This is a genomic window from Enterobacter cloacae complex sp. IR5450, from assembly GCF_049238665.1.
GTDB classification, from domain to species: Bacteria; Pseudomonadota; Gammaproteobacteria; order Enterobacterales; family Enterobacteriaceae; genus Enterobacter; species Enterobacter hormaechei_C.
The window spans coordinates 57,672-114,264 of record NZ_JBMKIC010000011.1 but is presented as its reverse complement, the minus strand read 5'-3'; the positions used below and the strand labels follow the sequence as shown (position 1 = coordinate 114,264).

General features: G+C 54.1%; 56 protein-coding genes, 1 pseudogene and 1 riboswitch (2 of these 58 only partly in view). Of the genes and pseudogenes, 33 read left to right on the top strand and 24 right to left on the bottom strand.

The window, feature by feature from the left end; all coding sequences use genetic code 11:
• Both pyk and ACOTYB_RS11315 read right to left on the bottom strand, forming a co-directional pair.
• Positions 1–1,064: the 5' portion of a pyruvate kinase gene (gene pyk / locus ACOTYB_RS11320; RefSeq protein ID WP_003859767.1), read on the bottom strand. 379 nt of this gene lie to the left of the window's left edge; the window shows 1,064 of its 1,443 coding nt (coding positions 1–1,064); it begins with the start codon at positions 1,062–1,064; its stop codon lies beyond the left edge, outside the window.
• A 114-nt stretch (positions 1,065–1,178) separates the two neighbouring features.
• Entirely contained in the window at positions 1,179–2,048 is an 870-nt protein-coding gene (locus ACOTYB_RS11315; protein WP_003859769.1) for a MurR/RpiR family transcriptional regulator, read from the bottom strand.
• Between the two features lie 356 nt (positions 2,049–2,404).
• Here ACOTYB_RS11315 and zwf point away from each other — a divergent pair, with 356 nt between their 5' ends.
• The 12 genes from zwf to ACOTYB_RS11255 all read left to right on the top strand — a co-directional run bounded on the left by zwf (position 2,405) and on the right by ACOTYB_RS11255 (position 16,101).
• Entirely contained in the window at positions 2,405–3,880 is a 1,476-nt protein-coding gene (zwf, locus tag ACOTYB_RS11310) for a glucose-6-phosphate dehydrogenase (RefSeq protein WP_003859771.1), read from the top strand.
• A gap of 233 nt (positions 3,881–4,113) precedes the next feature.
• Positions 4,114–5,925, top strand: a complete 1,812-nt coding sequence (gene edd / locus ACOTYB_RS11305; protein WP_421765814.1) for a phosphogluconate dehydratase — start codon at positions 4,114–4,116, stop codon at positions 5,923–5,925.
• A gap of 39 nt (positions 5,926–5,964) precedes the next feature.
• A complete protein-coding gene (gene kdgA, locus ACOTYB_RS11300; protein WP_003859774.1) occupies positions 5,965–6,606 on the top strand; it encodes a bifunctional 4-hydroxy-2-oxoglutarate aldolase/2-dehydro-3-deoxy-phosphogluconate aldolase in 642 nt (213 codons plus the stop codon).
• Between the two features lie 332 nt (positions 6,607–6,938).
• Complete coding sequence (locus ACOTYB_RS11295; protein WP_421765813.1) at positions 6,939–8,642, top strand: type VI secretion system Vgr family protein; 1,704 nt, start codon at positions 6,939–6,941, stop codon at positions 8,640–8,642.
• Positions 8,643–8,669: 27 nt separating this feature from the next.
• Positions 8,670–9,452 carry a DUF2345 domain-containing protein gene (locus tag ACOTYB_RS11290; RefSeq protein ID WP_317578221.1) on the top strand — a complete coding sequence of 261 codons (783 nt, stop codon included), beginning with the start codon at positions 8,670–8,672 and terminating at the stop codon, positions 9,450–9,452.
• On the top strand, positions 9,449–11,569 hold the full coding sequence (locus ACOTYB_RS11285; RefSeq protein ID WP_023314346.1) for a T6SS effector phospholipase Tle3 domain-containing protein: 2,121 nt from the start codon (positions 9,449–9,451) through the stop codon (positions 11,567–11,569). The genes ACOTYB_RS11290 and ACOTYB_RS11285 overlap by 4 nt, the downstream gene beginning before the upstream one ends.
• Before the next feature lie 3 nt (positions 11,570–11,572).
• Complete coding sequence (locus tag ACOTYB_RS11280) at positions 11,573–12,280, top strand: T6SS immunity protein Tli3 family protein (RefSeq protein WP_220153155.1); 708 nt, start codon at positions 11,573–11,575, stop codon at positions 12,278–12,280.
• Between the two features lie 3 nt (positions 12,281–12,283).
• Positions 12,284–13,003, top strand: coding sequence for a T6SS immunity protein Tli3 family protein (locus ACOTYB_RS11275; protein WP_129329620.1), 720 nt, complete (start codon positions 12,284–12,286; stop codon positions 13,001–13,003).
• A gap of 3 nt (positions 13,004–13,006) precedes the next feature.
• Positions 13,007–13,714, top strand: a complete 708-nt coding sequence (locus ACOTYB_RS11270; protein ID WP_220153154.1) for a T6SS immunity protein Tli3 family protein — start codon at positions 13,007–13,009, stop codon at positions 13,712–13,714.
• A 3-nt stretch (positions 13,715–13,717) separates the two neighbouring features.
• A complete protein-coding gene (locus tag ACOTYB_RS11265; protein WP_421765812.1) occupies positions 13,718–14,437 on the top strand; it encodes a T6SS immunity protein Tli3 family protein in 720 nt (239 codons plus the stop codon).
• Between the two features lie 12 nt (positions 14,438–14,449).
• Positions 14,450–14,707, top strand: a complete 258-nt coding sequence (locus ACOTYB_RS11260) for a PAAR domain-containing protein (protein ID WP_220153153.1) — start codon at positions 14,450–14,452, stop codon at positions 14,705–14,707.
• Entirely contained in the window at positions 14,707–16,101 is a 1,395-nt protein-coding gene (locus ACOTYB_RS11255) for a hypothetical protein (protein WP_220153152.1), read from the top strand. The genes ACOTYB_RS11260 and ACOTYB_RS11255 overlap by 1 nt, the downstream gene beginning before the upstream one ends.
• A 61-nt stretch (positions 16,102–16,162) precedes the next feature.
• Here ACOTYB_RS11255 and purT read toward each other — a convergent pair whose 3' ends face one another.
• Entirely contained in the window at positions 16,163–17,341 is a 1,179-nt protein-coding gene (purT, locus tag ACOTYB_RS11250) for a formate-dependent phosphoribosylglycinamide formyltransferase (RefSeq protein ID WP_220153151.1), read from the bottom strand.
• Between the two features lie 171 nt (positions 17,342–17,512).
• Here purT and ACOTYB_RS11245 point away from each other — a divergent pair, with 171 nt between their 5' ends.
• On the top strand, positions 17,513–18,163 hold the full coding sequence (locus ACOTYB_RS11245; protein WP_023314340.1) for a tellurite resistance TerB family protein: 651 nt from the start codon (positions 17,513–17,515) through the stop codon (positions 18,161–18,163).
• A 75-nt stretch (positions 18,164–18,238) separates the two neighbouring features.
• The gene (gene ptrB, locus ACOTYB_RS11240) at positions 18,239–20,314 is read left to right on the top strand and encodes an oligopeptidase B (RefSeq protein WP_045343596.1); all 2,076 of its coding nucleotides are present in this window, start codon (positions 18,239–18,241) and stop codon (positions 20,312–20,314) included.
• Here ptrB and exoX read toward each other — a convergent pair.
• The 3 genes from exoX to ACOTYB_RS11225 form a co-directional block, all read right to left on the bottom strand.
• The gene (gene exoX, locus ACOTYB_RS11235; RefSeq protein WP_015570288.1) at positions 20,296–20,958 is read right to left on the bottom strand and encodes an exodeoxyribonuclease X; all 663 of its coding nucleotides are present in this window, start codon (positions 20,956–20,958) and stop codon (positions 20,296–20,298) included. The two genes, ptrB and exoX, sit on opposite strands and share 19 nt — an antisense overlap.
• A gap of 24 nt (positions 20,959–20,982) precedes the next feature.
• Complete coding sequence (locus ACOTYB_RS11230) at positions 20,983–21,633, bottom strand: carbon-nitrogen hydrolase family protein (protein ID WP_220153150.1); 651 nt, start codon at positions 21,631–21,633, stop codon at positions 20,983–20,985.
• A gap of 111 nt (positions 21,634–21,744) precedes the next feature.
• On the bottom strand, positions 21,745–21,975 hold the full coding sequence (locus ACOTYB_RS11225) for a DNA polymerase III subunit theta (RefSeq protein WP_003859784.1): 231 nt from the start codon (positions 21,973–21,975) through the stop codon (positions 21,745–21,747).
• 137 nt (positions 21,976–22,112) lie between these two features.
• Here ACOTYB_RS11225 and yobA point away from each other — a divergent pair, with 137 nt between their 5' ends.
• The 3 genes from yobA to ACOTYB_RS11210 are packed head-to-tail and all read left to right on the top strand — an operon-like array spanning position 22,113 to position 23,710.
• Positions 22,113–22,484, top strand: a complete 372-nt coding sequence (gene yobA, locus ACOTYB_RS11220; RefSeq protein ID WP_045329847.1) for a CopC domain-containing protein YobA — start codon at positions 22,113–22,115, stop codon at positions 22,482–22,484.
• Between the two features lies 1 nt (position 22,485).
• Entirely contained in the window at positions 22,486–23,355 is an 870-nt protein-coding gene (copD, locus tag ACOTYB_RS11215) for a copper homeostasis membrane protein CopD (protein WP_045329843.1), read from the top strand.
• 16 nt (positions 23,356–23,371) lie between these two features.
• The gene (locus tag ACOTYB_RS11210) at positions 23,372–23,710 is read left to right on the top strand and encodes a YebY family protein (RefSeq protein WP_003859787.1); all 339 of its coding nucleotides are present in this window, start codon (positions 23,372–23,374) and stop codon (positions 23,708–23,710) included.
• A 125-nt stretch (positions 23,711–23,835) separates the two neighbouring features.
• Here ACOTYB_RS11210 and ACOTYB_RS11205 read toward each other — a convergent pair whose 3' ends face one another.
• Both ACOTYB_RS11205 and ACOTYB_RS11200 read right to left on the bottom strand, forming a co-directional pair.
• Positions 23,836–24,033, bottom strand: coding sequence for a hypothetical protein (locus ACOTYB_RS11205; RefSeq protein ID WP_032609507.1), 198 nt, complete (start codon positions 24,031–24,033; stop codon positions 23,836–23,838).
• 45 nt (positions 24,034–24,078) lie between these two features.
• Positions 24,079–25,059 (bottom strand): VirK/YbjX family protein, encoded by a 981-nt coding sequence (locus tag ACOTYB_RS11200; RefSeq protein ID WP_409248896.1) that lies wholly within the window; start codon positions 25,057–25,059, stop codon positions 24,079–24,081.
• 167 nt (positions 25,060–25,226) lie between these two features.
• On the opposite strand from ACOTYB_RS11200, the gene pphA reads away from it, so the two are divergent.
• Entirely contained in the window at positions 25,227–25,871 is a 645-nt protein-coding gene (pphA, locus tag ACOTYB_RS11195; protein WP_220153148.1) for a protein-serine/threonine phosphatase, read from the top strand.
• Positions 25,872–25,905: 34 nt separating this feature from the next.
• Here the strand turns inward: pphA and ACOTYB_RS11190 are convergent, their stop codons facing one another.
• From ACOTYB_RS11190 to yebS, 4 genes are all read right to left on the bottom strand, one after another.
• Positions 25,906–26,145 (bottom strand): YebV family protein, encoded by a 240-nt coding sequence (locus ACOTYB_RS11190; protein WP_003859885.1) that lies wholly within the window; start codon positions 26,143–26,145, stop codon positions 25,906–25,908.
• A 106-nt stretch (positions 26,146–26,251) separates the two neighbouring features.
• Positions 26,252–27,715 (bottom strand): 16S rRNA (cytosine(1407)-C(5))-methyltransferase RsmF, encoded by a 1,464-nt coding sequence (gene rsmF, locus ACOTYB_RS11185; protein WP_032609505.1) that lies wholly within the window; start codon positions 27,713–27,715, stop codon positions 26,252–26,254.
• Between the two features lie 56 nt (positions 27,716–27,771).
• A complete protein-coding gene (locus ACOTYB_RS11180) occupies positions 27,772–30,405 on the bottom strand; it encodes a PqiB family protein (protein ID WP_003859888.1) in 2,634 nt (877 codons plus the stop codon).
• Positions 30,374–31,657 (bottom strand): membrane integrity lipid transport subunit YebS, encoded by a 1,284-nt coding sequence (gene yebS, locus ACOTYB_RS11175; protein WP_003859890.1) that lies wholly within the window; start codon positions 31,655–31,657, stop codon positions 30,374–30,376. Before yebS ends, ACOTYB_RS11180 begins: the two co-directional genes overlap by 32 nt.
• Positions 31,658–31,789: 132 nt before the next feature.
• Here yebS and ACOTYB_RS11170 point away from each other — a divergent pair, with 132 nt between their 5' ends.
• From ACOTYB_RS11170 to htpX, 4 genes are all read left to right on the top strand, one after another.
• A complete protein-coding gene (locus tag ACOTYB_RS11170) occupies positions 31,790–32,287 on the top strand; it encodes a GAF domain-containing protein (protein WP_032609503.1) in 498 nt (165 codons plus the stop codon).
• A 96-nt stretch (positions 32,288–32,383) separates the two neighbouring features.
• Complete coding sequence (proQ, locus tag ACOTYB_RS11165; RefSeq protein WP_003859895.1) at positions 32,384–33,070, top strand: RNA chaperone ProQ; 687 nt, start codon at positions 32,384–32,386, stop codon at positions 33,068–33,070.
• Between the two features lie 19 nt (positions 33,071–33,089).
• Positions 33,090–35,138 (top strand): carboxy terminal-processing peptidase, encoded by a 2,049-nt coding sequence (gene prc / locus ACOTYB_RS11160; RefSeq protein ID WP_220153145.1) that lies wholly within the window; start codon positions 33,090–33,092, stop codon positions 35,136–35,138.
• 193 nt (positions 35,139–35,331) lie between these two features.
• Positions 35,332–36,213 carry a protease HtpX gene (htpX, locus tag ACOTYB_RS11155; protein ID WP_003859899.1) on the top strand — a complete coding sequence of 294 codons (882 nt, stop codon included), beginning with the start codon at positions 35,332–35,334 and terminating at the stop codon, positions 36,211–36,213.
• Positions 36,214–36,264: 51 nt separating this feature from the next.
• On the opposite strand, the gene ACOTYB_RS11150 is transcribed toward htpX, so the two are convergent.
• A complete protein-coding gene (locus ACOTYB_RS11150) occupies positions 36,265–37,638 on the bottom strand; it encodes an MFS transporter (RefSeq protein ID WP_409248895.1) in 1,374 nt (457 codons plus the stop codon).
• A 178-nt stretch (positions 37,639–37,816) separates the two neighbouring features.
• Here ACOTYB_RS11150 and kdgR point away from each other — a divergent pair, with 178 nt between their 5' ends.
• Complete coding sequence (gene kdgR / locus ACOTYB_RS11145) at positions 37,817–38,608, top strand: DNA-binding transcriptional regulator KdgR (RefSeq protein ID WP_003859903.1); 792 nt, start codon at positions 37,817–37,819, stop codon at positions 38,606–38,608.
• Positions 38,609–38,671: 63 nt separating this feature from the next.
• Here kdgR and ACOTYB_RS11140 read toward each other — a convergent pair whose 3' ends face one another.
• Complete coding sequence (locus tag ACOTYB_RS11140) at positions 38,672–38,911, bottom strand: YobH family protein (RefSeq protein ID WP_003859905.1); 240 nt, start codon at positions 38,909–38,911, stop codon at positions 38,672–38,674.
• Positions 38,912–39,071: 160 nt separating this feature from the next.
• On the opposite strand from ACOTYB_RS11140, the gene mgrB reads away from it, so the two are divergent.
• The 6 genes and pseudogenes from mgrB (at position 39,072) to rlmA (ending at position 43,429) form a co-directional block, all read left to right on the top strand.
• Positions 39,072–39,215 carry a PhoP/PhoQ regulator MgrB gene (gene mgrB, locus ACOTYB_RS11135; RefSeq protein ID WP_003859906.1) on the top strand — a complete coding sequence of 48 codons (144 nt, stop codon included), beginning with the start codon at positions 39,072–39,074 and terminating at the stop codon, positions 39,213–39,215.
• Positions 39,216–39,289: 74 nt separating this feature from the next.
• The gene (locus ACOTYB_RS11130; protein WP_003859907.1) at positions 39,290–39,577 is read left to right on the top strand and encodes a YebO family protein; all 288 of its coding nucleotides are present in this window, start codon (positions 39,290–39,292) and stop codon (positions 39,575–39,577) included.
• Between the two features lie 668 nt (positions 39,578–40,245).
• Positions 40,246–40,390 (top strand): annotated as a pseudogene (locus ACOTYB_RS11125) (DUF2627 domain-containing protein).
• Between the two features lie 12 nt (positions 40,391–40,402).
• A complete protein-coding gene (gene cspE / locus ACOTYB_RS11120) occupies positions 40,403–40,612 on the top strand; it encodes a transcription antiterminator/RNA stability regulator CspE (protein WP_001062678.1) in 210 nt (69 codons plus the stop codon).
• Positions 40,613–40,828: 216 nt separating this feature from the next.
• Positions 40,829–42,574: a peptidoglycan glycosyltransferase FtsI gene (ftsI, locus tag ACOTYB_RS11115; RefSeq protein ID WP_421765811.1), complete on the top strand. Its 1,746-nt coding sequence runs from the start codon at positions 40,829–40,831 to the stop codon at positions 42,572–42,574.
• A gap of 39 nt (positions 42,575–42,613) precedes the next feature.
• Positions 42,614–43,429: a 23S rRNA (guanine(745)-N(1))-methyltransferase gene (gene rlmA, locus ACOTYB_RS11110; protein WP_220153144.1), complete on the top strand. Its 816-nt coding sequence runs from the start codon at positions 42,614–42,616 to the stop codon at positions 43,427–43,429.
• Here rlmA and mntP read toward each other — a convergent pair.
• From mntP to manX, 5 genes are all read right to left on the bottom strand, one after another.
• A complete protein-coding gene (gene mntP / locus ACOTYB_RS11105) occupies positions 43,426–43,992 on the bottom strand; it encodes a manganese efflux pump MntP (RefSeq protein ID WP_220153143.1) in 567 nt (188 codons plus the stop codon). The two genes, rlmA and mntP, sit on opposite strands and share 4 nt — an antisense overlap.
• 1 nt (position 43,993) lies before the next feature.
• A riboswitch (yybP-ykoY riboswitch) is annotated at positions 43,994–44,195 on the bottom strand.
• Between the two features lie 198 nt (positions 44,196–44,393).
• Positions 44,394–44,852, bottom strand: a complete 459-nt coding sequence (locus ACOTYB_RS11100; protein WP_003859912.1) for a DUF986 family protein — start codon at positions 44,850–44,852, stop codon at positions 44,394–44,396.
• A 54-nt stretch (positions 44,853–44,906) separates the two neighbouring features.
• Positions 44,907–45,758: a PTS mannose transporter subunit IID gene (locus ACOTYB_RS11095; protein ID WP_006810994.1), complete on the bottom strand. Its 852-nt coding sequence runs from the start codon at positions 45,756–45,758 to the stop codon at positions 44,907–44,909.
• Between the two features lie 12 nt (positions 45,759–45,770).
• Complete coding sequence (manY, locus tag ACOTYB_RS11090) at positions 45,771–46,571, bottom strand: PTS mannose transporter subunit IIC (protein ID WP_003859914.1); 801 nt, start codon at positions 46,569–46,571, stop codon at positions 45,771–45,773.
• A 47-nt stretch (positions 46,572–46,618) separates the two neighbouring features.
• Entirely contained in the window at positions 46,619–47,581 is a 963-nt protein-coding gene (gene manX / locus ACOTYB_RS11085; protein ID WP_022651434.1) for a PTS mannose transporter subunit IIAB, read from the bottom strand.
• 266 nt (positions 47,582–47,847) lie between these two features.
• Here manX and ACOTYB_RS11080 point away from each other — a divergent pair, with 266 nt between their 5' ends.
• Together ACOTYB_RS11080 and yoaE are read left to right on the top strand one after the other, a co-directional pair.
• A complete protein-coding gene (locus ACOTYB_RS11080) occupies positions 47,848–48,057 on the top strand; it encodes a protein YoaL (RefSeq protein WP_071785693.1) in 210 nt (69 codons plus the stop codon).
• Complete coding sequence (gene yoaE / locus ACOTYB_RS11075) at positions 48,045–49,604, top strand: CNNM family cation transport protein YoaE (RefSeq protein ID WP_220316930.1); 1,560 nt, start codon at positions 48,045–48,047, stop codon at positions 49,602–49,604. The genes ACOTYB_RS11080 and yoaE overlap by 13 nt, the downstream gene beginning before the upstream one ends.
• Positions 49,605–49,610: 6 nt before the next feature.
• On the opposite strand, the gene ACOTYB_RS11070 is transcribed toward yoaE, so the two are convergent.
• The 4 genes from ACOTYB_RS11070 to pabB all read right to left on the bottom strand — a co-directional run bounded on the left by ACOTYB_RS11070 (position 49,611) and on the right by pabB (position 54,797).
• Complete coding sequence (locus ACOTYB_RS11070; RefSeq protein WP_045329810.1) at positions 49,611–51,209, bottom strand: EAL domain-containing protein; 1,599 nt, start codon at positions 51,207–51,209, stop codon at positions 49,611–49,613.
• A 129-nt stretch (positions 51,210–51,338) separates the two neighbouring features.
• Complete coding sequence (gene sdaA / locus ACOTYB_RS11065) at positions 51,339–52,703, bottom strand: L-serine ammonia-lyase (RefSeq protein ID WP_003859920.1); 1,365 nt, start codon at positions 52,701–52,703, stop codon at positions 51,339–51,341.
• A gap of 184 nt (positions 52,704–52,887) precedes the next feature.
• Positions 52,888–53,466 carry a CoA pyrophosphatase gene (locus ACOTYB_RS11060; RefSeq protein WP_003859921.1) on the bottom strand — a complete coding sequence of 193 codons (579 nt, stop codon included), beginning with the start codon at positions 53,464–53,466 and terminating at the stop codon, positions 52,888–52,890.
• Positions 53,463–54,797, bottom strand: coding sequence for an aminodeoxychorismate synthase component 1 (gene pabB / locus ACOTYB_RS11055; protein ID WP_045343589.1), 1,335 nt, complete (start codon positions 54,795–54,797; stop codon positions 53,463–53,465). Before pabB ends, ACOTYB_RS11060 begins: the two co-directional genes overlap by 4 nt.
• Positions 54,798–54,858: 61 nt before the next feature.
• Between pabB and ACOTYB_RS11050 the strand changes: the two genes are divergently transcribed.
• Positions 54,859–55,041: a YoaH family protein gene (locus tag ACOTYB_RS11050; protein ID WP_003859925.1), complete on the top strand. Its 183-nt coding sequence runs from the start codon at positions 54,859–54,861 to the stop codon at positions 55,039–55,041.
• 5 nt (positions 55,042–55,046) lie between these two features.
• Here ACOTYB_RS11050 and ACOTYB_RS11045 read toward each other — a convergent pair whose 3' ends face one another.
• Positions 55,047–55,391: a RidA family protein gene (locus tag ACOTYB_RS11045; protein ID WP_003859927.1), complete on the bottom strand. Its 345-nt coding sequence runs from the start codon at positions 55,389–55,391 to the stop codon at positions 55,047–55,049.
• Positions 55,392–55,524: 133 nt separating this feature from the next.
• Here ACOTYB_RS11045 and ACOTYB_RS11040 point away from each other — a divergent pair, with 133 nt between their 5' ends.
• Positions 55,525–56,593: the 5' portion of an ATP-dependent DNA helicase gene (locus ACOTYB_RS11040; RefSeq protein ID WP_003859928.1), read on the top strand. 842 nt of this gene lie beyond the right edge of the window; only the first 1,069 of its 1,911 coding nucleotides appear in the window; the start codon lies at positions 55,525–55,527; its stop codon lies off the right edge, out of view.

Below are 56,593 nucleotides of genomic sequence, written 5' to 3'. Positions count from 1 at the left end.
TCCAGGCGGTGCTTGGAGACGTTAATGCTTGGGATCTTCTCTGCACCCAGGCAGACGCGCGCCATGGCGGCCACGGTTTCCGCCGGATACTGGCCCGCCGCGGTTTCCGCTGACAGCATCACCGCGTCAGTACCATCCAGCACGGCGTTCGCCACGTCCATGACTTCTGCACGGGTCGGCATTGGGTTGGTGATCATGGATTCCATCATCTGGGTGGCGGTGATCACCGCGCGGTTCAGCTGACGCGCGCGACGGATCAGCGCTTTCTGGATACCGACCAGTTCAGGGTCGCCAATTTCCACGCCCAGGTCACCACGGGCAACCATCACCACGTCAGACGCCAGGATCACGTCGTCCATCGCGTCCTGATCGCAGACCGCTTCAGCGCGTTCCACTTTTGCAACGATTTTCGCATCGCAGCCTGCATCGCGCGCCAGGCGGCGAGCATAGTTCAGATCTTCACCGCAGCGCGGGAAGGAGACGGCCAGATAATCCACGCCGATCTGCGCTGCGGTCACGATATCCGCTTTGTCTTTATCGGTCAGCGCTTCGGCAGACAGGCCACCGCCGAGTTTGTTGATGCCTTTGTTGTTGGAGAGCGGGCCGCCGACGGTCACTTCGGTGAATACCTTCATACCCTGAACTTCCAGCACTTTCAGCTGTACGCGTCCGTCGTCCAGCAGCAGGATGTCGCCAGGCACAACGTCAGCAGGCAGACCTTTGTAGTCGATACCCACTTTTTCCTTATCGCCTTCGCCTTTGCTCAGGTTGGCATCCAGCAGAAATTTATCGCCGATGTTGAGGAAGACTTTACCTTCTTTGAAGGTCGATACGCGGATTTTTGGACCTTGCAGGTCACCGAGGATAGCAACATGGCGGCCCAGTTTAGCTGCGATTTCACGCACTTTGTCGGCACGTAATTTATGGTCTTCTGGCGTACCGTGAGAGAAGTTCATACGCACCACGTTAGCACCCGCGGCGATAATCTTTTCGAGGTTATTATCGCGGTCGGTGGCCGGGCCTAAGGTGGTGACGATCTTGGTTCTGCGAAGCCTTCTGGACATGTAATACTCCGTTGACTGAAACAACTTTGGTGTTGCGTGAACATAGAATCGGCCTTCATCTATCGCAAGGCAGTAGCGAGGGGACCGAATGCCGTAAATCGTACTTCGTCGTTATTAGGGAACATCGCTCTTTATAAGCAATTCTTTATCAAAACGCGATTCTTTCAGGGCTTCCTTGACCCGCTTCAAGTTATCCCGGAATTTTGCGCCCCGGCGTAAGGTAAAACCGGTCGCCAGCACGTCGATGACCGTCAACTGCGCCAGGCGGGAGACCATCGGCATGTACATGTCGGTATCCTCCGGTACGTCCAGGGTAATGGCGAGCGTCGCTTCCCGGGCGAGCGGCGTACCTGCCGTCGTCAGGGCGATGACCATCGCATCGTTGTCACGCGCGAGCTGCGCCAGCTCCACCTGGCTCTTGGTGCGGCCCGTATGAGAGATGAGTACCACGACATCATCTTCGCTACAATTCATACAGCTCATGCGTTGCAGCACAATGTCATCGGAGTAAATCACCGGCACGTTAAAGCGAAAGAACTTATTCATGGCGTCATGCGCCACGGCGGCGGACGAGCCAAGGCCAAAGAAGGCAATCCGTTTGGCCTGCGTGAGAAGATCGACCGCGCGATTTACTGAACTCATGTCCAGAGACTGGCGAACGTGGTCGAGCGTGGCCATTGCCGATTCAAATATTTTTGCGGTGTATGCATCAACGCTGTCGTCTTCATCGACATTGCGATTAACATACGGGGTGCCGTTTGCCAGACTTTGGGCCAGATGCAGTTTAAAATCAGGAAAGCCGCGCGTGTCCAGACTACGACAGAATCGATTGACCGTCGGTTCGCTGACGCCCGATTCCTGTGCCAGAGCGGCGATGCTTGAATGAATCGCCTGAGCGGGCGCGGCGAGAATAACTTCAGCCACTTTGCGCTCGGATTTGCTAAGGTGTTCCAGTTGAAACTGGATTTTTTCCAGCATGTTCATTGTTAACAAGACGCTCATGAGGGCATAAACGATTTCATAAAGAGATGAAACCTTGATTCGATTTAGCCGATATTACCCCCAGGACTCCCGAAAGGGTAATCGTCGACAAGAAATGTTGTTGTTTTTTTTCATTACTTGATCGACGTCGGGTTTTGCTCTGACCCCGTTGCGCAAAGAATCGACGTTTGTTGCGTCATCAGACGGGCGTAATGGCCCAGGCGACGAAAAATCACCGTATCGCACGTGACGTTAAGCGCTAATGGTTTCAGGAAACGCGTAAAAGCAGTACAGTGCATTGTAATAAAATTACAACGATACCTGGCAGAGTACCAGGCGATCTAACTGAGGAGAATGACATGGCGGTAACGCAAACAGCCCAGGCATGTGACCTGGTCATTTTCGGCGCGAAAGGCGATCTTGCACGCCGAAAATTGCTGCCTTCCCTGTATCAGCTCGAAAAAGCGGGCCAGATCCATCCCGACACCCGGATCCTTGGGGTAGGGCGCGCAGACTGGGATAAGGAGGCTTATACCAAAGTCGTGCGTGAGGCGCTCGAAACGTTCATGAAAGAGAAAATCGATGAAAGCCTTTGGGATAAGCTGAGCGGGCGTCTCGATTTCTGCAACCTGGACGTCAACGATGTAGGCGCCTTTACCCGTCTGGGTGAAATGCTTGACCAGGAAAATCGTGTCACTATTAACTATTTCGCCATGCCGCCAAGCACCTTCGGCGCCATCTGCAAAGGTCTGGGCGAGGCGAAGCTGAACGCCAAACCGGCGCGCGTAGTGATGGAGAAACCGCTGGGTACGTCGCTGGCGACCTCGCGTGAAATCAACGACCAGGTAGGCGAGTTCTTTGAGGAGTGTCAGGTTTACCGTATTGACCACTATCTGGGCAAAGAGACGGTACTGAACCTGCTGGCGCTGCGTTTTGCCAACTCCCTGTTTGTGAACAACTGGGACAACCGCACTATCGACCACGTGGAAATTACCGTGGCGGAAGAGGTGGGCATCGAAGGCCGTTGGGGCTACTTCGACCAGGCCGGCCAGATGCGTGACATGATCCAGAACCACCTGCTGCAAATTCTGTGCATGATTGCCATGTCTCCACCGTCAGATCTGACGGCCGACAGCATTCGTGACGCCAAAGTGAAAGTGCTGAAATCACTGCGCCGTATTGACCGCTCCAACGTGCGTGAGAAAACCGTGCGCGGCCAGTACACCGCAGGTTTTGCCCAGGGGAAAAAAGTTCCTGGCTATCTGGAAGAAGAGGGCGCGAACAAGTCCAGCAACACCGAGACGTTTGTGGCGATCCGCGTGGATATCGACGACTGGCGCTGGGCCGGTGTGCCGTTCTACCTGCGTACCGGGAAACGTCTGCCAGCAAAATGCTCCGAAGTGGTGGTCTACTTCAAAAATCCGGAACTGAACCTGTTCAAAGAATCCTGGCAGGAACTGCCGCAGAACAAACTGACCATCCGTCTGCAACCGGACGAGGGTGTGGATATTCAGATCCTGAACAAAGTGCCGGGTCTTGATCACAAACACAACCTGCAAACCACCAAGCTCGACCTGAGCTACTCTGAAACCTTCAACCAGACGCATCTGGCCGATGCTTACGAGCGTCTGCTGCTGGAAACCATGCGTGGTATCCAGGCGCTGTTCGTCCGCCGCGATGAAGTGGAAGAGGCGTGGAAGTGGGTCGACTCCATCACCGAAGCGTGGGCAGCCGACCAGGACGCGCCAAAACCGTATCAGGCGGGAACATGGGGACCTGTCGCCTCCGTTGCGATGATCACCCGTGATGGCCGCTCCTGGAACGAGTTTGAATAACCACCTTCTCTAGCCCAAAGGTGTTATTTTACCGGTAACATGATCTAACACAGCAAGTGGCATAATTTTTATCTTTTAAGCTCCGCGTGGATTCACCCGCGGAGCTTTTTTTATTACACTCCCTTCAGACATTTTGCCCCTGTGCTCCGGATATCAGGCGTTTCAGCGTTGTTAACAACCGTCAGAAACTGTGTAAACTCCCGAGCCTGGACAGATAAATTAGAGGAGCTTTTATGAATCCGACATTGTTACGCGTAACACAACGCATTGTTGAACGCTCGAAAGAGACCCGTGCTGCCTACCTTGCCCGCATCGAACAGGCGAAGAGTGAAACGGTCCATCGCTCACAGCTGGCCTGCGGGAATCTGGCCCACGGCTTTGCGGCCTGCCAGCCTGGTGATAAAGACGCGCTGAAAAGCATGTTGCGTAACAATATCGCCATCATTACCTCCTATAACGACATGCTTTCAGCCCACCAGCCGTATGAGGTCTACCCGTCTATCATCCGCAATGCGCTGCACAGCGTGAACGCGGTGGGCCAGGTTGCAGGCGGCGTGCCGGCCATGTGTGATGGCGTAACCCAGGGCCAGGACGGTATGGAGCTGTCCCTGCTGAGCCGCGAAGTGATCGCCATGTCGGCGGCAGTGGGCCTGTCTCACAATATGTTTGATGGCGCGCTCTATCTGGGCGTGTGCGACAAAATCGTCCCGAGGCTGGTGATGGCCGCGCTGTCGTTTGGCCATCTGCCAGCGATTTTTGTGCCGTCAGGCCCGATGGCTAGCGGTCTGCCAAACAAGGAAAAAGTCCGTATCCGTCAGCTGTATGCCGAAGGAAAAGCGGACCGTCAGGCACTGCTGGAAGCGGAAGCCGCGTCTTATCACGCGCCGGGCACCTGTACGTTCTACGGTACGGCCAACACCAACCAGATGGTGGTGGAGTTTATGGGGATGCAGCTACCGGGCTCGTCGTTCATCCAGCCGGATGCGCCACTGCGTAAAGCGCTGACCGAAGCCGCAGCCCGTCAGGTGACGCGTCTGACCGGTAACGGCAACGAGTGGATGCCAATGGGCAAAATGGTGGATGAAAAAGTTATCGTAAACGGGATTGTCGCCCTGCTGGCGACCGGCGGTTCAACCAACCATACCATGCACCTTGTCGCGATGGCGCGCGCGGCGGGCATTCTGATCAACTGGGATGACTTCTCCGATATCTCCTCCGTGGTACCGCTGATGGCGCGTCTGTACCCGAACGGTCCGGCGGACATCAACCACTTCCAGGCCGCGGGCGGCGTGCCGGTGCTGATGCGCGAGCTGCTGAAAGGCGGCCTGCTGCATGAGGATGTCAACACGGTGGCGGGCTTTGGCCTGCATCGCTATACCCTTGAACCCTGGCTGAACAACGGTGAGCTGGACTGGCGCGAAGGAGCGAGCGACTCGCTCGATCCTCAGGTTATCGCAACCTTCGAACAGCCATTCTCTCCTCACGGCGGCACCAAAGTGCTGAGCGGTAACCTTGGACGTGCCGTGATGAAAACCTCTGCCGTGCCGGAAGAGAATCAGGTGATTGAAGCCCCGGCGGTGGTGTTTGAAAGCCAGCACGACGTTTTACCTGCTTTTGACGCGGGTCTGCTTGATAAAGACTGTGTGGTCGTGGTGCGTCATCAGGGACCAAAAGCGAACGGGATGCCAGAATTACATAAACTTATGCCGCCGCTTGGTGTATTATTGGACCGCCGTTTCAAAATTGCACTGGTGACCGATGGACGCCTCTCGGGGGCATCCGGTAAAGTGCCTTCAGCGATTCATGTCACCCCGGAAGCCTACGACGGCGGCCTGCTGGCGAAAGTGCGTGATGGTGACATGATCCGCGTTAACGGTCAGACAGGCGAATTAACCCTGCTGGTGGACGAAGCAGAGCTGGCGGCGCGTCAGCCACATATTCCTGACCTGAGCGCATCCCGCGTGGGTACCGGACGCGAAATGTTTGGTGCGTTGCGTGAGAAACTCTCCGGTGCGGAGCAGGGCGCAACCTGTATTACGTTTTAAGACGACTTGATTTTAACGATCTGGCGAGAGAAAACTCTGATGAAAAACTGGAAAACAAGTGCAGAAGCAATCCTGACTACTGGCCCTGTCGTGCCGGTTATTGTGGTAAACAAACTTGAGCACGCTGTCCCAATGGCGAAGGCGCTGGTTGCGGGTGGCGTTCGTGTTCTGGAAGTGACCCTGCGTACGGCCTGTGCGATGGATGCGATTCGCGCTATCGCCAAAGAAGTGCCGGAAGCGATCATCGGTGCAGGTACGGTTCTGAATGCGCAGCAGCTGGCGGAAGTGACCGAAGCGGGCGCACAGTTTGCCATCAGCCCGGGGCTGACCGAGCCCCTGCTGAAAGCCGCAACCGAAGGTTCTATTCCGCTGATCCCGGGTATCAGCACCGTTTCTGAACTGATGCTGGGCATGGACTACGGCCTGAAAGAATTCAAATTCTTCCCGGCTGAAGCGAACGGCGGCACCAAAGCGTTGCAGGCGATTGCGGGCCCATTCTCCCAGGTGCGTTTCTGCCCAACGGGCGGCATCTCTCCGGCAAACTACCGTGACTACCTGGCGCTGAAAAGCGTGCTGTGCATCGGTGGCTCCTGGCTGGTTCCGGCGGATGCGCTGGAAGCAGGCGACTGGGATCGCATCACTAAACTGGCTCGCGAAGCGGTAGAAGGCGCGAAACAGTAACAAATGCCCAATGCATAAAGCAGGCCCTCTGGCCTGATGCTGGTCACTTTATGTGACCAGCATGTATAAGTTCTTCTTCTCTACACAACATTTCTAATATCCCTAACCCCGGCGTATTATTTTTCATTATTAAATAATCCTTCACTTATATATTTGATGAATAAATCATTCTGAATTTATGTGTGATAAAATTGTCTGGTCCTTTTTTATTTATTCTGTGAATAGATTCACTTCCCGTGAATTAATTCAACCTGAAGTTGGGTATTTTAATGGGGGAGCGATGGGTGTATTGTTTTTAATGAACGGAATGTTTGTTAAAAGGATAGCTAATAATGTCAGGGGAATCTGAGGTAGCTCAAAGGCAGGACACGTTAAACAGATATTTATTGTATTTCCCGCGTAGCAAAAATGTTATTTCAGATGTTCATTCTTTTACAGGAAAAGAGATATTAAGCGAGCCTTATCGCTATACCATTCGCTTTACCAGTCCGGATCTAAACATTGCCATTAATGCTGTTCTTAATCAAAGGGCTGAGTTTATTCTGCGTGCACCCAATCTGGAAGCCTCATGGCATGGGCAAACCTCCTGGCTGCCGGTTCGCCAGATTAATGGCACGATCACCCAATTTTCGCGGCTGATGTCTTCAGGTGACGAAGCACTGTATGAATGCGTGCTGGAGCATGAGCTGGCGCTGCTGGATCAAAATTACCGTTCTGCGGTTTATATGAACATGACAGTCCCGGAGCTCGTTACAAAGCTTATGAAGGACAGTGGTCACTTTGGCGGCTACAACATTGATTTTGACCAACTGAGCCACAGTTATCCACGACGGGAAATGATCGTTCAGTGGAAAGAAACCGATTTGCGGTTCATCCGTCGGCTGCTGGCAGAGATAGGGATCTGGTTCCGATTTGAGAATCACAACAAAGTGAAAACGGAAACCGTCGTTATTTTTGGGGATTCTGCGCGTCGTTACAACTTCAGCGACAAACAGATGCCTTATGTCCGACATTCAGGCATGACCAGTTATAGCGAATACATTACCGATCTGGAGGAGCAGCACGGCCTGATCCCCAAAAATGTGTTGGTTCGCACCTATAACTACCGTGACCCGCAATCGCCGCAGACGGATAAGACCGTTAAAACGAGCGATATTCCCGAAGGTGTAACGACAGGCCAACACTATCACTATGCCGATCACTATCTGACTGCGGGGGATTTTCACGGTGAAGAGGCGGAAACCGCCGCATTTTACGCTCGTCTGCGTTATGAACGCCTGTTGAACGGACAGAGTCTTCTGGGGGCGACAACCAGCGATCCCGAGCTTCAGCCAGGCATTATGTTTTATCCCTCAGGGCCTGTACCTGACGGGTTTAAGTCCGGGTTTGTGATAACTGCGATGACTATCCGCGGCAGCCGTGCTGAACACTATCGCGCCGTACTTTCTGGGATCCCCTATATCCAGGGCTATAGCTTCCGTCCTGAATACTTATCCCGGCCGGGGATAGCCGGAACGGTGCCCGCCAGAGTGAAGGCTATCGGGGGAGATAAAACCTATGCCGGACTTGATGCGGTTGGGCGCTACAGGGTTAAGTTCGATTTTGACCTTGATGAAAAACGGGTCGGATTCGAAAGCGCCCTGGTACGCCTCGGCAGGCCGTACGCCGGTGACACCTTTGGTATTCACTTTCCGCTACTGGAGGGGACTGAAGTTGCCGTTGGTTTCGAAGGCGGCGACCCGGACAGACCTTATATCGCCCATGTCATGCACGACGGCAGCCACCCGGATTTAGTCACAAACCGTAACGATACCCGAAACGTGATCCGCACAGCCGCGTTGAACAAGATCCGTCTTGAAGATCGTCGCGGGCAGGAACACATCAAAATCTCTACCGAGTACGGCAAAGGGCAAGTGAGTGTGGGCCACCTGGTTGATGCTGAAGGCAAAAAGCGCGGGGAAGGTGTGGAGGCTCGCACCGACGACTGGATGGCGCTGCGTGCTGCCAAAGGCGTGATGATCACCACGGAAGCATAGTCCCGCGCGGGGGGTAAGCAACTGGATATGACAGCGGCTATTACACAACTTGAAAAGGCGTTATCGCTGGCGATGACCCTACAACAAAGTGCGCTTACGGCAGGTGCGAGTAATGTGGAAACCGATCGGCAAAATGCGCTCAGCCAGACGCTGAGTCATCTCGCGGAGCCCGGTATTTTGGCATATGGAAAAAGTGGAATTGCGCTGGTTACGCCGGACAGCCTGCAACTTTCCGCCGGGAAAGACCTGATTGCCACAGCGGGCGGGAATGCCAGCGTGAATGTGGTGAAAAAATTCTCGCTGGCCGTAGGGGAAAAACTGTCGCTGTTTGCCCGCAAACTCGGCATCCAGATGATTGCCGGTGCGGGGGATATTACGACGCAGGCGCAGCGGGGCGAAATGCACATGCTGTCGCAGCAGGATTTCACGCTGACGAGCACCGCCGGGAAAATGAACGGCAGTGCCAGAAAGGGAATGCAGTTTGTCTGCGGGGGCGGCGGGATCCGTATCAGCCCGACCGGACTGGTCACCATTTTCTCGCCGACGGGCATTGAGCTCAAAGCGCCGAGCCTGAAATACGACGGTCCGGAAAGTGTGTCGGTACCGACGCCATCCTTTGAGAAAGGCGCCTTTAAACTTCGCTACAAACTGCACGCCGGCGATGATCCGGAGCAAATTCTGGCAAACAAAAAATTCAGGCTGACCAGTGCATCCGGACAGGTGGTGGAAGGCGTGACGGACAGCTGCGGTCGTTCACCCCTGCTCGATGCTGACGACCTCGACAGCTATAAAATGGAGATAATGGAATGACGGAGGCGAAGACAAAACCCTACGCTCCACGGGTGGTATCAGAAGGCGATATTCCGGTACACAAAACCCTGGGCGAAGTCGCCCAGACGCGCAACGTCGGGATACCGCGCCCGATGCCCGGCATTGTGATCCTCGTCCATGGCGTGAACGACGTGGGTGAAGCCTACCAGAACCAGGAGAAAGGTATACTTGCCGGGCTGGGTAAGCGACTTAACCGGCAGGATTTTTACGCCCACGAATGGAAAGACTACAGAATTATCACTCCAGGGCGTTCCCCCATCATCCCGTTTTACTGGGGATATAAACCGGTTACGCATGCTGACTACCGGGCGGACCAGAAGCGCTACCGGGAGGAAGTCGGGAAGCTGAGTGACAAAGCGCATCTTCCCTATGATGCGTACCAGGAAGATAACGAGACGAATAAAAAGTCGCTGGGTAATGACGGAAAAGGGCCGTTTCAGTACCAGAACGATAACTTTAAGAACGCACTTGATAAGAGTTTTGCCAAGGGGGGCGGGACCTTTGCCAACGCGACGACGACGATCCCGGATATGCTGGGGCCCGGCGCCGGTGGCTTCGGCGTTGCCGCTGCGGGATTTGCCTCGCTGCACTTCAATGATGGCGATTTTACCCATCCCATTTATGAAAACCCGCACCGCATTTACCAGTTTTTTGCCGCTCAACGGCTGGCGGATTTGATTATTCAGGTTCGAAGTGAGCCGATTACGGCGAAAGATGTGATTAACGTTGTGGCCCATAGTCAGGGCACGATTATTACTATGCTGGCAAATATGCTGGTGAAACAGGCCGGGTATGCTCCGGTAAACTGTGTGATTCTTAATCACTCACCGTATTCTCTTGAGTCGCGCGTGGCTGAAAATATTCAGCCGGGTTATCAACAGACCGACGATGCCAGACAGCAGACATTTAAAAATTTCTGTCGCCTGATGCATACGCAATGGAAAGGGGGTGGGAAAATGGCAGAGAGCGAATTACAGGCTCTGGAGGCCTCCTGTACCCTGCGTAAACCTTCCGATAATCCGCTGCGAACGGATGACAGATATTGCCGAAGCAACGACGGTAAAGTGTATAACTACTTTTGCCCGAACGATGGCGTCGTGTCGCTGGAGAATGTGCAGGGGTTTGGCTGGCGGGGCATTCCTCAGAATATTGCCAGTGATATACCGAATCTGTTTCAGCGTGTGTTTTACCAGCATGGTGAAGTAGGAAACATCCCTGACGCTAACCCCTTTGAGCTACCACCGCGAAATGAGGGGGATGCAAAATATGCCTTTCTCACGAACGCCAGTTACAGCGCTCGCGATGTGGTAATAAACGGTGAGGAGTTACCGGAACCTTTTATTTTCAAACTCCAGGGGGAGGATAATCACCCGGATAACGATCCTAAAACCAGTGATAAACCGTATACCTATTATGTCGATCCGGACAGCCCGGACGCCTACATTTCCTATTCCGCCAAAGCCAGCGCCATTAAGCGCACGGTAACGACAACCTTTGCTGTGAACCGCTATCAAAATATTGGCTGGCAGCCTGGTCACGTTTTATCTGCTTCAGAGCTTAAAGAAGAGAGTTTTGAACGCAAGCATGAGGTTATTTATGGTGAGGTGTCAGGTTCGCGTGATTTTCAGTTAGTTACCCTTACCTGGAAGAAAACACCGGAAGAACTGCAAGCGGAATGGCAGAAAATTGACCCGGTAGGCTACAGCCAGCACTCCTCTATTGTGATGAGCGAATTTGCGCCATCGCACGCTATGGCGTTTGATTTGGCTATTGGGCAGTGCAAATCATTCGATTATCAGGCGGGGAAATTTTGGGAAGGGTTGTTACATCGTGCGGACTGGCGCGATCCGCAGAACGGTTATGAACCAGCATTAGAATATTATCGAAGCGGAAAATTACCAGAGACACAAACTAAATTTTATATGAACTGGCCTGATGAAGTACTACCGAAAGGCGACTATGGTGTGAAAAATCATTTTAACAATTCTACAACTATAAAACCGTCCCGAGATCTAACCGCAGGAAATCAGGTAATGACAAATCTGCAATGGGATATGCCTAAACCCAAAAGTGAGAGCCAACTAGTTCAAGGATAGAGCATGAAAACATTATTTATAGGACTGGCGATTACTACCATTGTTCTGGCGACGGGCTGCCAGGCGAAAGAGCCACCGACACAGGTTGTTTACCGGTTCGATGATCACCGTTTTCTCGAATTGAAAGGCTGGGGCTGCGAAGGTGAACTCTGGTATACGGATACTCTTCGGGGTATTCATACCAGGCCCGTCAGTCAATTTTATCGGATTTTCACCAAAAAATTTGTTCATCCTTCTGAACGATATATTGCCATACCCACCTGGGATGACCCAGGAACAATGATTTCAAAAGATTATGGTAAAACATGGTCTCCCCAGTTTTTTTCGGTAGGGCCTAATGAGCCCGATGGTACTAACCAACCATCCTATGAGGATATTATTTCTTTCACCGTCGTCAACGATCAGGGCTTTTTACTAACCAAACACCGGCTGTATATGTCATCAAAGCCATTTGAAGACCCGCGCATTCTGCCCGGCGGGCCGGGGATTGCCTATACCGTGGATGACGGAATGGGAAATAAAGTAAGCGATACGCTGGACCCCCGTTTCCCTGGCTGGGCCTGGGGAATGGTCTATATGACTAAGCAGGGGCTTAAGCACAGCACACAGCAATTTAAGGCTAACTGGCAAGATTTACCCGACAGCGTACCCGACGTGAAAGGCTATACCGGCTGGGATTATATGCGCTGTGATATGGATGCGGGGCGATAACTGATGAAAGGATTATGTACCGTTCTCGCAGCGACGTCCGTTGTGCTGGCGACCGGATGCCAGGCCAAAGAACCGCCCACACAGGTTGTTTATCGGTTCGATGAACATCGTTATCTCGAACTGAAAGGGTGGGATTGCGAAGGTGAACTCTGGTTTAGCGATACTAAGAAAGGTATCCATTCACAAATTGCCAGTCAGTTTTATCGAATCTTTACCAAAAAATTCGTGCATCCTTCAGAGCACTATCTTGCAATTCCGTGGTGGGGAAATGTTACTGGTGGTTTTTCAGTATCAAAAGACTATGGGAAAACGTGGGAAAGAGGTGGTGCATCTATGTCACCAGGGAGCAATGAACCTGATGGAAGTAACGCTCCTTATTATGATGATGTCATATCTTTCACTGTCGTCAACGATCAGGGCTTTTTACTGACCAAACACCGGCTTTATATGTCATCAAAGCCATTTGAAGACCCGCGCATTCTGCCCGGCGGGCCGGGGATTGCCTATACCGTGGATGACGGAATGGGAAACAAAGTCAGCGGGAAGCTGGAACCCGGTTCTTCTGGTCCTGCTTGGGGGCTGGATTACATCACCAAAGAAGGTCTGCACGAAGATATAGCTCAATTTAAGACAAACTATCAGGACCTACCCGACAGTGTACCCGACGTGAAAGGCTATACCGGCTGGGATCATATGCGCTGTGATATGGATGCGGGGCGATAACTGATGAAAGGATTATGTACCGTTCTCGCAGCGACGTCCGTTGTGCTGGCAACCGGATGCCTGGCGAAAGAACCGCCGACGCAGGTAGTTTATCGGTTTGATGATCATCGCTACCTTGAGTTGAAAGGCTGGGGCTGTGAAGGTGAACTCTGGTATACGGATACGAAGCGAGGCATTCACACCGAACCCGTTAGTCAGTTTTATCGACTCTTTACCCGTAAATTTATTCACCCATCAGAGCGATATATTGCTCTGACGGGATGGGGAGTGAGTGGATTCATAGTATCTAAGGACTATGGGAAAACGTGGCACTCCGTAGCGTTCTCACCAAATCATAATGAACCTAATGGTGATGACTACGCGCCGTATGAGGATATTATTTCTTTCACCGTCGTCAACGACCAGGGTTTTTTACAGACCAAACACCGGCTGTATATGTCGTCAAAACCGTTTGAAGACCCGCGGATTCTGCCCGGTGGGCCGGGGATTACCTATACCGTGGATGACGGAATGGGAAATAAAGTCAGCGGGAAGCTGGACCCCCGTTTCCCTGGCTGGGCCTGGGGAATGGTCTATATGACTAAGCAGGGGCTTAAGCACAGCACGCAGCAATTTAAAGCTAACTGGCAAGATTTACCCGACAGCGTACCCGAAGTGAAGGGGTACACCGGCTGGGATCATATGCGCTGTGATATGGATGCGGGACGATAACTGATGAAAGGATTATGTACCGTTCTCGCAGCGACGTCCGTTGTGCTGGCGACCGGATGCCAGGCTAAAGAACCGCCCACACAGGTTGTTTACCGGTTCGATGATCACCGTTTTCTCGAATTGAAAGGCTGGGATTGCGAAGGTGAACTCTGGTTTAGCGATACTAAGAAAAGTATCCATTCACAAATTGCCAGTCACTTTTATCGAATCTTTACCAAAAAATTCGTGCATCCTTCAGAGCACTATCTTGCAATTCCGTGGTGGGGAAATGTTACTGGTGGTTTTTCAGTATCAAAAGACTATGGGAAAACGTGGGAAAGAGGTGGTGCATCTATGTCACCAGGGAGCAATGAACCTGATGGAAGTAACGCTCCTTATTATGATGATGTCATATCTTTCACCGTCGTCAACGATCAGGGTTTTTTACAGACCACACACCGGCTGTATATGTCGTCAAAACCATTTGAAGACCCGCGCATTCTGCCCGGCGGGCCGGGGATTGCCTATACCGTGGATGACGGAATGGGAAATAAAGTAAGCGATACGCTGGACCCCCGTTCCCCTGGCTGGGCGTGGGGAATGGTCTACATGACTAAGCAGGGGCTCGAGGGCAGCACGCAGCAACTTAAGGCTAACTGGCAAGATTTACCCGACAGCGTACCCGACGTGAAAGGCTATACCGGCTGGGAGCACATGCAATGCAACATGGATGCGGGAAAATAGGGAGATAAAGCGATGAAAGGCGTCATTAGGTTAAACCCTCCGCTGATAAGCGGAGGAAAAGTCACTAAGGCCTCCGGGGCAGACTTTATGGGGCAGCCCGTGGCCTTAAAAGATGATCTTGCGCAGTGTCCGCTCCATAAAGGGACGTTCGCAATCACTGAATGTCACCCAACCTGGACCATGCATGGCCGTGGGGTTGTGGTAGATGGCTGTCGCGCGGCGTGTGGATGTGAAATCAAAAGTACCTTACCTGTGGCGGGAGCTTCGTAATGCGCGCGTGGTGGTTATACAAACAACAGCCAGAGCCGGATTCCACTGTGCCAGTCGTCATGATTGTTTTCCTCTATGTGATAGCCGTCGCAATGGGCCTCGCGATCCGGGCTCTCACCTGGCCTGAACAGGAACACGTTACGGCTCTCTTTTTTGTGCCTTCAGTTATTCTGCCCATCTGTGTTGTATCGTTGCTAGTTTTTACAAGTTTCATATTTCATGACGCCAACATTCATTATGCTGAAACCCGAAAATTCATAGCAAAAGAGCAGGAGATTAATTTAAAGGCGTATGCGCGAAAAAATATCGCTATCGCAGCATGGTCTGCAATCACCCCCCTGGAGGAACCCGCGCTGAATATGTTGAAACTGGAAGGCGAATTTCCGCTGGCACCGAAAACGCCGGTTAATATTCAGCTGGAAGATCGCTTCGACCAGACCAGGAATGAACAGATGTTTTACCGCTTACTGGACCCGATGGCAGAAAAATTGAAGGACTATAACTACCGTATTTTTGAAACTGTTGTCTGGGTTCACGGAGGGAGTGGATCCTGCATTGATGAACTGAGGCGCACTCTGGAGCGGTTGGGTATTGAAACGGCAAGCACGTGTAAAATTGAGTACAGCACAGAATGTCCTGACTACGCGATCGTTAGCCAATGGATGAACTTATCTGATTACAGAGTTGAAAACCGGTTGATTGTTATCGTTGATTTACATGAAGAAAGCGGCGAATCAAAGAGCATGGAAAATGCATGTGCATTCCTGCTGACCAGTCATTATGTCCGGGAGGAGGGCGAAAAACCGGTATATTTATATCAGCCTATGTCTGACGTGACCGATGTAGAGGACAAAATGGCGGTCTTCCTTGAGACGGGTTCGGTACTTACGCCGAAAAATCTCTGGTATACCGGGCTCTCCCGTATTGAAAAATATCCATTAATGCAGGCACTGGATAAAAAAGCGCTCACGGTGGAACGGCTGGATATCGATGCCTCTCTGGGCGCAAAGAGTGCCGGGTATCGGTGGCTGGCTCTGGCATTTGCGGCGGATGCGGTCAAATATGCCCAGGGGGAGCAACTGGCAGCTTATTCAGACAAAAACAAATTTTGTATTACTTCGCTTTCCTCCATGGAGACAGCTATCCCAAAAAAACTTACCTGGTGTAACTGGAGTAATCCCCTTTATCCTGCGGGGATGGCGGCTTTATTCTGCGTGTTATCCCTCATTGCCTATCGTATCAGTTTCCTGGCGCAAAACGATCCGCCAGCAATCTGGGAACTGATTGCGAGCATCATCATTCCCTTCGTTATTTTTATTGGCCTCGGTATTTTTGTTTTCATCTCGAAAACGAATGAAGCCTACGAGGACATGGAATACGAATGGAAGCGATAGAAACGGAACAATGTTAATCATGTAATGTGGCTGGTCGCTTAGTTGACCAGCCTTTAGTTATTTACCCTGTCACTTTTACCGCAGTGGCCGCTATTTTCGCTCTCGCGACGGCTTCGTCCACGTTTTCCCCGGTTGCTAATGCCACGCCCAGACGACGGCTTCCGTCGATCTCCGGTTTGCCGAACAGTCTGACCTGTAAGCCTGCACCAACCGCACCTTCGATGTTATCAAAGGTGACATTCTGGCTGGTCAGCTGCGGCAGGATCACCGCCGAGGCTGCCGGGCCGTACTGACGGATGCCGCCAACCGGCAGGCCGAGGAAAGCGCGCACGTGCAGCGCGAACTCGGAGAGATCCTGTGAAATCAGCGTAACCATCCCGGTATCGTGCGGGCGAGGGGAGACTTCGCTGAAGATCACCTCGTCGCCGCAAACAAACAATTCCACGCCGAACAGGCCGTAGCCGCCCAGCGCCAGCACCGTCTTGCGGGCGATCTCCTGCGCGCGTGCCAGCGCCAGCGCGCTCATCTGCTGCGGCTGCCAGGATTCTCGATAATCGCCGTCTTCCTGACGATGACCAATCGGGTCGCAGAAATAAACGCCGTCCACGGCACTGACGGTAAGCAGGGTAATTTCGAAATCAAACTTCACCACGCCTTCCACGATGACGCGCCCGGCACCGGCACGACCGCCCTGCTGGGCATAGTCCCAGGCCTGGTCCAGCGTGCTGCTGTCGCGGATAAAGCTCTGCCCTTTGCCGGAGGAGCTCATTACCGGCTTAATGATGCACGGGTAGCCAATCTCTTCGACGGCCTGGAGAAACGCAGCTTTATCCCCGGCAAAACGGTAGCTGGAGGTCGGGAGCTGTAATTCTTCTGCCGCCAGGCGACGAATGCCTTCCCGGTTCATGGTCAGTTTTGCCGCAGTGGCGCAAGGCACTACGCGCTGGCCTTCCTGCTCAAGGGCAACCAGCATCTCAGTGGCAATGGCCTCAATTTCAGGCACCACGAAATCCGGTTTTTCCTCGGCAATTAACGCCCGCAGCGCATTGCCGTCAAGCATATCGATGACGTACGAGCGATGCGCAACGTGCATGGCAGGGGCGTTCGCGTAACGGTCCACCGCAATCACTTCCACACCCAAACGCTGGCATTCAATGGCCACTTCTTTACCCAGTTCACCCGATCCCAACAGCATGACGCGCGTCGCGGCGGGACGCAGCGCGGTTCCTAAACGAGTCATAAAAATCCCCCTGAAAAAGATGCGGGCAGTATAAACGAAAACGTTTGCGTCTGTCTTGTATGGGGATATCCGGACAGCGGTGAAATTTGCGCTTCTTTAGCACTGACAGACATTTCCTGACACCCGCTCGCTTAGGCTGTGAAGGTTACGCACTGTTACGTGAGGAAAAATATGTCAGGCTGGATGAATCAACTGCAATCCCTGTTGGGACAAAAAGGCTCGTCGTCGGGCGAGCAGGGTCTGAGCAAGCTGCTGGTGCCGGGTGCGCTCGGCGGGCTGGCCGGTTTGCTGGTTGCCAATAAATCATCGCGGAAACTGCTTACCAAATACGGTACCGGCGCGCTGCTGGCGGGCGGAGGGGCTATTGCAGGTTCCGTCTTATGGAGCAAATACAAAGATAAGGTGCGCAACGCGCATCAGGATGAACCGCAGTACGGGAAGCAGGTATCGCCGTTAGATTTACGCACCGAGCGGCTGATCCTCGCTCTGGTCTTTGCGGCCAAGAGTGACGGGCATATTGATGCCAGTGAACGTGCCGCAATTGAACAGCAGATGCGGGAAGCGGGCGTTGAGGAGCAGGGCAGGGCGCTGGTGGCGCAGGCCATTGAACAGCCGCTCGATCCGCAGCGTCTGGCGCAAGGCGTGAAAAACGAAGAAGAGGCGCTGGAACTCTATTTTCTGAGCTGTGCCGCCATCGATATCGATCACTTTATGGAGCGCAGCTACCTGAACGCCCTGGGCGATGCGCTGAAGATCCCCCAGGACGTTCGCGAGGGAATTGAGCAGGATATTCAGCAGCAGAAGCAGACCCTCGCGGGCTAGAAGGCCATGTTTCGCTTGCATCATACGCGTGTTTTGCCAACCTTATAGGATGTAAAACGAAAAAGTAAGAATGCCATGCCTCCAAAAGCCCGACGTACTCCTTATGCGATCACCACGCATGGCGATACGCGTATCGATAACTACTACTGGCTGCGGGACGATTCTCGTTCCCGGCCAGAGGTGCTCGACTATCTGCACGAGGAAAACGACTATGGCCGCCAGGTCATGGCCAGCCAGCAGGCGCTTCAGGATCAGCTCCTGAACGAAATGGTGCAGCGTATCCCCCAGCGTGATGTCTCTGCCCCGTGGTGCAAAAACGGTTATCGCTATCGCCATATTTATGAGCCGGGAAACGAATATCCCATCTACCAGCGCCAGTCTGTGCTGAGCGCCGAGTGGGACGAATGGGAGATCCTGCTGGATGCCAACAAACGTGCTGCCCACAGTGAGTTTTATACGCTGGGCGGCATGTCCATTTCCCCCGATAACGCCATTATGGCGCTGGCTGAGGATTACCTCTCCCGCCGCCAGTACGGTTTGCGTTTCCGCAATCTTGAAACGGGAAACTGGTATCCCGAAATGCTGGATAATGTCTCCCCCGATTTCGTCTGGGGTAACGATTCAGAAACGGTCTACTACGTTAAAAAGCATGCCTCAACGCTGCTGCCTTATCAGGTCTGGCGTCATACGGTGGGGACCGATTCCGCCGACGATGAACTGGTATATGAGGAAAAAGACGAGACGTTCTATGTCAGCCTGCATAAAACGTCATCTCGCCACTACGTGATCATTTTCCTCTCCAGCGCCACCACCTCAGAAGTGCTGCTGCTGGATGCAGAGCTGCCGGATGCGCAGCCGCTGTGCTTCCTGCCGCGCCGTAAAGATCATGAGTACAGCCTGGATCACTTCCAGCACAGCTTTTACCTGCGTTCGAACCGCGAGGGCAAAAACTTTGGCCTTTATAAAACCAAAGTGCGCGATGAACGCAAATGGGAAGTGTTAATTCCCGCGCGCGATCAGGTGATGCTGGAGGGGTTCACCCTGTTTACCGACTGGCTGGTGGTGGAAGAGCGTCAGCGCGGACTGACCAGTATCCGCCAAATCAACCGCAAAACCCGCGAAGTGGTGGGCATTGCGTTCGATGACCCGGCTTACGTAACGTGGATCGGCTTTAACCCGGAACCGGAATCGTCCCGCCTGCGGTACGGCTATTCGTCGATGACCACCCCGGATACGTTGTTTGAACTGGATATGGACACCGGGCAGCGTCAGGTGATTAAACAGGCTGAGGTCCGGGGTTTTGAGTCGGAAAATTATCGCAGTGAGCACCTGTGGGTGACCGCACGCGACGGCGTTGAAGTCCCTGTATCGCTCGTCTATCACAAGGCGCACTTCAACAAAGGTAAAAACCCCATCCTCGTCTATGGCTATGGCTCCTATGGATCAAGCATGGACGCCGATTTCAGCAGCAGCAGGCTGAGCCTGCTCGACCGCGGTTTTGTTTATGCGATTGCCCATATTCGCGGGGGCGGCGAACTGGGTCAGCACTGGTATGAAGACGGAAAATTTCTCAAAAAGAAAAATACCTTTAACGACTACCTTGATGTCTGCGATGCGCTGATCGCGCAGGGTTATGGCGATCCGCAGCTCTGCTTTGGCATGGGGGGCAGCGCCGGGGGCATGCTAATGGGCGCCGTCATCAACCAGCGGCCTGAACTGTTTAAAGGCGTTATCGCCCAGGTGCCGTTTGTGGACGTGGTGACGACCATGCTGGATGAGTCCATTCCACTGACCACCGGGGAGTTTGAGGAGTGGGGGAATCCGCAGGATGAAACCTATTATCGCTACATGAAAGAGTACAGCCCGTACGATAACGTCGAGGCGAAAGCCTATCCGCATATGCTGGTGACCACCGGCCTGCACGATTCCCAGGTGCAGTACTGGGAGCCCGCGAAATGGGTGGCGAAGCTGCGTGAGCTGAAAACTGACGATAATCTGCTGCTGCTGTGTACCGATATGGACTCAGGGCACGGAGGGAAATCAGGGCGATTTAAATCCTATGAAGGGGTGGCGCTGGAGTACGCCTTTTTGATTGGCCTGGCGCAGGATACGCTGCCAGGCCGGGCGGGGACTCAGGCTTCGCCTAAATAATGCTTCAGCGTCAGGCGCAGTTCCGGGCTCATTCTGTCGAGGTTGTTGTACAGCCAGCGCAGATAACCCGGATCTTTGTCCGCCACTTCCGATACTGGCTTCCCGCGATATTTACCGAACGTAAAGGTAGTCAGTAGCGCGGGGCGCCCGGTAATGGTCGCCATATCGTCTGGCGTCCAGCCGGAAGTATTCATGATATCAATCAGGAGCGCTGCGGTGATGTAGCAGTCATAAAGGGCACGGTGATGATGCAGCCCTTCCGGCGTCCGCACGCTGAGTTTGCGCGACTTATACAGCGCCATATTGCTGTATTTGATCCCAGGCCACAGACGGCGCGCCAGCTTCATGGTGCAAATCCATTCGCCGGGCATCTCCGGCAGCACGCGGCGGTCAAAGCTGGCGTTATGGGCGACATACCACTGGCTACCGTGGTAAAGAGGGATGATCTCTTCAATCCACGGCTTATCCGCCACCATCGATTCCGTAATGCGATGTATAGCCATCGCCTGCGCACTGATGGGACGATCCGGGCGCACCAGATGGCTCATTGGGTTGACTATCTTTCCGTCAATCACGTCGACAGAAGCGACTTCCACAATTCCACCCTGCAAATCACAGGTTTCGGTATCGATAACGCGCAGCATTGATCGCTCCTGATCCTAAAATGCCTAGCCTAATGGAATGATATCGCCTTGCCAACCCTGTTGGCCTAAAGAACCGGTTAGCAGCAGTTCTCCCTTATCGGCACGTACAATCAGCTGACCTTTTTCATCCCATAACGCGCTACCGCCGCGCGCGTTCGCCATTATTACCGCGATGGCGTACTTGTGCGCGAAGCGTTGTAACGAACCGATCGATTGTCGCCAGCGGTGCTCGCCCACTGCCAGGCTGCTGGTGAACAGCGTTGCCTCCGGGTCCAGTTCCGGGGCGTCAGCCTGGTTATCCACGATGGTTAACCTTTTATCGCCAGGAATAACACCCGCACCGTTGCCCTGCGGATAACGCCGGATGGTCGACAGGTTAGGGGTGAAAAGCGCGAGTCCTTTCTGGCGCTGGCCGTGTTGCTGGAGCGTAATACCAGCAATCACCGTGATGAAACGTGACTGGGCGGCGTGAAGGAGGGGGGCAAGCTGCAAATCGTCAGGAGGTGGGGGTAAGGATGTTCCGCCTGGGCCGGTAAGCGAAAGCTCCGGAAAGACGATCAAATCGCACCCATGCCAGGCAGCTTCGGCAATAAAGTGCAGGTGATGTTTTACGTGCTCATCAACACAGTTGTGCCGCGGGGCATACTGAGCCGCGGCAATATTCCATCGTGACATCGTGACTTCCTTATACACTAAGTCGCTGGGATTTTAAGATTACACCTAAATTTATCAGGGTTTTCTTATCCTGCCACATAACGCGTAAGGAAGTGTAACGAGACGTTAAGCTTATTTAACTTTAGGTTCGTACGGCAGGCGCGAGAGATTGACGGAGGCGAGGCGATGCGCAATGAGACGTTCGCGAAACCAGTCGCGCAGATGTGCGGGTTGTTCACGCTCTACCACTTCAGCTACGACGGGCATGTTGTAACGCTCTTTGAATGCGACACCCGCGGCGGCGAGATCGACATTCACTTTGTCCATCTCGTCCTGAGGAAGGGCGGCCAGGTTAACGTTCATTTCCTTCTCCTTTTTCTGCGGCGGCAACGTTACCGCGATTGTTCAACGATGACAAGGGAGCAAAGGATGTTCCTCGACTCGTTAATTATACAGAGTTATTCTTTAGCATTCAGGCATAACGAAAAGGAATGATTGTGATGCACTTTACCCCTTCCCGCGTCGCGTGCGCGCTGGCATTTCTGCTCTCTTCAGCAACCGCGACCTCAGCTCTGGCCCATGCGCATCTTAAGCAGCAATCCCCGCAGGAAAATACCGTTGCGGTGGCACCAGAGGTCATTACCCTGAACTTCTCGGAAGGCATTGAGCCTGCCTTCAGCGGCGTGGTGGTGACGGACGCGCAGCAGCACAAGATCCAGACCGGCGCGGTGAAGCGTGACGAGAAGGATAACGCAAAGCTGATTGTTCCTCTTGAGAAACCGTTGCCGACCGGCACCTACACGGTGGACTGGCACGTGGTCTCCGTGGACGGCCACAAAACCAAGGGCAGCTATCACTTTAGTGTGAAATAGTATGCTGGCCCTGAGCTACGTCGCGTTACGCTTTATCCATTTTGCTGCGCTGATGCTGCTTTTCGGCAACGCGCTTTACAGCGTCTGGTTTGCACCGTCTTCGTTGCAGCGCCTCATGACCCGGCGTTTCCAGCGGCAGCAGAAACTCGCGGCCTTAATCAGCCTGATGGCGGCTCTGCTGATGTTTGGCCTGCAAAGTGGGTTGATGGGCAACGGCTGGGGCGATGTCATTCGTCCGGCGGTCTGGCGCAGCGTGCTGGGAACGCAATTTGGCGGCGTCTGGTTGTGGCAAATGGTGCTGGCCGCTGTGACGGCGGGCGCTGCATGGCTTACCCCGCAAAAAGGCTCACGGCTGTTACTGCTCGTGATGGGGCAGCTGGTGCTGTTGGCGGGCGTGGGACATGCCGCGATGAACGGTGGCGCACCGGGAGCATTGCATCGTCTCAACCATGCGCTTCATCTGCTCTGCGCCGCGACCTGGGTGGGTGGTTTACTGCCGCTGCTGTTTTGTATGCGTCTGGCGAAAGGCCGCTGGCAGCCAGCCGCTATCTTTACCATGATGCGCTTCTCCCGCGTGGGGCATTACGCCGTGGCAGGCGTGCTGCTGACCGGGATAATCAATACGCTCTTTATTGTTGGCATAAACGTGCCGTGGCATGCGCCTTATGTCCAGCTGTTGTTGTTCAAATGTGCGCTGGTCATGATGATGGTGGCAATTGCGCTGGCGAATCGGTATTTTCTTGTGCCACGCTTTCGCCCGGAGGCCGGGCGGGAACAACAGATTTTTATCAGGATGACACAGGCAGAGGTGGTGCTGGGCGCGCTGGTACTGGCGGCCGTCAGCCTGTTCGCGACCTGGGAACCCTTCTGACAAGGTTAAATAACATATGAAAAAGACACTGCTTTCTCTTTTACTTCTCACCTGTGCCAGCAGTGCGCTGGCCGCGCCGCAGGTCATCACCGTCAGCCGGTTTGAAGTGGGCAAGGACAACTGGGCATTTAATCGTGAAGAGGTCATGCTCACCTGCCGTCCCGGTAACGCGCTGTATGTCATCAATCCCAGTACGCTCGTGCAGTATCCGTTAAATGACGTAGCGGAGCAGCAGGTGGCCAGCGGGAAAAGTAACGGACAGCCTGTCAGCGTGATCCAGGTGGATGACCCGGCAAACCCCGGGCAGAAGAAAAGTCTGGCACCGTTTATTGAGCGCGCTGAAAAGCTCTGCTAGCCGTCAGGTTTCCAGTAAAAAAAAACCGCAGGTGCTTGTAAAAGCTCTGCGGTTTTTCACATTTAGTGATGTTCTGACGCTTTTTTTCAGACCACTTTTACTGTGGACTGGAAAACCTGACGTCGTCATCTATTCTTAAAGGGCAAGGCGATTGAGCCTGCATTAATGCCAACTTTTAGCGCACGGCTCTCTCCCAAGAGCCATTTCCCTGGACCGAATACAGGAATCGTATTCGGTCTCTTTTTATCCGCATGAAAATAAACGATAAAATCCGGTTTTCGTCTCAGCAGAAGGTTCACTTCCTGTGCGCCTGCCTCAAACATACCACAACCCGGCAGGCGTAAGTCCAGTCCTTTTTGGCTGTTTTGTTAAATTTTTGTTTGTATTTTGCCTGAGACGACTACGGGATCAATGCGCGCCTGTACGGAAGCCGCAATATCATCAAGTAACGCAAAGCGGCGACGGTATTCGGCGCGTTTTTTGCTGGCAATCTCCTCCAGTGCTTTACGCTCCATCTGGAGCGGCAACTGCCAGCAGAAGGGGGAGAGTTTCTTTCCGTTCAGGCCTTCCCAGAACTCGTCGTAGCTGGCGTGAAAATGACGGCCTTTGCTCAGACGGTAGCGCAGCGCGCGGAAAACATGGCCTTCATCGCTGACGGCAAAAATCGCGCTGATGTTCGAGCGTGAGGCAAGCTGGAAGATCACCTCCATCAGCACGCGTTTCGGGAAAAGGCCATGGCAGGCACGGGTAGCCTGTTTAATCACCTCCCGTGAAACATGACGACGTGGACCCTGAAGGCCGCCGATCACCAGCACCGTACGGCCGTTACTGCGTGCGACACAGAACGTCAGGCTGGCAAGCAGCGTATTGTCATTGTCGTGCAGCCAAAGCGTGCTTTCGCCTTCGCGTTCGGCCTTACCTGCGGACGAGGCGTGGACTGTATAGATTTCGTCGTTTTTTGCCTCGAACCGGACAACCGGCACCTCTTGCGGGCTGGTCAGCGCGTGGGCGAGGGCGATGTTTTTCAGACTATCAATCCACTGATAGTGGCTGACGATAGCATCGGCCCGGTCGTTTGAGTTCAGGCCGCGCATCAGATACTGGCGGTGAGTTTTGCTCGGCAAGGTAATTTGAGAGGTGAGCAGCCTGTCGAAATCATCGCGCCCGGACAGGGCCTCCAGCATGCGATGGGTGGAGGACCAGAATAAAAGCGAGCGCAGAAGGAACTTTAACCGGTAATCACGTTTGTGCCAGATTGGGCCGGGAACGCGTTTTCCTCTCACCAGTTCAGAAATAATATTTGTGCGATGCGGATAAAAAACATCGTTTTGCAGGTGTATGTTTGACACGTGAAAATCCCTCTTTTTATTCCGCTCTATTTTAAAGGCCAGGGAATAAGGGATTAATAGCGCAGCGATCTTTATTTCCGGCTGGTTTATGGTTTGTTTGGATTCGCGAAATCCGACGCCAGTTCATGACATTTTCTGTGGCAGCTATACTTCTTACAGGAGGCGTTATGTATCAGAAAATAGAGGGAGAACACTGGCGTCATGTCTGGGTTGTCAGCGATATTCATGGTTGCTATCAGTGGCTTATGGATGAGCTGAAACGACGACATTTTAATCCTGATACGGATCTGCTGATCTCGGTGGGGGATATTATCGACCGCGGGCCTGACAGCGTAAAATGTTTACAGCTGATGCAGGAAAACTGGTTTTATGCGGTACGCGGTAATCACGAGCAAATGGCGTTAGATGCGCTTAAAAATAATGATTTTAGTCTCTGGTCGATAAATGGTGGTAACTGGTTTACCGGGCTTAAGGACGCTCAACAAAAACAGGTGAAGGGTTTACTCAACGCGTGTCGGGACTTACCGCACATTATTGAAATAACCTGCAAAAACGGTCTCAACGTGATTGCTCATGCGGATTATCCCTCCGCCGAATATGCCTGGCATAAGCCGGTGGATGCCCAGCGCGTGCTGTGGGATCGCGACCGGTTAATGGGCTTTATGGTGGGCAAAGGGCAGGGCATTAGCGGCGCGGATCACTTCTGGTTTGGACATACGCCTGTGGACAAACGCTACGATTTTAACAATCTGCACTACATTGATACGGGGGCAGTATTCGGGGGCTTTCTGACGCTGGCGCAGCTTCAGTAATAAATAACCCGCCTTCGGGCGGGTTCTCTTTGGGTCAGGCAAGACGCAAGACCCAGGCATCGGTTTTACTGTCGTAATGCTCACGGTACAGAACGGAATGTTCCCCATCAAGGATTGCCGGGACGCTGGTATCTGCATCCCAGGCGTCCAGCTGCATGCACAAATCCGGATCGGATTTGCAGGGAATACTTAACGTTCGTTCGCCTTGTGATTCGCCGCGCAATTCAGCGTCGTCGATTTCAAAAGCGCCAATGCGTACGCTGGTTTTCGTCATAATGCTCTCCGGTTTGTTGCCCAAAATCTGGTATGACCAGTGCAGTCACCCATTTTTGATCCTAGACAAGGAGAGCGAAATCGCCAGTAAAAAAATGCGCTTTTTTTCAGGCGCTGCGGTTGTTACCGGTAAACAGGCGGCCATCGCGTACCAGTTCGCGCGGATAGCTGTTTTTCAGCCGCGAGCCGACTTTTTTCGCCAGCCCCAGCGGATAGCCCTGATACGTCACGATGACTTCATCCTGTAACGGGCCGTCTTCCGGGTAAACGTCACGACCGCGATACCACTCTTCCGCTTCCTGATGCGTCAGGGCAAAGGTGTTCTCACTGCCGGCCAGCGCAATGACCGCTTCGTGCTGCCAGCGATAGCCTTTGTTGTGGATCTCCGCCAGGCGAATACCGAGGCGGGAGAAACGCACCTTACCAATCAGCGGTTCGATGTTGACCGGGAACAGCCACAGCTCTTTGTCACGCATCCAGAGGCGCAGGCTCTCATCCCAGTGCAGGCCGACTTTGCTCGCAGCCGCTTGCGCCTGTGCCGCCTCACGGCCTTTGACCGGCGCGAACGGGAAGTTGCCGACCTTAAACTTAGGGGCAGGCAAGGGATCGACGGCGCGGGTTTTACGCAGACGGGCAACAAAGAAGCCTTCGCAATCGTAAATCTGCGGGAAGACATGCAGGAAGCCTTCAGGCGTGGCCGCATGGCTGGCCGAGTCGAAGAGGGTGTCCAGCGGCAGAAACTCGACGGCATCCACATAGCGTTGCTTGAGCCACAGGCAGACGTCCTCGTTTTCATCGCGATTCAGCGTGCAGGTAGAGTAAACCAGCGTCCCGCCTGGGCGCAGGGCATGAAACGCGCTGTCGATCAGTTCGCGCTGCGTGGCGGCGATCTGCAGGTTGCTTTCAACGGACCAGTTTTTTAACGCATCAGGATCTTTACGCACCACGCCTTCGCCGGAGCAGGGCGCGTCGAGCAGGATGGCATCAAAGGCTTCCGGCAGGGCAGCGCCAAACACGCGACCGTCGAAGTGCGTTAACGCGACGTTGTGGATCCCGCAGCGGCTGATATTGGCGTGCAGGACTTTGACGCGGCTGGCGGAAAATTCGTTGGCGAGGATCGCGCCGCGGTTGTTCATCCGGGCGGCAATCTGCGTGGTTTTAGAGCCCGGCGCCGCCGCGACATCCATAACCCGCTCAGGCTGGTTCCCGTCGGCAAACAGCGCAGCAACCGGCAGCATGGAGCTGGCTTCCTGAATATAAAACAGCCCGCTCAGGTGCTCGGCGGTGCTGCCGAGCGGCAGGCTCTCCTCGTCATCCCGTTCGATCCAGAAACCCTCTTCACACCACGGCACTGGCGTTAATTGCCAGCCGTAGGGGGAGACGAGATCCAGAAACGCCCCGACGCTGATTTTCAGCGTATTGACGCGAATACTCCGGCGCAAAGGGCGCTGGCATGCGGCGACGAAATCGTCGAAAGAGAGATGAGCTGGAAGCGCCTCGCGCATCTGTGCGAGGAATTGTTCGGGAAGAAATACGGAGTTTTGAGCCACGGGCACACCACAGGGAAACATTCAGGTGCGCAGTGTAACATAAAGGCTCCGGCGCGTTGACACCGGAGCCTGCGAGATTAACGCGGCAGCGCCGTTCCCCATTCGCGCCACTCTTTCGGTTCACTTTCCAGCAGCAGGAAGTGTTTACCTGCCTGCGCCTTAGGCGCCAGAGGCGTGCCAGGCGGCGTCGCGAAGGCAATGCCGCCGCGAATGAACTGATTAAAGGTCCCCGTTTTGACCACGCCACCGGTCAGGCCGAAGTCCAGCGAGTAGCCTGAAGCGAGCCAGAACACCGAGTTGTTGCGAACCAGATGCTGATAACGCTGGCTGATGCGCAGGCCGACCATCACGCGATCGGACAGATTACCCAGCGTCAGGCTTGTTACTGTCCCCACTTCAATGCCGCGGAACAGGACCGGCGTACCGATGCCCAGCGAACCGGCTTCCGGCACTTCAACCACAATGCTCAGACCGTCCAGATAACGGGAGTCGGTGATGGTTGCCTCCTGCAACTCAAATTCACGACGCGCGTTGCCGCGACCCGGTTCAACGTTTATGTACGGCTGAAGTATGGTGTCGAGATGCTCAACCCCTGCGGCAGAAATTTGCGGCGTAACCACCGAGAAGCGCGAGCCTGCCCGGGCGAACGTCTGCACATATTCCGGATAAAGCACGGCGGTCGCCTGAACTTCGTTGCGCGCGGTGATCAGCGTCAGCTTCTGGACCTGCCCGATATCAATGCCGAGATAGCGGATGGGCATGCCTTCAGCCAGTTTACCGGCATCAAAGGTGTGCAGGGTAATCTGCCCCCCGACCGCGCGCGCCGCGGTTTCGGACGGGAAGAGGATCCGCTTGTCACCTTTACGCATGTTGCCGCCCGCGCCGCTCAGGTTATCGAAGCTGATCGCACCGCGCAGGGCACGGGAGAGGGGAGACGCCTGTACGGTCAGCCCGCTGCCGTTGAGCTGCACTTTCGCGCCGCCTTCAGCCCAGAACACGCTGTTTGGCGTGAGCAGCTTGCGGTACTCCGGCTTGATATGCAGTTCGATATCAAACGCGTCCGCACGAGGACGAACGGTGATCACTTCCCCGACTTCAAACTTACGATAAAGCACGACGGAGCCTGCCTGGACGTCCGGCAGCGTTTCAGCGCTTAAGGTCAGCGTGGTGGTCGGCAGGTCGCCGAGGCTGTTTTCAATGGCTTTGTCCAGATTGGCGAACAGCGGATAACTCTCGCGCAGCGCACCTTTGCTGCCCGGCAGAATGCGGATCCCGCCGTTAACCCACTCGCTGGCGCTGGCGCCGAGGAACTCAACGCCGTCCAGACCCACCTTCACGTCGACCCGGCTGTTAACCACAAATTTACTGTCGCCGTGAACCAGATTGCTGTACTGCGGATCGATAGCGGCGGAGAAGGAGACCCCTTTTTCTGTCAGCTTACGTTCGAGGACCTGGCCCACCTGCACACCGTGCAGGATCAGCGGTTGCCCGGCTTCGATACCGTAGCTTTCCGGCGCATTCAGCGTAACCGTCAATACGCCCGGTTTTTGCAGCAGGGCTTTATCCGCCGGGGCGATAACAAAGTTTTTGTTCGGCGCGCCTTCACCGGGGATCAGCTCAAAGGTGCTTCCCGTCAGCAGGGAACTGATGCTGGCGTCGCTGAGGGAGAGCTTCGGATTACGCAGTTCAATGCGCGTTTTTTCCCGCAGGAGATCCACCACGCTCGGATCCACCGTCATTTCGCCGGTAACGGAGCCGCCCGCATTGAGGGTTAATTTTGTCAGTTGCCCGACCTCTAAACCCTGGTACATCAACGGGGTCGAACCGGCTTTCAGGCCTTTGGCATCCGGCAGGGTCAGCTTGACGATGACACCGCGCTGGCTGTGCGCCAGGTCGGCGTACAGGCCAAAGGTATCTTCTGCGGCGGCAGGGCTGGAGTCAGCAGGTGAGTCGAAGGCGATAGCGCCATTCACCAGCGCCGCCAGGCTCTCAAGCTTCACTTTCGCACCGCTTAAGCTCAGGTCGGCATCGACGCCGGAGACGTTCCAGAAGCGGCTGCCTTTTTTCACCAGGTTGGTAAAACGGCGCTCGATGAGTACATCAATGGTCACGCCATCTTTGTTCGGGTTAATGGCGTAGTCGTAAACGCGACCAACCGGAATTTTGCGGAAATAGACCAGAGAACCACTGTTCAGCGAGCCCAAATCCGGCGCGCGGAGGTGGATCATCAAATCGCCGTTATTCAGCCGATATTTCGGCTGGGTATCCAGCGCAACAAAGTGATCCTGTGGCTCGCCTTTGCCGGGCATCATGCCGATATAGTTACCGCCCACAAGCGCATCCAGCCCAGAAACGCCGGCCAGGGAGGCTTTAGGCGTGACCAGCCAGAACTGCGTTTCGGCGCGCAGGGCATCCTGCATATCAGACTTAATGCTCGCCCGGACCTGAATTTTGTTCAGCCCTTTGCCGAGGGAAATATCCTGCACGGTACCCACTTCCACCCCCTGGAAGCGAACGGGGGTACGTCCGGCGACAATGCCGTCCGCAGACTGGAAATCAATCGTGATGGTACTTCCGCGATCTTCATAGCTCGTCCAGATAAGCCAGCCTGCGATCATCAGCGCGATGACAGGTAGCAACCAGAATGGCGAAATGCGGCGTTTTGTTTTAATTCTCGCTTCAGTCGGCGAAGCGGGCGTTTCCTGACTCATGTGCGTCCCAAAGTAAGCGGCTGTCCAGCCATTCCACTGCAAGAATAGTCAATATCACCGCAGAGCCGAAATAAAAAGCTGCGGGTCCCATGGTAAAAGCAAGTAACTGATCGCGATTGATGAGCGACATCATCAGCGAAATCACGAACAGATCCAACATCGACCAGCGACCAATCCAGGTCACGAATCGCAGAAGCAGGATGCGGGTGCGTAGTCCTTGTTCGCATTTAAAGTGAATGCTGATAAGCAGCGTAAACATCACCACCACTTTGGTAAAGGGCACCAGAATACTGGCGATGAAAACAATGGCGGCGACCCCCACGTTACTGTGCGCCAGAGAGATAATCCCTGAAAGGATAGTATCTTCCTGACGGGCGCCGTTCACATAAATTACGGAGATCGGCAGCATGTTGGCCGGGAACAAAAATACCAGGGAGGCGATAAGCGCCGCCCAGCATTTTTGCAGGCTGTTGTTGCGTCGCAATCTTAACGGAATGTGGCAGCGCGGACATCTCCCGCGTTTATCCGGAAAACCGGTGTAATGGCACCCCAGGCAGACGCGCAGGTTGTCATCAGGCCGGGTCGCGGGACGCTGCGGGTAAAATCGCTCCCAAAGCTGTTCAACATTGAGATGAATCAGGGTCAGAATACTCAGCAGGACCAGTGAAATAAACGCAAAAAGGCCAATGCCAGGTTGTAAAAATGCATAATCCTGCACCTTGATAGACGCCACGCCGACGCCCACCAGATAGATGTCCAGCATCACCCACTCCTTGAGCTTTTCCAGCATGAGCAGGACGGGGCGCAGGTTCATCCCCAGTATGTTGCCAAACCACAGGTAGGCAATTGCCGCGACCAGCACCAACGGCGCGCCGACGACGCAGAACAGCACCATGGCGGCCGTAAGCGGATCGCCCTGGCGCGTCATCTGCCAGATCCCCTGCAACACGTTAGCGTCAATACGCACGCCAAGCAGGTAGAGCTTTAACAGCGGCTCGGTCCAGGCGAAGGGCATCAGCAGTAGCATGGTGACCGCCATTGCCGCCAGACGCGTCAATGACCAGTCCCGGCCATCGCGAATTTTGGCATCGCAGCATGGACAAAAAGCACTTTGGTGCGATTTCATCTTCGGCAACATAAAAAGCGTATCGCACTGGGGACAACGCTGATAATGTGCACGGGGCAGAGCCTGGCTTACCGTACGGACAACGATCTTTCGTGTCGGCGTAATTTGGGGTGTTTTTAGGGCCATCAGTCGCACACAGATTAGTATTGTTGAAAGTTATAATAACTCATGAACGGATTCATCTTGAGCATGAGCGCATTTAATGCTTATTTTAATAGGCTATGCGGTAACTATGTAAGATAACTAAGTGATTGAATAATGAACAAAACAGAATTCTACGCGGATCTGAATCGCGATTTTAAGGCATTAATGGCAGGGGAAACCAGTTTCTTAGCCACTCTGGCAAATACCAGTGCGTTACTGTTCGAACGCCTTTCTGACGTGAACTGGGCGGGCTTTTATCTGCTGGAAGGCGACACGCTGGTACTGGGGCCTTTCCAGGGGAAACTCGCCTGCGTGCGTATCCCGGTAGGTCGCGGCGTGTGCGGTACCGCAGTGGCGACCCGTCAGGTTCAGCGTGTCGAAGATGTTCATGCGTTTGACGGCCACATCGCCTGCGATGCCAGCAGCAATTCTGAAATCGTACTGCCGCTGGTGGTTAAAAATCAGATTATTGGCGTTCTGGATATCGACAGCACGGTCTTCAGTCGCTTTACTGCCGAGGATGAGCAGGGGCTGCGCGCGCTGGCCGCAAACCTGGAAAATGTTCTGGCAGACACCGATTATCATAAATTCTTTGCGAGCGTCGCAGGATAATCAACGGATAACGTAGCATTTACTGATAGCGTCATTATAATGTCGCCTGTTCATGCCTGCGCTTGTTGGCAACGTCCGTTGTAATCAGGAAATTTCATGGAAAATCAACCTAAGTTGAATAGCAGTAAAGAAGTTATCGCATTTCTGGCCGAGCGTTTCCCGCAGTGCTTCAGCGCTGAAGGTGAAGCGCGTCCTCTGAAAGTCGGTATCTTTCAGGATTTGGTCGCGCGCGTTGAGGGGGAGATGAACCTCAGCAAAACGCAGCTTCGTTCTGCCTTGCGCCTTTATACCTCGAGCTGGCGTTACCTGTACGGTATCAAGCCGGGTGCGACCCGTGTCGACCTTGACGGCAACCCGTGCGGTGAGCTGGACGAGCAGCACGTAGAACATGCGCGTAAGCAGCTTGAAGAAGCCAAAGCTCGCGTGCAGGCACAGCGTGCGGAACAGCAGGCGAAAAAACGCGAAGCCGCAGCGGCAAACGGTCAGGAAGACGCCCCTCGTCGCGAGCGTAAACCGCGCCCGGCACCGCGTCGTACTGAAAATAACGATCGCAAACCGCGTGCTGACAAACCAGCAGCTAAAGCCCCACGTGCGCCGCGCGAAGAGCCGCGCCACACCCCGGTTTCTGACATCAATGCGCTGAGCGTAGGTCAGTCTCTGAAGGTGAAAGCGGGTAACAACGCGATGGACGCCACCGTACTGGAAATCACCAAAGATGGCGTTCGTGTACAGCTGACTTCTGGTATGTCAATGATTGTACGCGCAGAACACTTGTTGTTCTGAAACGGAGGCCGAGCCTGGCATGAACACTTTTTTTAAGCTCACCGCGCTGGCTGGCCTGTTTGCTATAACAGGCCACGCTTTCGCTGTGGACGATATTACGCGTGTTGATCAAATTCCGGTTCTCAAGGAAGAGACTCAGCACGCGACGGTGAGTGAGCGCGTGACGTCGCGCTTTACTCGTTCGCACTATCGTCAGTTCGATCTCGATCAGGCCTTTTCGGCCAAAATCTTTGACCGTTATCTGAACTTGCTGGATTACAGCCATAACGTACTGCTGGCCAGCGATGTCGAACAGTTCGCTAAACGCAAATCCGAAGTGGGTGATGAGCTGCGCTCCGGAAAACTCGATCTGTTCTACGATCTGTACAACTTATCGCAAAAGCGCCGTTTTGAGCGTTATCAATACGCGCTGAAAGTGCTGGAACGTCCTATGGACTTCACCGGCAACGACACCTTTAATCTGGACCGCAGCAAAGCGCCATGGCCGAAAGACGAGGCTGAACTGAATGCGCTGTGGGATGGAAAAGTCAAATATGACGAACTGAGCCTCAAGCTCACAGGCAAAGACGAGAAAGAGATCCGTGAGACGTTAAACCGTCGCTACAAGTTCGCTATTCGCCGACTGGCGCAGACCAACAGTGAAGATGTTTTCTCGCTGGCGATGACCGCGTTTGCGCACGAAATTGATCCGCACACTAATTATCTCTCTCCACGTAACACCGAACAGTTCAATACCGAAATGAGCCTGTCTCTGGAAGGTATCGGTGCTGTGCTTCAGATGGACGATGACTACACCGTAATCAACTCCATGGTGGCCGGTGGCCCTGCATCGAAAAGCAAAGCGATCAGCGTAGGCGACCGTATTGTCGGTGTGGGCCAAACCGGAAAGAGCATGGTGGACGTGATTGGCTGGCGTCTTGATGACGTAGTTGCGCTGATCAAAGGGCCGAAGGGCAGCAAAGTTCGCCTTGAGATCCTGCCAGCCGGTAAGGGGACCAAAACCCGTATCGTTACTCTGACCCGTGAGCGTATCCGTCTGGAAGATCGCGCGGTGAAAATGTCGGTGAAAACCGTGGGTAAAGAGAAGGTTGGCGTTCTGGATATCCCAGGTTTCTACGTCGGCCTGACCGATGATGTGAAAGTGCAGCTTCAGAAGCTTGAAAAGCAGAATGTCAGCAGCGTGATCATTGACCTGCGCAGCAACGGCGGCGGGGCATTGACCGAGGCCGTCTCGCTTTCCGGGCTGTTTATCCCGTCTGGCCCGGTGGTACAGGTGCGCGATAACAACGGTAAAGTGCGTGAAGATGCGGATACCGATGGTGTGGTCTACTATAAGGGGCCGCTGGTGGTGCTTGTCGATCGCTTCAGCGCCTCTGCATCGGAAATCTTCGCTGCTGCCATGCAGGATTACGGCCGGGCGTTAATCGTCGGCGAACCGACGTTTGGCAAGGGCACCGTTCAGCAGTACCGCTCTCTGAACCGTATTTACGACCAGATGCTGCGCCCTGAATGGCCGGCGCTGGGCTCAGTACAGTACACCATTCAGAAGTTCTACCGCGTCAACGGCGGCAGCACGCAGCGCAAAGGCGTGACGCCGGATATTATGATGCCGACAGGTACCGAAGAGACGGAAACGGGCGAGAAGTTTGAAGATAACGCGCTGCCGTGGGATAGCATTGATGCCGCGACATTCGTGAAATCGGGTGATATGAAACAGTTCGGACCGGAACTGCTGAAAAATCACAACGATCGCATCGGGAAGGATCCGGAATTCCAGTACATCATGAAGGACATCGCGCGTTTCAACGCCCTGAAAGCAAAACGGAACATTGTGTCTCTGAACTACGCTCAGCGTGAGAAAGAGAACAATGAAGATGACGCGACACGTCTGGCGCGTATCAACGATCGCTTCAAACGTAAAGGCAAGCCTCTGCTCAAAAAACTGGACGATCTGCCTAAGGATTACCAGGAGCCCGATCCGTATCTGGACGAGACGGTGCATATCGCGCTTGATCTCGCGAAGCTGGAAAAAGAGAAACCTGCTGTGCAACCTGCTCCGACAAAATAATCCCCCAACAGGCACAAGAAATTGTGCCTGTTTCTTTTTGTTACTCATCCTTCCGTCAGGCAGATTTCCAATTGTGTAAAGTTGTGTCTTTCTGGTGACTTACGCCGTCTGGATGCTTGAAAATAGCCGTAATACCCATACGATGTGGGTAATCGCATAGTGCGTTTTGTTAAACTGAGGTTAAAAGAATATTATGATGCGAATCGCGCTCTTCCTGCTCACCAACCTGGCGGTGATGGTGGTATTCGGGCTGGTGCTAAGCCTGACGGGAATTCAGTCGAGCAGCGTTCAGGGTCTGTTGATTATGGCGCTGCTGTTTGGTTTCGGTGGCTCTTTCATTTCACTGCTAATGTCGAAGTGGATGGCACTGAAATCCGTGGGCGGTGAAGTTATTGAGCAACCGCGTAACGATATGGAGCAGTGGCTGATGAGCACGGTTGCTCAGCAGTCAAAGCAGGCAGGCATTGCCATGCCACAGGTAGCCATCTACCACGCGCCGGATATCAACGCGTTTGCTACCGGTGCGCGTCGTGACGCGTCCCTGGTGGCCGTCAGCACCGGTCTGCTGCAAAACATGAGCCGTGACGAAGCGGAAGCGGTTATTGCTCACGAGATCAGCCACATCGCTAATGGCGATATGGTCACCATGACCCTGATCCAGGGCGTGGTGAACACCTTCGTTATCTTTATTTCCCGTATTCTGGCGCAGATTGCTGCCGGGTTTATGGGTGGCAACCGTGATGAGGGTGAAGAGAGCAACGGCAACCCGCTGATCTATTTTGCTGTTTCAATGGTGCTGGAGCTGGTGTTCGGTATCCTGGCAAGCATTATTACCATGTGGTTCTCCCGTCATCGTGAGTTCCATGCGGATGCCGGTTCCGCGAAACTGGTGGGTCGTGAAAAGATGATTGCTGCGCTGCAACGTCTTAAAACCAGCTACGAGCCGCAGGAAGCAAACAGCATGATGGCCTTCTGCATCAACGGCAAGTCAAAGTCGCTGAGCGAGCTGTTTATGTCTCACCCGCCGCTGGATAAACGTATTGAAGCGCTGCGTAGCGGCGAATATCTGAAGTAACGTAATCGGGTTGAAAACAACCGGGCAGGAGTCCTTCTCCGCCCGGTTTTTTTATGCCTGCGCCTTTGGCTGGGTGACACGAAGACCGCTAATGACAGCCGCGAGGGTCGCCAGTGTCCCTGCGGTAATCAGCGCAACGTGTGTCGCATTCTGCCCGGCCAGGTTAAACATCAAGGCTACCAGTGCGGCCCCGGTGCTTTGCCCTAACAGTCTTGCCGTGCCCAGCATCCCGCTGGCGCCACCGCTGCGATGACGTGGGGCAGAGGTGATAATCGTGTGGTTATTAGGGGACTGGAACAGACCAAAACCGGCCCCGCACAGGATCATGCGCCAGATAATATCCAGATCCCCTGGCGAGGCGGGCAGGAGCGCCAGTGCAAACAGTCCCACCGCCATGACAACCAGCCCAATCGCCCCCAGAAGCCCGGCATGAACGCGCTCAATAAGGTAACCGGCCAGCGGGGCCATCACCATGGTTGCCAGAGGCCAGGGCGTGAGCAGCAAGCCTGTTTCCACTTCCGAACGGCCAATCACGCTCTGCAAAAAGAACGGCAGCGCAACCAGCGCCAGCATCTGGGCGCAGAACGAGCAAATGGAGGTACAAATGGATAGCGAAAACAGCGGAATACGCAGCAAATCCACCGGCAGTAACGGCACGGGCAGCGCCAGCTGACGTCGTACGAAGAAAAATCCGATGATAAGCATGGCAACGATTTCTGCGGCAATGAGCGACAGAGACTGCCCCTGCGCAAATCCGCTCAGCGCGGTAATCAGCAGGCCAAAGGTCAGCGCGTTCATCACGGCGCTGGGTAGGTCAAAACGCGGCATGGTGTTTTTCGGACCATTTTCCGGAAGATAGCGCAGGGCGAAGAAGATCGCCACAATACCCAGCGGCACATTAATGGCAAACAGCCACTGCCACGAGGCAACGGACAGAATGGCGGCGGCAATCGTCGGCCCGGCAGCGGACGACACGGCCACAATAAAGGAATTAATGCCCATGCCGCGCCCCAGGTGGCGGTGAGGATAGATAAGCCGTATGAGGGCCGTGTTCACGCTCATTAGCGCTGCGCCGCCAAAGCCCTGCGCGATACGCGCCAGGGTGAGGGTGTGCAGTGAATCGGAAAGGGCACAGAAGAGCGAGGTGAGGGTAAAGACCACCAGCCCGCACTGGTAAACCCGGCGATAGCCAAACATATCGCCCAGGAAAGAGAGTGACAGGAGGGAAATCACAATTGCTATCTGGTACGCGTTCACAATCCAGATAGAGCTTGCGGGAGAAGCATTAAGGTCTTTTGCAATGGTAGGAAGAGCAACGTTGGCAATCGCACCGTCAAGGACAGCCATCGAAATACCGATGACAATAGTGGCAATTGCCCCGTACCGCTGCGGTAAGGGCAGGCCATCAGAAATGTTTTTTTGCATGGGAAAAGAATGACTCAGCGTGAAATTATTTTCAGAGTAACTATTTTAGCATCGTTATTTCGGTTTTATGTCGCAGATTTGTAACGAAGTAAACCCAGATAGATTGCAGCACGCATCACACGAATTTATAATAAAAACCGGTTCTGATTTTTATAAAACACTCTCCATGAGGTGATAAATGGCAATCGCAGATTTGGATAAGCAGCCAGATTCTGTTTCTTCCGTGCTGAAGGTGTTTGGCATCTTGCAGGCGCTCGGAGAAGAGCGTGAAATTGGTATTACAGAGTTGTCGCAGCGTGTGATGATGTCGAAAAGCACTGTTTATCGCTTTTTGCAGACGATGAAATCATTGGGTTATGTCGCGCAGGAAGGAGAATCAGAAAAATATTCTCTGACGCTGAAACTGTTTGAACTGGGCGCCCGCGCCTTGCAGAACGTGGATCTGATCCGCAGCGCTGACATTCAGATGCGTGAACTTTCACGACTGACGAAAGAGACAATTCACCTCGGTGCGCTGGATGAAGACAGCATTGTTTACATCCACAAAATTGACTCCATGTACAACCTGCGCATGTATTCACGCATCGGTCGTCGTAACCCGCTCTACAGCACCGCAATTGGTAAAGTACTGCTGGCCTGGCGCGATCGCGAAGAGGTGAAGCAGATCCTTGACGGGGTGGAGTACAAACGCAGCACCGACCGCACCATTACCAGTACGGATGAACTGCTGAGCGTGCTGGATAACGTGCGTGAGCAGGGTTACGGGGAAGATAACGAAGAGCAGGAAGAGGGGCTGCGTTGCATCGGTGTGCCGGTATTTGACCGCTTCGGCGTTGTCATTGCGGGCCTGAGCATTTCGTTCCCAACGCTGCGTTTCTCTGAAGAGCGTCTTCATGAATATGTGGCGATCCTGCATACCGCAGCGCGCAAAATTTCAGAGCAGATGGGCTATAATGATTATCCGTTCTGATCGACGCTTTCAATAAAAACGCCGCAACAGTGCGGCGTTCTTGTAAGCGAAATTCAACGCTGATTAACCGTTATCAATCACATCAGATGATTTACGCAGCACAGGACAGTTGGTTAACCCGATGATCCCGCTGTCGGAATGGATGTACTGCGCCGTGCTTACCCCCCGGGCGGTAAGATATTTACACTGGATACCCAGACCCGCGGCATTTTCTTTGCTTCCCATTAATACGCCGTACCCACTTAATAACAGGCCGATCCACACAATGGCCAGTACAATTACTGTACGAATAAGTAAACGCATCGTTGCCTCTTTTTTCTTTGTTGTCATGGAGTAAGCGTAACGGGTTTACGCAGTGAAACAAGTGCACGATTCCGAAAAGCGTCTGTTGAAGGTACAGTTAGCCCCTGTTTAAGATAACCGTGATAACCTGGCTGCATCAGGTCATAAGACGGAGTGTGGAGTGAAAAAAATACGCTGGGTAATTCTGATTATAGTGTTGATAGCTTGTGTGGTGCTGTGGACGCAGACTATCAATGTGATGTGCGATCAGGATGTACAATTCTTTAGCGGCATTTGTTCAATCAATAAGTTTATCCCCTGGTAGAGGCCATTTTTACGCTGAGTGATGTCCTTACGTGGCGGCAGTGGTAAAATGACTGTTTTTACTGAGGTGGTGAAATGGGTGAGTTACTGAATTCGGGGCTGCTGAGCATTGCATCCCTGGTAATGTCTTTGGTGGTGCTGGTCGTTGGGCTGGTACTGTGGTTCTTCGTTAACCGCGCCAGCTCCCGCACAAACGAGCAGATTGAACTGCTGGAAGCATTGCTCGATCAGCAGAAACGGCAGAATGCGTTGCTGCGTCGTCTGTGCGAAGCCAACGAGCCGGAGGAGAAAGCGGTACCTAAGGACGCTGTTGCTCAACAACAGGACGAGGAAGACTTCATTCGCCTGGTAGCCGAACGATAGTTTGCCCGGAAAGGGAGGTGGCCTGACGTACGGCGTAAATCCCCTCCCTTATCAAATGTGATCCACAACATCCCAACATATAATTAAGCAGCAGTTAACTATTGTTTCAGCATACTGAAAACTGGTGAATATTTATCCTTATTCGATAATTACCGTTTCGTTGAATAAATTGTGTGTTTTATCTTTCCCGAAGTGTTTTATTTTTATCGAAACGTTTTGCTTGCCTTGTTTTGAGGCAGAGTCATAAAAATTTCATTATTTTGGTGCAGAATAACGCTAATTAAATGGTGGGTTTTAATACAATTAGCAAAATGTAATTAACATCGTATATTCCCTGACACATGTCGGTGCGTTGCAATGTTTTCAGCATAACTTTTCACAAAATGTTCTAACTCAGTCATTCTTTTAAAGAAAATCAGGGATTGGGATGGACGCTTTGAAATGATTGAGCTATGTTTAAAAAGTCTTTGATTACAGGGCGCGTCAACGCACCCTGCGGGCAGTGAGGTCAGGTAGCGCTTCATTTGACAATTCGCATAACTGTGCAGATTGTTATGGAGTAACACCTGAATTTGTGCGGCGGATCGAGACATGTTTAAAAATGGCTTGCCATATTAAACGTTGTGTGTGATAACACGTTTTGGGTCAAACGAGGTACAGTTCTGTTTATGTGTGGCATTTTCAGTAAAGAAGTCCTGAGTAAACACGTTGTCGTTGAATACCGCTTCTCTGCCGAACCTTATATTAGTGCCTCAAGCAGTAATGTCTCAGTTTTATCTATGTCAAAGCCCGCGGGCTAAGAAAACACTCTAAGGAATTTTGCAAATGGCAAAGATTAAAGGTCAAGTTAAGTGGTTCAACGAGTCTAAAGGTTTTGGTTTCATTACTCCTGCTGACGGCAGCAAAGACGTGTTCGTACACTTCTCTGCAATCCAGGGTAACGGCTTCAAAACTCTGGCTGAAGGCCAGAACGTTGAGTTCGAAATTCAGGATGGCCAGAAAGGCCCAGCTGCGGTTAACGTAACTGCTATCTGATCGAATCACTGCTGACTGAAGCGCTCAGCGCTTCGATCCCAGACATAAGCCTCGCCGATGCGGGGCTTTTTTATTCGCTTATTTTTCAAAATATTACGTAATCCTCCGCTGTTATTATCTTGTTGCAAACCCGCGAGAATATTAGCATTGTTTTCCCGCCTTATTATCAGCTTTTCCCGTTAAATCAGGGCGTTGATCAACAGCCCTGGGGTTAAGGTGAAAAAAAAGACAATAACGACCACCGGAAACTTTACTCCGGCACGTTTTGCACTTCTGTGTCTCGCTATCTTTTGTAGTCTTGCGTTTCTGCTGGGCCGCGTGGCGTGGCTGCAAATTATCAAACCGGATAATCTGGTTAAGCAGGAGGATATGCGCTCCCTGCGCGAAGTGGCGATAGACGCCCCGCGGGGGATGATTGTGGACCGTGAAGGACGACCCCTTGCGGTGAGCGTACCTGTCCAGGCCGTCTGGGCCGATCCCAAAACAGTGCTGGAAAAAGGGGGGATCGGTTATGATTCGCGCTGGCAGGCCCTGGCAAATGCCTTACACCTTTCTCTGAGCACGCTCGCATCGCGAATCAACAGTAACCCGCACGGGCGATTTATTTACCTTGCCCGTCAGGTTGATCCCTCCCAGGCAAAGTGGATCGATAAGCTGCGTCTTCCGGGTATCAACCTTCGCGATGAGTCCCGCCGCTTTTATCCTGCCGGGCACGTGGCGGCGAACCTGATTGGCTTCACCAATATTGATGGTCAGGGCATTGAGGGTGTCGAGAAAAGCTTCAACACGCAGCTTACCGGGAAGGCAGGCGTGCGGCTGGTCAGGAAAGATCGCTACGGACATGTGGTGGAGAACCTCACGGAGGTGGCTCCCGTACCTGCACATAATATCCAGCTTAGTATCGATGAACGCCTGCAAACTATCACCGAAGACGCGCTGGATAATGCCGTGGCGTGGAACAAAGCTGAGTCAGGCGCGTCGGTGCTAATTAATATCCAGACGGGCGAAATTCTGGCAATGGCGAGCTTCCCCGACTTCAACCCCAACAACCGGGAAGGGGCAACGCTGGATGATTTTCGCAATCGCGCGATCAGCGACACCTTTGAACCTGGCTCTACCGTTAAGCCTCTGGTGCTGATGACGGCGCTACAGCAGGGGCTGGTACAGCCTGACAGCGTCATAGACACGCATCCCTACACCATTGATGGCCATCGTATCCGCGATGTGGGCTACTATCCCGAGCTGACGATGACCGGCATCCTGCAAAAATCCAGTGACACGGGCGTGTCCCGTCTTTCGCTGGCGATGCCTGCGCAACGGTTACTGGATACCTATAAACACTTTGGCTTTGGCGAGAGTACCGGGCTTGGCTTAACGGGAGAAAGCGCAGGTTTACTGCCGCAGCGGAAATTCTGGAGCCAGTTAGACCGGGCGACCTTTGCCTTTGGATATGGCCTGATGGTAACCCCCCTCCAGCTGGCGCATGTGTATGCCACCATCGGCAGCTATGGCATTGAACGGCCTCTGTCCATCACCCGAATCGATCCGCCGGTGATTGGCAAGCGGGTGATGCCCGAGGAAATTGTTCACGAGGTGGAGCACATGATGGAGAGCGTCGCATTACCCGGCGGTGGTGGAATCAAAGCGGCGGTGCGTAACTATCGCGTGGCGATAAAAACCGGGACGGCCAAAAAAATCGATGAACACGGTAAGTATGTGGATAAATACGTCGCCTATACCGCAGGCGTTGCGCCTGCCAGCGATCCCCGTTTTGCGCTGGTGGTGGTGATTAACGATCCGCAAAACGGTGCCTATTACGGCGGGGCCGTTTCCGCGCCCGTTTTCAGCGAAATTATGGGGAACGTTCTGCGTCTGGAAAACGTAAAGCCTGACGGGCTGCCGGCAGATTCTGACCATCTGATCGTGATGCATCACCCAGCCGTTTATAACCCTGGCGAATAGCGGTACACTTCGCCTTTTGGTTTACGCCCTGGAGCTGTCATGTCTTTCAGTTGTCCCCTTTGCCACGCGCCGCTGACGCGCGCGGAGAAAACGTTTATCTGTCCACAGGGACATCAGTTTGACCGGGCGAAAGAGGGCTATGTAAATCTTCTGCCGGTACAGCACAAGCGCTCCCGGGACCCGGGTGACAGCGCGGAGATGATGCAGGCGCGCCGGGCGTTTCTCGATGCCGGGCATTATCAACCGCTCAGGGATGCCGTTGTCGCCTTACTCCGTGAATATCTGACAGAAGGCGCATCCGCCATGCTGGATATCGGCTGCGGCGAAGGCTACTACACCGCCACGTTTGCTGACGTGGCGGCTGAGAAGGGCGCCGAAACGTACGGGCTGGACGTATCTAAAGTGGCTATCCGTGCGGCAGCCAAACGCTACTCAGCGGTAACGTTCTGCGTGGCCTCCAGCCACCGCCTGCCGTTTGAAAAAGCGAGTATGGACGCCGTGGTGCGTATCTATGCGCCGTGCAAGGCAGAGGAGCTGGCGCGCGTCGTTAAGCCCGGTGGCTGGGTTATCACCGTCACGCCAGGGCCGCGTCATCTGCTGGAGCTAAAAGGGCTGATCTATGATGAAGTTCACCTGCATGCGCCGCACTCTGAACAGCTGGCAGGCTTTGCGTTAAAGCAGGCGCAGTCGGTAGCGTATGAAATGATGTTGCAGGGAAGTGAAGCGGTGGCGTTACTGCAAATGACGCCGTTTGCGTGGCGGGCAAAACCAGAGGTGTGGGAAACGCTGGCAGCGCAGACAGAATTTCGCTGCCAGACGGATTTCAGCATCCATTGCTGGCAGCGCGAAGGTTAACCCGCGAAGTGTGCCCAAAGGATTTGGGCACCAATCCCGATCAACAAGGTACCGCCCAGAATTTCGGCGCGTTTGCCTAACAGCGGGCCAATGAACCGACCCACCATCATCCCCAGCGTTGACATGATCAGCGTGGCGCAGCCAATCGCCAGCGCGGTGGCGATAATATTGACCTGCAAAAACGCCAGACCGACACCCACGGCCATTGCATCCAGGCTGGTTGCGATGGCGGTTGTCACCAGAAGCCAGAAGCCGTGGCGTTGCAGCGGCGCATCATCTTCATCGCCGTTGCCACGAAAACCTTCAATCACCATACGTCCGCCGAGGAACACCAGCAGCACGAAAGCAATCCAGTGATTCCACTCCAGCACAAACTGGCTGGCGAGCATCCCCAGTCCCCAGCCGATAAGCGGCGTCAGCGTTTCGATAGCGCCAAAGATGAGACCGGTACGCAGGGCTTCGGAAAATTTAGGTTTATGGAGAGTGGCACCTTTGCCGATAGAGGCGGCAAATGCGTCCATGGACATGCCAAAAGCCAGAAGGATCGTAGCGGAGATATTCATAAGAGCGTCCAGACCGGGGATATCCATATGACACATCACTGCCCCCAGTAAACAGCAGTTGATGTATCTATGGTCTCGCCTGATCGCTTCTGGCACAGTAATTGTGCTTAAAAACGATCCGTACGCGCCACGTTTTTCAACGAGTATGTTGACACGTACATTTCCCGCAGGCAGGAAATCGGCTACTCCCCAACGACGGGCGCAACCTTAACATATTTTGAGAATATAAAACAACAACGAAGATGGCTTTATATAGCCACTATGTTGATAACGATTTTCATTTAGATTTATGCGTGAAAATATCGTTAATAAATATAAGTCAATTAACAGAGGAGATATAGCACCGGCTATATTGCTGGTTCAAGAATAATGCAATATATAGCCGATGCTATAATTATAAATCATTGAGTTTTAACAAGTAATTTGTATATCTTTTCCAGGTCATCAATATTTCTGACCCGGATGAGCAGGCGGCGTTGTTCTAATTGCATCACCAGAACCCCGTCTTCGGATAAATTCATCTCTTTAATACGGTTATATTCTATCCAGACATTGGCGAAGAAGAATCCGTGTTTTTTAAAAATGAGTTTTGGCGAGCGGATCCAGAACAGGTAAATCGCCATTAATGCCAGCGCACATAATAACCATGTGGTTAATATTGCGCCGTGGCTGGTCACATTATTGTAAATGAGGATGACTACCAGACCGGCGAAGATAAACGCATCAATACGTCCACGGCGTAAGAGGGGAAGGGTCAGCAGCGTCTCGCCGTGGCGGCGAGGCATAATAAACTCGTCATAGATCGCGTAAGCCAGAAGGGCAACAATAAATAAAACCAGTACGGTGTCCGTGACAGTCATTCATCCTCCAGATAAAAAGACCGGGGGCAAGCCCCCGGTCAGTAAAGCATTTTATTACAGACCCAGCAGGCCGACAGCGTAGCCCGCGATACCGATGACGAAGAAGCCAACGATGATCCAAAGCGGGTTCACTTTCTTACGCAGCAGCCACATACAGGCGAAGGTTAACAGCAGCGGTACCAGGCCCGGCATCAGCTGGTCCAGAATGGTCTGCACGGTGGTAACGCGCGTCTGACCATCCTGACCGGTGATCGTTGATACCACCAGCGGGATGTTTACGTGCGTCCACTTGTTAACCAGCGCCCCCATTACAAACAGGCCGAGAATTGACGCCCCCTCAGTCAGTTTTTGCAGGAAGCCGCCGCCCATATCCTTAACGATATCCACACCTTTACGATAGCCGTATGCCACGCCGTAGTAACGGGTCAGCAGACGCACCGCGTTGAACAGGATGAAGAACAGCAGAGGACCGAGCAGGCTGCCGCTCATGGCGATCCCGGCGCCCAGCGCCGCAAAGACCGGACGCACGGTACCCCAGAAAATCGGGTCGCCCACGCCTGCCAGCGGCCCCATCAGACCAACTTTGATACCGTTGATGGCACCATCGTCGATTTCAGCCCCGTTCGCACGCTGCTCTTCCATCGCCAGCGTCACGCCCAGAACCGGCGCCGCAACATAAGGATGGGTGTTGAAGAATTCCAGATGACGCTTAATTGCCTGACGGCGTGCTTCGTTGTTTTCCGGATACAGGCGTTTGATGGCCGGCACCATGGAGAAGCAGAAGCCGAGCGCCTGCATACGTTCGAAGTTCCATGAACCCTGAAACAGGTTAGAACGGATGAACACGCCACGAATATCACCCGGAGTGAGTTTTTTCTCAGTGGTAGTTTTTGTCATATCAACCATTTCGCTCACCTGTTAGTCCAGTTCGTTATCGAGATCGTTGTTACCAGCAGCCTGCGCAGGGGCACCCGCGACACGGTTGTATTTCGGGCTGAGCTGGATATAAAGAATCGCCATCACCGCACCAATCACACCCAGCGCAACCAGGTTGAAGTTGGTGAACGCAGCGGTAACGAAGCCGAGGTAGAAGAATGGCATCAGGTAGCCCGCGCGCATCATGTTGATGACCATCGCATAACCGACCACCACGATCATACCCCCGGCGATATTCAGACCGCTGGTGACCACTTCAGGGATCGCATTCAGCATGCCCTGAACTTCGCTGGTACCGACAGAAATCGCCACGATAACTGCAGGGATCGCGATACGCATCGCTTGCAGGAACAGGGAAGAAACGTGGATCCAGGAGAGCGCGGTGAGGTTGCCGTTTTCGGCCGCCTTATCCGCCGCGTGCTGGAAGGCCACGGTAATAGTACGGACAATAATGGTCAGCACCTGACCCGCTGCGGCCAGCGGGATGGCCAGCGCGATACCGGCACCAATACTCTGATGACCGGCGATAACCAGAACGGTCGAAATAATGGACGCCAGCGCGGCATCTGGCGCAACTGCCGCACCGATGTTCATCCAGCCGAGGGCGATCATTTCCAGGGTACCACCGATGATGATACCGGTTTTCATGTCACCGAGAACGGCGCCAATCAACGTACAGGCCACCAGAGGGCGGTGGAACTGAAATTCATCAAGTACGGACTCCATACCCGCAATACACGCGACGATGAACACCAGCACAATCTGAAGAGTAGTAATCTCCATTGCACTTCTCCTATTACATAAGCTCTATATGAAAAACCGGCCCGGGCTTATTTCCCCACTTTGCCGATCAAATCCATCATTTTCAGTTTCTGATCCGTGGAAACCTTACGGGCTTCCAGCTCGATACCGCGTGCATTCAGCTTGTTGAAGGCCTCGATATCTTTCGCATCCACTGAAATCGCGTTGTTGACCTGCGTTTTGCCCTGACGGAAAGCCATACCGCCAATGTTAACGGAGGTGATTTTCACGCCGCCTTCAACAATGCGTTCGACGTCTGTCGGGTTGGTGAAGAGAAGCATCACGCGCTCACCCGCATATTTCGGGTTGTTGTAAACGCGGATCATCTTGGCGACATCCACGACGTGCGCGGTGACGCCCGGCGGTGCAACCTGGGTAAGAAGGGTTTTACGGACAGTGTCGGCGGCCACTTCGTCACTGACCACGATGATGCGTTGTACGTTGGTCTCTTTGGTCCAGCGCGTCGCCACCTGGCCGTGGATTAGACGGTCATCAATACGCGCAAGGCCGATAACCATGTAATCGTTCGGACCCATTGGCTTCGCCGGTGCAGCGGCTTTTGGTGCAGCAGGGGCAGGGGCAGGTTTTTCAACCGGCTGCGCTTTCAGCGCCTTCACCCCTTCGCGACCGGTTTCCACCGCCAGCGCCACCAGCTCGTCAAAGCCTGGGTTGTCGTCACGCGCCATGAAGGTTTCCACCAACATCGGGATATTCACCCCGGCGACGACTTCATAATGCTCTTTATCGACGACAATGCGGCTGGCAGCGTTGAACGGGCTGCCGCCCCATGTATCCACGAGAAACAGCACGCCTTTGCTGGTATCCAGCTTCTCAAGCTGAGCAGTGTATTTTTCAATCAGCGTCTCGGCATTTTCACCGGGAACGAAATCGATCCAGCCGACGTTTTCCTGCTCGCCCAACAGCATTTCTGCCGTTTTGAGTAACTGCTCCGCAGCCCAACCATGTGTGCCTATGACAATAGCAATGGTCACTTGCTACCTCCTTTTATTATCATTTATACGTCTGCCAGGCAGGCGTACTGAGAATCGTATTGGCGAACCGAATCGATTCAGATAAGGGTTAGAGTTCAAAAAAACTAAGACTTCCGCGAATTATTTTAGATAGTGAAAAAATAATTTATGTGATGAAGATCCGTAATTTAGCTACGCCTTACAGATTTTTCTCTAAGATAATCCGCGTGTGTTACAGAAGTTTGCAAAGGAACGTAAATCTTTGCTAAAAACCAATTGTCTCTGATATGTTTAGCGTCCGTTTAATTATTCAGGAGTATAGGGCTACAGCCCACTATATGGACCGTCACCGACGTCAGTCATCTTCCAGGCCATTCCGCGCCTTAATCACCGGCGATCTTCGCCACGCATCGACTCTCATTCCCTTTGAAATGCCCGACATTAGCGGGGCACCGTTTTGTCATTCCTTTAGCAGGAGCGTGTCATGGAATTCTTAATGGACCCGTCAATCTGGGTAGGCTTGCTTACGCTGGTCGTGCTGGAGATCGTTCTCGGTATTGATAACCTGGTGTTTATCGCCATCCTCGCAGATAAACTGCCGCCGAAACAGCGTGATAAAGCCCGTCTGATCGGCCTCTCACTGGCGCTGATCATGCGTCTGGGCTTACTGTCTGTTATCTCGTGGATGGTCACCCTAACGAAGCCCCTGTTCACCGTCATGGATTTCATCTTCTCCGGCCGCGATTTAATTATGCTGGTAGGGGGACTGTTCCTGCTGTTCAAAGCCACAACAGAGCTGCATGAACGGCTGGAGAACCGGCAGCACGATGATGGCCACGGTAAGGGTTATGCCAGCTTCTGGGTGGTTGTTCTCCAGATTGTGGTGCTTGATGCGGTCTTCTCACTGGATGCGGTGATTACGGCGGTCGGCATGGTGAACCATCTGCCGGTGATGATGGCGGCGGTGGTGATTGCGATGGCGGTAATGCTGCTGGCGTCGAAACCGCTGACGCGTTTCGTCAACCAGCATCCGACGGTCGTTGTGCTGTGTCTGAGCTTCCTGCTGATGATTGGTCTGAGCCTGGTGGCAGAAGGGTTTGGCTTCCATATTCCGAAAGGCTACCTGTACGCCGCGATTGGCTTCTCGATTCTGATCGAGCTGTTTAACCAGATTGCGCGCCGTAACTTTATTAAGCAGCAGTCGAATCAGCCGCTGCGAGCCCGTACCGCAGATGCGATTCTGCGACTGATGGGCGGGCGTCGTCAGGTGAACGTGCAGGCTGATAACGAGAACCGCAACCCGGTTCCGGTGCCGGAAGGCGCGTTTGTGGAAGAAGAACGCTACATGATCAATGGCGTGCTTTCGCTGGCTTCCCGCTCCCTGCGCGGTATTATGACGCCGCGCGGCGAAATCAGCTGGGTGGACGCCAACCTGAGCGTCGACGAAATTCGTCAGCAGCTGCTCTCCTCGCCGCACAGCCTGTTCCCGGTCTGCCGGGGTGAGCTGGATGAGATCATCGGTGTGGTACGCGCGAAAGAGATGCTGGTGGCGCTGGAAGAGGGCGTTAACGTCGAGGCCGTAGCGGCCGCGTCGCCCGCTATCGTGGTGCCTGAAACGCTGGATCCGATCAACCTGCTGGGCGTATTGCGCCGTGCTCGCGGGAGCTTTGTTATCGTCACCAACGAATTTGGTGTGGTACAGGGCCTGGTGACGCCGCTGGACGTGCTGGAAGCCATTGCCGGTGAATTCCCTGATGCGGATGAAACCCCGGAAATCGTTGCCGACGGTGACGGCTGGCTGGTGAAAGGCACCACCGACATGCACGCACTCTCGCACACGCTGGGCGTCGAAAACGTGGTCAATGATGATGAAGATATTGCCACCGTGGCGGGGCTGGTGATCTCCGTTAACGGGCAGATCCCGCGTATCGGTGATGTGCTGGAGCTGCCGCCGCTGCAAATTACCATCGTCGAAGCCAACGACTATCGCGTTGATATGGTGCGTATTGTTAAAGAGCACTCTGCGCACGATGAAGAAGAGTAACGTTATCTAGCGTAACGGCAGTAAGGGCACGATGTGTCCGTTGTGACGGGCTGGCGGAGAGTGACTTTCCGCCAGCCATTTCGGAAACTCGCGCAGCGGCATTGGCCGCGCATACAAGTACCCCTGCAAAATATGTACGCTGTGACGGCGCAGGTAGCGTGACTGCTCCTCGGTTTCCACCCCTTCCGCAACCAGTTCAATATTCAGCCGCTGGCCAAGCGCAATAATAATATCTGTTACCGTTGAGTTCACGGCGTCGGTGCCGATCGCGGTGGTGAAGGATTTATCAATTTTCAGCACATCCGGATGCAGTTTTTCTAGCCATGAAAGTGAGCTGTTGCCGGTACCAAAATCATCAATCGCAAGTTTCACCCCTTTGCGGTGCAGCTCCCGCACGATGCGGTAATCCACATCCAGCAACGCATCGCGTTCGGTTAACTCCACGATCAACTGTTGAACAGGGCTGGCGTTAAACCAGATGCGGTTGAGATCCTGGATAAGCGCAGCGCGGCGAAAATGGCTGGCGGCCACGTTAATGCCGATATGGAAATCGCGCGAGGCAGGGAAATAGCCTATCTGCCGCACCGTTTCGCTGATGACGTAGCGGGTAAGCGGAACAATCAGGTTATGTTCTTCGGCCAGAGGGATAAAGACATCGGGCGAAATCCATCCCTGACGCGGGTTGTTCCAGCGCAGGAGGATCTCGACGCCGGCGCATTCCCGGGTGCGGGCATTCACCAGCGGCTGGCAGAAGAGTTCAAACTCCCTGGCCGCAATTCCCATATTGATTTCCCAGGTGAAACTTATGCGCCGCGCCGTGGCGAGCCAGGCGATATAGCCCATCAGTAAGCTGAGCATCAACGCCAGCGGCAGCTGGGTGGGCAGATTTTTTAACGCCATTTCGCCAGGCCCGGGGCCGCTCACCGTGACGCTGAAAGGGTAATGTTGTGACGACTGTTCCAGCAGGGAGGCGTTTTCATCGAAGGTCGGCGTAGTCGTCACCTGTTGCCCGTCGCGGAGGAAGTTATCTCCTACTCTCAGGACAACGTCGGTGATCTGCGGCCGCTGCGGCTCGAGAATCATTTTAGTGATGAGATCGATATTCACCACCTCCATCACCCCGTCGTTGCCGTCGCCCGCAACGGGAGACCACTGAATCAGTACCGGGCTGCCTTTTACCAGCCACCGGTCAGTCGACAGCAGCAGCCTGGATTCACTGACTGGAAGCTCCGGCACAAACTCACTGACGGGCACATTACGGCTGCCAAAGACGCTTGAGCAATACAGTATTCCGTCTTGAATGAGGGCGATGGAGCGTACGGTCTGGAGGATCGCCGCCTGTTTTCGCAGGATTAGATTTGCTTCGGAACAGGGTATGCCAACCAGTGAAAGTAGCGTTTCACGCTGGACCTCTAACGAGAGAAGCACCTTATCAAGCGCACGCACGGTGTGGTGGGTAAAGTCGTGGATCCGATCCTGATTTATGTTGCGCTGTGAAATAAAGCGAATGCCCAGCGTCAGGACGAGCGTAACGAGCGCAACCGTGACACAGACGATAACGCGTTTTCGGCGATAGTCTTTAATGATCGTTTGTGCAGTTTGCATGAACGGTCGCCTGTTAAGCACCGGCCAGAAAAGCCAGACGCAACAGTGACAGTGTAGTGGGGAATACGTGAAGCGACGAGACGAGAGGGGAAAATTCGCCCATCCGTTGCAGATGGGCGAAAGGAAGGCTTAGTCGCACTGCACCTTAATGGCCAGACCGCCGCGCGAGGTCTCACGGTACTTCGCGTTCATGTCCTTGCCGGTTTCGTACATGGTTTCAATAACCTTATCCAGCGACACGCGTGGCTCGCTGGTACGGCGCATCGCCATACGCGAGGCGTTGATCGCTTTGACGGAGGCGATGGCGTTACGCTCAATGCACGGCACCTGCACCTGACCGGCAACCGGGTCACAGGTCAGACCGAGGTTGTGCTCCATACCGATTTCCGCCGCCACGCACACCTGCTCAGGGCTGGCGCCCAACAGTTCCGCCAGACCCGCTGCCGCCATAGAGCAGGCCACGCCCACTTCACCCTGACAGCCTACTTCGGCACCAGAGATGGACGCATTCATTTTGTACAGCGCGCCGATAGCGCCTGCCGCGAGGAAATAACGGATATAGATATCCGGTGTCACGGGCTCAATAAAGTGATCGTAATAGGCCAGCACCGCCGGAACGATACCGCACGCGCCGTTGGTCGGCGCCGTCACCACGCGACCACCCGCTGCGTTCTCTTCGTTAACCGCGAGGGCAAACATGTTCACCCAGTCGACCACGTTCATTGGGTCATTGGAGAACTTGTCGGTGGTGACCAGCATGCGGCGCAGCGCAGAGGCACGACGCGGTACGCGCAGAGGCCCAGGCAGAACACCCTCGGTGTTCATCCCGCGGTCAATACAGGCGCGCATGGTTTGCCACACGTTAGCAAAATAGTCTTCGATCTCTTTCTTGCTGTGCAGCGCCAGTTCGTTCTGCATCACCATGCCGGACAGGGACAGACCGGTCTCTTTGCAGTAGCCCAGCATCTCGGTGGCCGATTTAAACGGATAGGGCACATTGACGTCGCCCGCGCTCTCTTTACCAAAGTGTTCTTCGTCAACGATAAAGCCGCCGCCGATGGAGTAGTAGGTTTTACTGTAGATCTCTTTTTCGCCGCTCCAGGCGTGGATGGTCATGCCGTTTTCATGCAGCGGCAGGTTGTCGCTACGAAAACGCATCCCGTCATCCTGCGGGAAGTCCACTTCGTGCTGACCGTTAGCCAGCAGTAAGCGTCCGCGCGTTTCCACGTCGCGGATAAATGCCGGAATGGCATCAATATCAACAGTGTCCGGCATATTGCCTGCCAGACCCATAATAATGGCGATATCGGTGTGGTGGCCTTTACCCGTTAATGACAGTGAACCGTAAACGTCTACGGCGACACGGGTAACGCTTTCCAGTAATCCTTTTTCGACCAGATCATCGACGAACTGTTTTCCGGCCTTCATCGGCCCTACAGTGTGGGAAGAGGAAGGACCAATCCCCACTTTGAACATGTCGAATATACTAATCACTTTCACACTCCTGACAGGGTTACTGGGGTTCCAGTAACGATGTTATAACTGCGCATAGTGTAAGAGGGAACACCAACCTCGGCTTAACTATTCACATGAATTAAACTAATGGTTAACGATGGTTTTGCTAATAGCGCGACGCCGATCGCAAACCTGCCAGAAAAGGGTGGAATGTAAAGTATAGTCAAGGCTTCAGGCCGATTTGCAGGGCCAGCTCACGAATGATGCCTGCCGTCATGCCCCAGACAAAATAATGCTGATACCACGACAGCCAGACCCGATGATCGTGTCCGCGGCGGTGAATATCCAGTGGGTGATAGCGGCCCAGACGAAGGGCCTCTTCCAGCGGCATTTCGAACACCGCTGAAACTTCATCGACGCTGGCGTGATACTGAAGATCGGGCGGAATAATGCCAACGACCGGCGTGACCTGAAAACCGGTTACGCTGTCCACTGGCGGCAGCACGCCGATCACCTCGACTGTCTCCGGGGGGATCGCCACTTCCTCATGCGCTTCACGCAGTGCGGCGGCAATCAGGGATGCATCGGTGCTGTCCACCGCGCCGCCCGGAAACGCAACCTGACCGGCGTGTTTTCGCATATGCGGTGAGCGCTGGGTAAGCAACAGACCCGGCTGCTCACGGCGCACGACCGGGATCAGCACCGCCGCCTGACGTTGATTCAGCGTGGCGCGGCTAACCTGGGGCCGCAGAAGCTGAAAGCGCGACAGAAAATCATCCAGCGTCAGGTTGTCTTTCTTCACCGTGAGTTCTCCAGTTGTTTCAGGATACGATTCACTTTATCAAAGGTTTCCTGATATTCCGCCTCGACCTGGCTATCGGCCACAATGCCACCGCCTGCGGAACAGTACAGTTTACCGTCGCACGCCGTCAGGGTGCGAATAGTGATGCTGGTATCCATGGTGCCGCACAGACTCACATAGCCGATGCTGCCGCACCAGGCGTTGCGGCGATGTGGTTCCAGTTCGTCGATGATCTCCATCGCCCGGACCTTCGGCGCGCCGGTGATGGAGCCGCCCGGAAACGCGGCGCGGAGCAGATCGCAGGCGGTTCGCGAGGCCGGCAGGCGTGCGGTGATGGTGCTGACCAGATGATGCACCGCCGGGAAAGGCTCCACGACGAACAGCTCCGGCACGCGCACGCTGCCCGGCTCGGCGACGCGACCAATATCATTGCGCATCAGATCGACAATCATCAGGTTTTCGGCACGATCTTTGGGAGAGGCCGCCAGCGTCTCCGCCTGCTGGCGGTCGGCGTCGGCGTTGGCAAGGCGCGGCAGTGTGCCCTTTATTGGGCGGGTCTGAATCATACCGTCAGCCAGGTGGATAAAACGCTCAGGCGAAAGGCTGAGTATGGCGCCGTGTTCAAAGCGTAAAAATGCACTGAACGGGGCCTTATTGCTGGCATTGAGGCGGGTAAACGCCTGCCATTCGTCTCCCTTGTACGCCGCCTGGAAACGCTGGGCAAGGTTGACCTGATAACAGTCGCCACTGTGAAGATACGCCTGCACACGGGAGAATTTTTCCGCGTATTCCTCCGCGCTCATGTTCGAGCGCCAGCCGGAGGTCAGCATAAAGTGTTCCGGGGCGGCGGGCCGTTGCGCCTCAAGCCAGGCCAGACGCGCCTGTACGTCCCGGTGGCTCAGCAGAGAAACCGTCTGCTTACGGTGATCCACGATCAGCGCCCAGTCATACAGCCCCACCGCCATATCCGGCAGGGAAATATCCGCCTGCGCATGCTCAGGCAGCGTTTCGAAACGGCGACCCAGATCGTAACCAAACAGGCCCAGCGCGCCCCCCTGGAAAGGCAGATCCGGATCAGGTGTGGCAGTTAAGCCCAGAGCATCGATCTCGTTCTGAAGCCGCATCAGCGGATCGTCCGTTGGCGACAGCGCATCGGTCGTCAGCGTTTTAACCGGGTCGGCCACCAGAATATCAAAGCGGCTGTAGGGGTGATCCGCATGGCCGGAGTGCAGCAGCATGGCAAAAGGAAGGTGGCTCAGACGGGCAAACCAGAACTCCGCGGCGTCAGCACGCCAGGGCAAGGTCATAACAGTGGGGAAGCGCATGTTCATGTATGGCATACTACCGGGCAGCGTGAAATAATTAGCGCGAATAATTTAGCAGGAGTTAACGATGTTTGCAGGTTTACCTTCTCTCAGCCATGACCAACAGCAGAAAGCCGTTGAACGTATTCAGGAGCTGATGTCCCAGGGGATGAGCAGCGGACAGGCAATTTCCCAGGTCGCGGAAGAACTTCGCGCCACCCATACCGGCGAGCGGATCGTGGCGCGCTTTGAGGATGAAGATGAAGAATAACCGGCTTACACTGCCGCGATAATCTTGATCTCAACCTTATATTCCGGTTTCATCAGCGTGGCCTGTACGGTGCAGCGTACAGGCGCGTGACCCGCCACCACCCACGCATCCCATGCTTTATTCATCGCCGCGAAATCGTCTTTATTCGCCAGAAAAATCGTCGCATCCAGAATGCGGGATTTGTCGCTGCCCTGTTTTTCCAGTACGGCGTCGATCTGCGCCAGGGTGTTGGCGGTCTGCTCGAAGGCGTCGGCGTCCAGATTGGCAGGGACGCCGGTGTAGTACAGCGTCTGGTTGTGGATCACCACATCAGACCAGCGGGCTTCGGCATCAATGCGCGTAATTGTCATAAACGTATCCTCGTTATCTTTCGTCGTCAGGCGGCAAGACTGCCATAATGTTCCGCCGTCGTCACTATTTGGGGTGGCACCGGAGAGAAGGGGCTGACATAATCCCTGTGCAAAAATACAGTGAGAGAACACCGTGGCAGACGATTTTTCCCCAGAGGGTCAGTTAGCACAGGCTATTCCCGGCTTTAAACCGCGCGAACCCCAACGTCAGATGGCGCATGCCGTTGCGCACGCTATCGACAAGGCGCAGCCGCTGGTCGTGGAGGCCGGTACCGGTACGGGGAAAACGTATGCTTACCTCGCTCCTGCGCTGCGGGCGAAAAAGAAGGTGATCATCTCTACGGGATCAAAAGCGCTCCAGGATCAGCTCTACAGCCGCGATTTACCCACGGTGGCGAAAGCGCTGAAATACAAAGGGCGTCTGGCCTTGCTGAAAGGGCGTTCTAACTACCTGTGTCTGGAGCGTCTTGAACAGCAGGCGCTGGCGGGCGGCGACCTGCCGGTACAAACCCTGAGCGATGTGATCGTCCTGCGCGCCTGGGCCAACCAGACGGAGGAGGGGGACATCAGCACCTGCGCGAGCGTGCCGGAAGACTCCCCGGCCTGGCCGCTGGTGACCAGCACCAATGACAACTGCCTCGGCAGCGACTGCCCGCTGTATAAAGACTGTTTTGTGGTGAAAGCGCGTAAAACCGCGATGGACGCCGACGTGGTGGTGGTGAACCATCACCTGTTTCTTGCGGATATGGTGGTCAAGGACAGTGGTTTCGGCGAGCTGATCCCGGAGGCGGAGGTGATGATCTTCGATGAAGCCCATCAGCTACCGGACATCGCCAGCCAGTATTTTGGGCAGTCGCTTTCCAGCCGTCAGCTTCAGGATCTGGCGAAAGATATTACCATTGCCTATCGCACCGAACTCAAAGATACCCAGCAGTTGCAGAAGTGCGCGGACCGCCTGGCGCAATGCGCACAGGACTTCCGCTTACAGCTTGGCGAGCCGGGCTATCGCGGCAACCTGCGCGAACTGCTCGCAGACAAAAATATCCAGCGCGCGCTGCTGCTGCTCGATGATGCCCTTGAACTCTGTTACGACGTGGCGAAGCTGTCCCTCGGACGTTCAGCGCTGCTGGACGCCGCCTTCGAGCGCGCCACGCTTTACCGTGGGCGGCTGAAGCGGCTGAAAGAGATCAACCAGCCGGGCT

Excerpts from the sequence above, each read along its gene's own strand:
- ACOTYB_RS11190 (WP_003859885.1), bottom strand. The coding sequence starts at position 26,145 with ATGACGAAAACCAGCGTACGCATTGGCGCTTTTGAAATCGACGACGCT.
- ACOTYB_RS11150 (WP_409248895.1), bottom strand. The coding sequence starts at position 37,638 with ATGCAAAAAAACATTTCTGATGGCCTGCCCTTACCGCAGCGGTACGGG.
- ACOTYB_RS11130 (WP_003859907.1), top strand. The coding sequence starts at position 39,290 with ATGGGTGAGTTACTGAATTCGGGGCTGCTGAGCATTGCATCCCTGGTA.
- ACOTYB_RS11210 (WP_003859787.1), top strand. The coding sequence starts at position 23,372 with ATGAAAAAGACACTGCTTTCTCTTTTACTTCTCACCTGTGCCAGCAGT.
- pabB (WP_045343589.1), bottom strand. The coding sequence starts at position 54,797 with ATGAACATGCGCTTCCCCACTGTTATGACCTTGCCCTGGCGTGCTGAC.
- kdgR (WP_003859903.1), top strand. The coding sequence starts at position 37,817 with ATGGCAATCGCAGATTTGGATAAGCAGCCAGATTCTGTTTCTTCCGTG.
- ACOTYB_RS11315 (WP_003859769.1), bottom strand. The coding sequence starts at position 2,048 with ATGAACATGCTGGAAAAAATCCAGTTTCAACTGGAACACCTTAGCAAA.
- cspE (WP_001062678.1), top strand. The coding sequence starts at position 40,403 with ATGGCAAAGATTAAAGGTCAAGTTAAGTGGTTCAACGAGTCTAAAGGT.
- ACOTYB_RS11275 (WP_129329620.1), top strand. The coding sequence starts at position 12,284 with ATGAAAGGATTATGTACCGTTCTCGCAGCGACGTCCGTTGTGCTGGCG.
- ACOTYB_RS11260 (WP_220153153.1), top strand. The coding sequence starts at position 14,450 with ATGAAAGGCGTCATTAGGTTAAACCCTCCGCTGATAAGCGGAGGAAAA.
- ACOTYB_RS11140 (WP_003859905.1), bottom strand. The coding sequence starts at position 38,911 with ATGCGTTTACTTATTCGTACAGTAATTGTACTGGCCATTGTGTGGATC.
- ACOTYB_RS11265 (WP_421765812.1), top strand. The coding sequence starts at position 13,718 with ATGAAAGGATTATGTACCGTTCTCGCAGCGACGTCCGTTGTGCTGGCG.
- ACOTYB_RS11095 (WP_006810994.1), bottom strand. The coding sequence starts at position 45,758 with ATGGTTGATATGACAAAAACTACCACTGAGAAAAAACTCACTCCGGGT.
- ACOTYB_RS11255 (WP_220153152.1), top strand. The coding sequence starts at position 14,707 with ATGCGCGCGTGGTGGTTATACAAACAACAGCCAGAGCCGGATTCCACT.
- ACOTYB_RS11285 (WP_023314346.1), top strand. The coding sequence starts at position 9,449 with ATGACGGAGGCGAAGACAAAACCCTACGCTCCACGGGTGGTATCAGAA.
- ACOTYB_RS11070 (WP_045329810.1), bottom strand. The coding sequence starts at position 51,209 with ATGCAAACTGCACAAACGATCATTAAAGACTATCGCCGAAAACGCGTT.
- ACOTYB_RS11280 (WP_220153155.1), top strand. The coding sequence starts at position 11,573 with ATGAAAACATTATTTATAGGACTGGCGATTACTACCATTGTTCTGGCG.
- ACOTYB_RS11100 (WP_003859912.1), bottom strand. The coding sequence starts at position 44,852 with ATGACTGTCACGGACACCGTACTGGTTTTATTTATTGTTGCCCTTCTG.
- prc (WP_220153145.1), top strand. The coding sequence starts at position 33,090 with ATGAACACTTTTTTTAAGCTCACCGCGCTGGCTGGCCTGTTTGCTATA.
- mntP (WP_220153143.1), bottom strand. The coding sequence starts at position 43,992 with ATGAATATCTCCGCTACGATCCTTCTGGCTTTTGGCATGTCCATGGAC.
- ACOTYB_RS11170 (WP_032609503.1), top strand. The coding sequence starts at position 31,790 with ATGAACAAAACAGAATTCTACGCGGATCTGAATCGCGATTTTAAGGCA.
- ACOTYB_RS11080 (WP_071785693.1), top strand. The coding sequence starts at position 47,848 with ATGTTTAGCGTCCGTTTAATTATTCAGGAGTATAGGGCTACAGCCCAC.
- ACOTYB_RS11180 (WP_003859888.1), bottom strand. The coding sequence starts at position 30,405 with ATGAGTCAGGAAACGCCCGCTTCGCCGACTGAAGCGAGAATTAAAACA.
- ACOTYB_RS11295 (WP_421765813.1), top strand. The coding sequence starts at position 6,939 with ATGTCAGGGGAATCTGAGGTAGCTCAAAGGCAGGACACGTTAAACAGA.
- rlmA (WP_220153144.1), top strand. The coding sequence starts at position 42,614 with ATGTCTTTCAGTTGTCCCCTTTGCCACGCGCCGCTGACGCGCGCGGAG.
- ACOTYB_RS11270 (WP_220153154.1), top strand. The coding sequence starts at position 13,007 with ATGAAAGGATTATGTACCGTTCTCGCAGCGACGTCCGTTGTGCTGGCA.
- yoaE (WP_220316930.1), top strand. The coding sequence starts at position 48,045 with ATGGAATTCTTAATGGACCCGTCAATCTGGGTAGGCTTGCTTACGCTG.
- zwf (WP_003859771.1), top strand. The coding sequence starts at position 2,405 with ATGGCGGTAACGCAAACAGCCCAGGCATGTGACCTGGTCATTTTCGGC.
- yebS (WP_003859890.1), bottom strand. The coding sequence starts at position 31,657 with ATGGCCCTAAAAACACCCCAAATTACGCCGACACGAAAGATCGTTGTC.
- ACOTYB_RS11205 (WP_032609507.1), bottom strand. The coding sequence starts at position 24,033 with ATGTTTGAGGCAGGCGCACAGGAAGTGAACCTTCTGCTGAGACGAAAA.
- htpX (WP_003859899.1), top strand. The coding sequence starts at position 35,332 with ATGATGCGAATCGCGCTCTTCCTGCTCACCAACCTGGCGGTGATGGTG.
- ACOTYB_RS11230 (WP_220153150.1), bottom strand. The coding sequence starts at position 21,633 with ATGTCACGATGGAATATTGCCGCGGCTCAGTATGCCCCGCGGCACAAC.
- edd (WP_421765814.1), top strand. The coding sequence starts at position 4,114 with ATGAATCCGACATTGTTACGCGTAACACAACGCATTGTTGAACGCTCG.
- rsmF (WP_032609505.1), bottom strand. The coding sequence starts at position 27,715 with ATGTTTCCCTGTGGTGTGCCCGTGGCTCAAAACTCCGTATTTCTTCCC.
- purT (WP_220153151.1), bottom strand. The coding sequence starts at position 17,341 with ATGACTCGTTTAGGAACCGCGCTGCGTCCCGCCGCGACGCGCGTCATG.
- ACOTYB_RS11225 (WP_003859784.1), bottom strand. The coding sequence starts at position 21,975 with ATGAACGTTAACCTGGCCGCCCTTCCTCAGGACGAGATGGACAAAGTG.
- ACOTYB_RS11290 (WP_317578221.1), top strand. The coding sequence starts at position 8,670 with ATGACAGCGGCTATTACACAACTTGAAAAGGCGTTATCGCTGGCGATG.
- exoX (WP_015570288.1), bottom strand. The coding sequence starts at position 20,958 with ATGCTGCGCGTTATCGATACCGAAACCTGTGATTTGCAGGGTGGAATT.
- kdgA (WP_003859774.1), top strand. The coding sequence starts at position 5,965 with ATGAAAAACTGGAAAACAAGTGCAGAAGCAATCCTGACTACTGGCCCT.
- ACOTYB_RS11050 (WP_003859925.1), top strand. The coding sequence starts at position 54,859 with ATGTTTGCAGGTTTACCTTCTCTCAGCCATGACCAACAGCAGAAAGCC.
- ACOTYB_RS11245 (WP_023314340.1), top strand. The coding sequence starts at position 17,513 with ATGTCAGGCTGGATGAATCAACTGCAATCCCTGTTGGGACAAAAAGGC.
- manY (WP_003859914.1), bottom strand. The coding sequence starts at position 46,571 with ATGGAGATTACTACTCTTCAGATTGTGCTGGTGTTCATCGTCGCGTGT.
- pphA (WP_220153148.1), top strand. The coding sequence starts at position 25,227 with ATGTATCAGAAAATAGAGGGAGAACACTGGCGTCATGTCTGGGTTGTC.
- yobA (WP_045329847.1), top strand. The coding sequence starts at position 22,113 with ATGCACTTTACCCCTTCCCGCGTCGCGTGCGCGCTGGCATTTCTGCTC.
- ptrB (WP_045343596.1), top strand. The coding sequence starts at position 18,239 with ATGCCTCCAAAAGCCCGACGTACTCCTTATGCGATCACCACGCATGGC.
- proQ (WP_003859895.1), top strand. The coding sequence starts at position 32,384 with ATGGAAAATCAACCTAAGTTGAATAGCAGTAAAGAAGTTATCGCATTT.
- ACOTYB_RS11045 (WP_003859927.1), bottom strand. The coding sequence starts at position 55,391 with ATGACAATTACGCGCATTGATGCCGAAGCCCGCTGGTCTGATGTGGTG.
- copD (WP_045329843.1), top strand. The coding sequence starts at position 22,486 with ATGCTGGCCCTGAGCTACGTCGCGTTACGCTTTATCCATTTTGCTGCG.